The following is a 42,597-nucleotide window of genomic DNA, read 5'->3' as shown; positions in this document are numbered from 1 at the left end:
TGGTGGGTTTGGGATCAGCTCCGCCGAGGATCTGCTGCTGGTCGAAGACCTCGTGCTCGTTGAGCAGCAGGCGGACTGGGCCAGTGTGGAATTCAAGGATACGGCAGTGGCAGACTTTTATGATTCGCAAGTCGATCGGGGTAGAACGCCGGAGCAGTTTGCGCGGATCTGGATTCACACCCATCCAGGTGATTCTCCCCGTCCCAGTGGTACCGACGAGGAGACGTTTGCGCGGGTGTTTGGGAGTTGTAACTGGGCGGTCATGTTTATTCTGGCTCAAGAAGGGGCCAGCTATGCGCGGTTGCAGTTTGGGGTGGGGCCGGGCGGAGTCGTCGAACTGCCTGTCGAGGTGGATTGCGACTGTGAGTTCCCAGCAGCCGACTTTGAAGCTTGGCACGCGGAGTATGAAGCGTGTGTCACGCCGATCGGCAACGAAGTCCGCGAGGATTGGGCGACAGTTCCGAACGACTGGGATCCTCATGAGTGGGATGCCTACGATCAGTATCGCTGGACGCTTGCTGAGCAGAGATTTTCGGAACAGGAGGTTGCCGATGCACTCTGACCGTTTCGAGCGACAGCGAGAGCTGGTTCCCAGCGAGAGGCTGTTCGACTTGGAAGCAACCGTCATCGGTGTGGGGGCCATTGGCCGGCAAGTCGCCTTGCAACTGGCGTCGCTGGGAATGAGAACGCTCCATCTGGTGGATTATGACGTAGTGGAAGCGGTGAACATTACGACACAGGGTTATCTGGCCAGCGACTTAGGCAAGTTGAAGGTGAATGCGACTGAGCAGGCCGTCCTTGCGATTGACCCACGGATAACGGTCAACGCGATTGGGGACCGTTTCCGCAGCTACATGCCGGTCGAAGGGGCCGTGTTCTGTTGTGTGGATTCGATTTCGGCACGGGAATCGATCTGGCGATCGGTTGCTGAGCGCTGTCAGTTCTGGGCCGATGGTCGCATGCGTGGCGAAGTGCTACGCGTTCTCACCTCTAGCGACAGCATTAGCCAAGAGACGTATCGTGAATCGCTGTTCCCGCAGCGCGAAGCCCAGGCGGGAGCTTGCACTAGTGGTGGGACGATCTACACGGCGGCGATTGCTGCCGGGTTAATGCTGTCGCAGTTCGTGCGGTGGCTGCGCGGGCAGCCGGTGGAGGCGGACCAATCGTTGAATCTGCTCTCGAGTGAGTTGGTACTTGGGGCTGGCTGAGAGGGAGTGCCCGGGCGAGCTTGTGGGCTCGCTCGGGCAAGGTGGCAAGCTATACGGCGTGTTTTGTTTAGCTATTGGGCATTTGGCTTGCTCATAGGGTCTACGCCGTTGCTGTGTGCCCTTCAGGTGTAGCCTCTGAAGTGTGCTTAGTGATGACGTCCTGAGCCGGCCAGAGCGGCCGAGGGCAATGCCTGAATTGGCACGAATCGCTTCAACCAAAAGATGCTGAGGTCGTTTTCACCGCCTTCAGTTCGAGAGAAGCGTTCGAGCCCACGTTGGTCCACCCTATGCACAGGATTCGGTCCTTCGAATTGGCTGACTGCTTTGCCCCGGGAAGCCTCCATTTGCGTCACACATTCCTCATTTGGATATTCTCAACGAGATTCTCATGAAGCCTGCGGGATTTATGTTTTCAGACTTGGCAGCTTGCTGACGAATAGATCACGTGCGGGGGAAATCCGATGATTGTCCCAGACAGCGAGCATCTCGATCTCGGGCAAGTCTCCTCCCAGCGATACGTAGCAGACGTCCGACCTGGGGAAACACTCCTGATAGGACTTGGGTACGAAAGCATGGCCGATCCCTGCAGCTACCAACGCCAGTTCAGTCCGCTTCGAGGGAGCTTCCTGAACGATCTGCACGTTTGCCCCAGCACGCCGAAGGGAAGCAATGATACTGTCATGCAGTTCTGGCCTTAGATCGCGTGGCGCCATGATCATTGGAGCTTTGTCGAGATCAGATAAACGAATGCGCTTCCTGCTAGCCAAAGGGTGTTCGCAATGCACCGCAAGAACGTATGCATCTCGGCGCAGCAACCTCGATTCATACAGCTTCAAGTCTTGTCGATAATGGCGGATGAAGCCGATATCCAACTGTCCGGTATTCAGGCGGTCGAGCTGTTCGGAGGTGCGCATCTCGCGAATCGTTAGCTGCACATTCGGGTAGGCAGATCGCATCGCCATAATGAGCGAAGGTAAGAATGTATCTAGAGCCGGACTAACAGCACCGACATGCAAGGGCCCCAGAATTCCTGCCGAATACTGACTAGCGATCGAGCCAAAGGCACCTACCCGCTCGAGAATCATTCGCGCTTCCGGCAGTAGTAATCTTCCAGCTTCCGTAAGTTCAACAACTCGACTCGTCCTTCGAAAGAGTTGGACGCCGAGTTCGAGTTCGAGCTTCTTGATCTGATGGCTAAGTGGCGGCTGAGCAATTCCTAGCCGTTGAGCCGCCCGCCCGAAATGCAATTCGTCTGCAAGAGTCAGAAAATAGCGAAGCTGGCGGGTTTCAGTCACAATCTGATTGATATCGTAGAAGTATTGATCGCGGCTTTACATTTATTGGACATATTAACCAAAGCCGGCGACAATCACCACTTGGAGGGCCTCTTGACCGATTCTGCTCTGCTGAAATCCGCCTCGGAAGCTGTTCAGATTGATTGAAAGTACCGCTAGAGGTCTGTGGTCCGTTCCACCCAACCAGGTGAGATCAATGCGTCGAACCATCTTCACTATCGCTACGATGGACACCAAAGGTGCTGAGTTGGAATACTTAGCCGACTGCGTGCGAAGAACGGGCGCTGAGGTGCTGACCGTCGATGTAGGAACGCTTGCCAAGCCGTCCGTTCTTCCGAATTTCTCTCGACAGGAGGTGCTACAGGAAGCGGTGCTGCCGCAGGGTGACCGGGGCCAAGCCGTCACGAAGATGGGAGAAGCGTTGCGACGCTTCTTGCTTAAACAGGAGGAAAGTGGACGCTTGGCGGGAGTGGTGGGGATCGGTGGAAGCGGAGGCACGGCACTCATTACAGCAGGCATACGCGCTCTGCCGATCGGGCTTCCAAAAGTAATGGTCTCCACGGTGGCGAGCGGAAACACTGCCCCCTATGTGGATTGCAGTGACATCACGATGATGTACTCGGTCGTAGACGTAGCGGGCCTGAATGTCGTTTCAAGGTCGATACTAAGCAACGCGGCACGAGCTATCGCTGGGATGGCCAGTGATAGAGTTGTAGAGGATACATCTCACGCCACGCTCGGCATGACGATGTTCGGTGTTACCACCCCATGTGTTACCGCCGCTAGAGAGCAACTGGAGCAGAAGGGATTTGATTGTCTTGTGTTCCATGCAACTGGGACCGGCGGTCGTGCCATGGAGCGACTCGTAGACTCAGGTATGATCTTGGGAGTACTGGACATCACCACGACCGAAGTAGCCGACGAGATCGTCGGCGGAGTGTTTGCAGCCGGTCCTACCCGATTTGATTCAATGCTCAAGCAACAGATCCCGCTTGTCGTCAGCTTGGGCGCGGTTGATATGGTCAACTTTGGTGCCTTCGATTCCGTACCCTCTGAGTTTCGCCATCGCAACCTACACGCACATAACTCGCAGGTGACGCTGATGAGGACAACACCCGATGAAAATCGACGGATCGCGAGCTGGATTACGGAAAAGCTGAACCGTTCGAAAGCCCCCGTTACGGTTGTGGTCCCGGAAGGTGGCGTTTCTATGTTGGATGCTCCAGACCAACCCTTCTACGACCCGGATGCTGATGGAGCTTTATTTCAAGAACTGAAGTCTTCGCTAAACGTGACGGACCGACGTCGAATTGTCTGGTCACCATTGCACATCAACGATCCTGAGTTCGCGAACCTCCTGGCAAGTGAATTCCTGGCCCTCAAAGCTGCGGCCTAAAGTCTGGAGTATCGACAACCCTGTATTGCCCCTTTCAACTAAGGCAGACGAAGTGACTCCTTCTAGAGAAAGCATCCTCAATCGATTTCGTGACAAGATCGCCAATGGACTACCGATTATTGGCGGTGGCGCTGGCACAGGAATTAGCGCCAAGTGCGAGGAAGCGGGTGGCATCGATTTGATCGTCATCTATAACTCCGGTCGTTACCGAATGGCGGGACGAGGCTCGCTGGCTGGGCTGATGCCATACGGAAACGCGAATCAGATCGTGAAAGAGATGGCTCACGAAGTCCTCACGGCCGTCAAGCAGACCCCAGTCCTAGCCGGCGTTTGTGGAACGGACCCCTTCATGCTTCGTGATTCCTTCCTGCGTGAATTAAAAGAGATCGGATTTGCCGGCATCCAAAATTTCCCGACCGTCGGTCTGATAGATGGAACGTTCCGCGCAAATCTGGAAGAGACGGGTATGGGATTCACCCTGGAAGTCGACTGCGTGGCGGCAGCTCACGAACTCGATTTATTGACCACTCCTTACGCTTTCGATGCTGACCAATCGAGGCTGCTTACCGAGGCAGGGGCCGACCTGATTGTGGCTCACATGGGATTAACGACATCCGGATCGATCGGTGCACAAACCGCTTTAACCTTGGAAATGTGCCTGCCACGTATTCAAGAGATTGCAGAAGCGGCTCGCACTGTGCGTGAGGATGTTATCGTCCTCTGCCACGGCGGCCCCATAGCGCAGCCATCGGACGCTCAATACGTCATTGAGAATCTCGACATCGTGGACGGCTTCTACGGTGCGAGCTCGGTGGAGAGGCTACCGACCGAAGTGGCCATCACGGCACAAGTAGAAGAGTTCACACGAATTCGTCGCAAGCGGTAATCGTTGAACGCCTGGCTTAGACCACATAGTCGCAACGTAGGACAACCGAATGATGCTCACTCGCAACGTCTTGTACTTAGTCGTCACGCTCGCCCTTGTAGTGGTTCTCGCGGGAAAAGCAGCTCACGCGAGAGAGCAAATAGGACAACCCGATTCAGACACGAGTGCAGAAGATTCGAAGTATATTCTTCTCATCTCTACCAAGCTCGATCATCCCTGGGCAACCCATATGTATCGCCAGGGGTGCAATTTGCTTGCGGCGTGCCTGAACAATACCCCGGGCGTGAAAGCGATCGTCTCACCCGAAGACGACTGGCCCAAGGACCCGGCAGCGTTAAAAGGTGTTGACGCGATTGTTTTCTATTCCCGTCCGGCAGGGGACCTCTTGCTTCATCCGCGCCGACGCAACCAGGCGATGAAATTGCTCAAGTCAGGTGTTGGGCTCACGGCCATTCATTGGGCGACCGGTACGACGGACGACCAGTACGGCCCTGAGTACATGAACCTGTTGGGAGGATGGTTCAGTTTTGCTCACGCAGGACTGAAAGTTGACAAGCGGTTACTTCAGCAAGCGAAGGCTGATCACCCGGTGTGCAAGGGATGGAAACCCTATAAGTTGCGTGATGAGTTCTATCTGAATCTGAAATTTAGCGAACAGGCCCAACCAATTCTGCAAGTGAACGTCGACGGTGTCGAGCAGACCGTAGCGTGGTGTCTCGAACGCCCCAATAGTAAGGGTGGGCGCAGCTTCGGCACCACTTTAGGACATTTCCACGACAACTTCACGATCGACGAGTTTCGTCGTGCCATCGTGAATGGAATCCTCTGGACGGCCCACGTCGAGCTTCCAAAAACCGGCGCTGATGTGACCATTCCGAAAGCCAAACTAACTTTGCCAGACCCACCCCCACCAAAGCCCGTCGAACCGATCAAGGACGAGCTGCCCAAATTGGAAGCGGTTGAATCTCAGTAGGCAGGTGACGAGCGGGCATCATTACTATGAAGTAGTCACACAGCTCTCTTAGGGAACAGTGATATGTCGCTACACCGACTGAGCCGCAGACAGTTTCTTACTACCAGTGCATCCGCCACTGTGACAGCCCCGATGATCATCTCGGCCACCGCACTGGGATTAGGTCGGCCATCGCCGAGCAATCGCGTCACTGTCGGATTTATTGGTGTTGGCTTCAAGGGCTTACAGGGGTGTTTTGGCTCGCTTGTACAATCATTCATGGCAAATCCCGTCTGCCAAGCGGTTGCCGTGTGTGACATTAACCGAAACTACCTCGACAATGCCAAAGCGACTATCGACACCTTCTACGGCAACCAGGACTGCGCGACTTACATCGATTTCAGAGAACTCATTAAGAGGGATGATATTGACGCCGTGGTGATTGCAAGTCCAGATCATTGGCACGCCATCCAGACCGTATGGTCGTGCCGAAGCGGGAAGGATGTCTACTGCGAGAAACCACTTTCGCTCACGATTGGTGAGGCTCGGGCGATGGTCGATGCAGCCCGGCGTTACGGCCGGGTCGTGCAGACCGGGAGCCAGAGTCGCTCCTACGAGAGCATTCGATACGCCTGCCAAGCACTTCAAGATGGCATCATCGGTAATATTCGCGAGGTGCATGTCAGTTGTGGGGGCCCGAGCGTTCCATGCAACCTGCCAGCGGAAGAAACCCCCGATCATATCGATTGGGATTTGTGGCTAGGGCCCGCGCCCTGGCGTCCCTACCATTCTTTGCTGGTCGACAAGATGTTTCGCCCGTACCGCGACTACTCTGGCGGCGGCATGACCGACTGGGGCTGCCATCACTTCGACATCGCAAAATGGGCGACGGGGCTAGATGAAACAGGGCCAGTCGAGGTGTTGCCTCCTGACGGAAAAGAGGTGAAGTGGCTCACGTATCGTTTCGCTAACGGCGTGATCATGACCCACGAGTCGCCAATGAGCCGTCAGGGGGTGTACTTCGTAGGTGAGGAAGGTAACGCATGGGGCCACGGCATGTCCAATCGATGGAGGATTGAACCACGCGGTCGATGGAAGTTACCTCCAGGTCCCAAGGATCCGATGCAGGGAGCCAAGGCCCACAGCGACAACTTCCTGGAGTGTGTGCTCAGCCGCAAGAAACCACACGCTGATGTCGAAATTGGCGCCCGCACCGTGTCGCTTTGTCATCTTGGCAACCTTGCTTACTGGCTGAATCGTCCACTTCAGTGGGATCCAGTCGCCGAGCGCTTCGTCAACGACGCAGTGGCAGACCGATGGCTAAATCGAGCGTACCGCGAGCCCTGGGTACTTTGAGAGAGAAGGGGATCGTACCCCAATGATCAATGAGGGAGAAACGAAATGTCACGCAATATGCTCGTGTTGGCTCTTGCTGCCCTAGTCGCATTGCCTACCGTCTACGCGCAACAACCAGGCTCGACTCCGCTAGATTCGGCTTTGTCGGCCCTGTCTTCAATCGATTGGGGGCAAGATCGCGACAAGCTGCTAGCCATTGACCAAGCAATTGTCGCAGGAGTCGATCTTGAGGATCGTCTGCTGCCGATCCTCGCTTCGGAAACTGCTAGCGATGCCGCGAAGTCTTTCGTTTGCCGTAAGCTAAAGGAAGTTGGAACCTCCGAATCGGTGTCGATTCTCGCGCCTCTTCTTGATGACTCTGAATTGTCTCACATGGCACGCTATGCGTTGGAATCGATTCCGGGCGCGGAGTCCTCGAAGGCACTCATCGACGCCATTCCCAGGCTACAAGGAGAGCCACTGATCGGTGTGATCACCTCGCTAGGGCGTCGTGGCGATCTAAACGCAACAGAAGCGCTGGTCACTTTGCTAAGCGACGATGGCGAAGCAATCACCTGCGCTTCCTTGATTGCTCTCGCTGGAATCGAAACTGAAACGGCTCAGCAAGCGGTTATCGGCTATGCGAAACAAGCATCGGGACGTGAGCGAGAAGTGGCCCTGGATGCCAGTTTAAGGATTTCGCAAAGGCTAATTTCGAAAGGTAAGCTCAAAGAAGCGACTGTGGTGATGGATGCCCTTCAGACGATCGGTGATCCGAAACTTGAAGTTGCAATCCTACGAGGCAGGCTACTTTGCGAGCCCGATAAAGCGACGGCACGTCTCCTCGATGCTTTCCAGTCGGACGATGATGAGCTGAGCAACTTTGCTGCCGAGTTTGCCCGGCAATCAGCGACAAAACAGCAGGTTGACATCCTGGCCGAAGCAATCCCGAGGATGTCATTGCAGAGGCAGATCCTTCTACTTGATGCACTGAGCAATCGCGAAAGTTCCGTGGTGCGACGCACAGCAATTGCGTCGCTGAGTTCGGACGATCGAAGGCTAAAGCTTACGGCGGTGCGCGCACTTCGCGTTTCGGGGTCAGTTGAGGACATTCGACTCTTAGTCTCATTGGCGTCCCGCGAGGACGATGCCCTCTTCGACGAAGTCGTTGCCGTCCTTTCAAGTCTTGGCGGACCCGAAATTGAGTCGATCCTTATCGAGATGCTGCCGAACTCCGAACCTGATGGTCAGATTGCCGCGATCGCAGCACTCCAGAATCGAGGCTCCCGGGATGCGCGGGCGAGCTTGCTGGACTTGGCCCGCAATGGGGTTAAGCCTGTGCGTCTCGCAGCATTGCGCGCCTTGGAAGCCTTGCCGGATGAAACAACGATTGAACCACTGATCGAGATGCTCACGGAAACTCCGGCTGGCACGGTACGCGGCACCGTGGAGCGCACTCTCTGGATTACGTGCCTGAAAACACTTGATCCAGCAAGTCGATCTGAACCTCTCCTCCAAGCGTTGGCTGGATCGGATCTATCACAACGCATTGCACTGCTGCCCTGCTTGGGACGAATGGGAGGCGACAAAGCACTCCGGCTTGTCCTTGATGCGATGAAGCAGGATGACGCCGAACTCCGCAATGCTGCCCTACGTGCTCTTACCAACTGGCCTGATGATTCGGTCGCCGAAGAAATGTGGAAGCTTGCCAAAACCGCGGAACAAAAAGAACACCGCATTTGGGCTCTACGTGGGTTCGCACGGGTTATTGCCAGACAAGGACGTTCAGATCCGGAGGGTACCTGCGAGCGACTCAAGGAGGCTTTGGCCATTGCCAAGCGGGTCGAGGACAAGCAGCTCATATTATCACGTCTGACCGCCGCGCGTACGCCGGCATCTCTGGATGTTGCCTTGTCTTGTGTGGCAGACCCAGAACTAAAACCCTCTGCCCTAGAAGCTGCCGCCGCACTCGGTGAAGCGTTGAAGGACACCCACCCGGCCGAAGCTCGGAAGGCCCTAGAGAGAGTTGCCGCCTTGACCTCAGACCCCGATATGCAACTCTACATCAGCAAGCTGCTGTGGAACATGGAACTAAAGGGCAACTAATCGATCGATAGACGAACCACCTTGAGGGGGAACTACTGCCGAAACAACGTGGACACCGCGGCAATCTATCCTATCAGTCCGAGCTGATCACAGCGTGTGCTGTCTAGGAGCAGTCATGCCGAGGTCGCTCCTTGCGAGGATCAAATCGACCTGACCGGACAACTGCGGTAAGGATAATGACGAACTTCCCCGAAGGAATGCCATAGGCGATAAACAGAATGCATTATCGCAAGACTTGCCATTCACCGGTCTGCACTTCGGAGAAGACTGAGTCGACGATCTCTTCTAGCTTTTTCTCGTGGGCAAGCTCTAGCTCTTCGTTCGGCGACGTCTTTTCTTCAGTCGACCGTTGAGCCCTCACAGATGTTACTCGGTCGTTCTCAGACAGTGCGCGGGAAACTTGAGGAATCACCTCTCCATGTAGCCCTTCGGCACTCATCGTTTGCAGAGACTCTCCTTTCTCAAAACGCACCAGAGGTTGAGAATTCGATGCGAATTGTGCAACCTCCAATAAAGTCGTAGAGTTTATACCGCTCGACCGTAATTCAGCGAGTTGATTCGCTCCTGTGCCATACTGAGTGGTCCAGACGGAGAGGTCGTCGAAGTCGACATCCGTGTCGGAGTTCGCATCGCCATCACTATTCAGAGCAGTCGCGGTAGTGCCCATGTTCCGCTGCCAAATCAAAAAGTCGGAGCCAGCAGCGACGCCATCAGAATCAAAATCAGCCGAAGGATTGTCGTTGATGTAATACTTAATGGTAAGCGTCGGTCGGAAAGCAACTTGGGAGTGATCGCCCGTGGCGTAGTTCATGTAATCGGCGTTGCCGTCCCCATCGTCGTCGTTGGCGTAGCGGATGCGATACTGGGTCTTGCCGGTGAGGTTGACTAGGTCGTTGTCGGGGTTTTCCAATCGACTGTAGATGGTCATGCCGTCTAAGTAGGCTGGATAAGCGAACTTCGAGACAGCAAGCTTCGTGGCAGGGCTTTGCCAGTCACTCGCATTCAGATCACTCGAGCCAAACCCGGGTGTTGCCAAGTCGACCAGGATGTCTCCGAATTCCGAATTGGGGACGCCAATTGGAACGCTGCCGGTCGGATTGCCAACGCGCGTGATGCCAATCGTCGCTTCGACGATGCTGGCGTTGTCTGGCAAGGACGAAGTGTCGAAAGAAAGAAATTGTCTGTAGGCTCGATTGTTAGAATCGTCCCCGAGTCTGAACGTCGAGCTGGTTGAGCTGACAAATCCCCCCACGCCACTGTTCTGCGCTGATTCTCGAACATAGCCATCTTCGGAGCCCAAAGAAGTGAAGGTCATTTCTAGAGGTTCTGGCAGGGGATCGGAGGGAGACACTTGGTTTGGTTCGGTACTATCCGTCAGACGGACGAAGTCGATCGCCATGTCAGAGCCCGATGCGATTGTCGGGTCTAGCCTCACCTGAGTAATGATTCCCTTCGTATCAACCGAGGATCCCAAATCGATGAAATAGTCTCGCATGCTGCCGTCGGAATCGATGCCAAAGAAGAAGCTCTTCTCCGGATTCCAAACAGGGTCGTTTTCAGTGATGTAGAAGAGCTGAGCGAAATCTCCCGCGGTCTGACTCATTCGCACCCAGGCATAGGTGGGTTGATTCGTGTTGACCCAGGTGGGTGCTGAGTGGACGTAAGGATCTTCACCCGTGCTCTGCCCGGTGAGTTGTCCCCCGCTGACCGCGGGCGAGTCCCACTGGTTGAATCCGCTCCATCCCTCAAAATCGCCTGCCGATTCGAAGTCCCACCACTCGCGTCGTTGACGGACATCAGCGTATTCCAACTCGCGATTTCCGGTTCTCACGAAACCGGACCAATCAGCATTCGGCGAGAAATAGTTAATCGAGCTGTCACCCCGATAGATCCCGTTGTTGCGGAAGATGCCTGTATGTCCGGAGCCGCCACCTTGGATCTCGCTGTTGATTTCGCTGTTCCACGGATCACGAGCGTTGTTATAGAAGGTGTTGTCTTCAATGAGGAGATTGGTATTGGGTCCACCAGTCGAGAGAATCAACAAGGCGGATCCGGCGTTGTTGTAGATCACGTTGTTCCGGAACGTGATATTGTGATTATCTCCTTCGAAATCCATGCCGCTGCCGTCGGCAGCCTGGGCTCTGTCGATACTTGAGAACTCGCTGTCTTCGATGGTGAAGTTTTGAGAGCTTTGCATAAAGCCAAGAGTAGTTCCCGACCAAGTATCTTGCCCACCGCCGCCGATCGAATGCACCCTGCGAATGTGACCTCCATCGACGTTAAATAGCTGGAAGGCCCCCGCTAGATTATTGATTGCCACGCTATCTTCGATGATGAGATTCTTCAGTCGGCTGCGATAGACGGCCGGAAAGTACCACGCCGTTCCGAAGAGATGGGCTGTGTTTTCCGCGGTGATGTTGCGAATGGTGAGATTCTCTAGCCGTGTGGAGAACTCCGCATCGTTCCACGCTTGACCGCCGACGAAGATCGCGTCCGACCAGGCATACTCAAAGTTGTGATCCGATGGCTCAAGCGTCGGATCAGTCATGTCACGAAAGTTGCTATTTTCAATCGTCACATCGCGGCTGCCCGAATCGGTCCACTCGTAGCGTAGATAGATGCCCATCTTCGAATGTTCGACATCAATGTTGCTGATCCGAGCATAGCTGGCGTTATTCCAGATGACACCGATATCGTTGGCCAAATCCTGTCGGCGAATGACCGGATTAGGGCCCGCACCGTAGCTTGAGAGTTCAACTAGCGAACCGGCGGTTCCTTTGCCACGCAGATTCAGTTCTTCGGTGAAGGTGTCCCCTGCCTTTAGAAGAATCTTTTCACCTGGCATCAACGGCAGGTAGGGAGCAAGGTCGCCAAAGTCGTCGAAGGGCGTCGCAGCGGAGAACCCGTCGTTGGCGTTGTTTCCTGTAGATGTGCTGACATAAAAGTCATGGACTGAGTCGTCCACAGTCAGCGTCACGTTATCGACGGCTATTCGTGAGCCTTCGATAATGACCGAGAGATCATTGCCGATCGCGGAAGGGAACTGCGCACTGTTCCAACCTAGTTTGACCGTAGTCCACTGGCCGCTTGGCAGATCGAAGTCTTCCCGAGCTGGATCCCAACCTGGCTGATAGGCGGCTTGTTCGAGATTAAAGAAAGCGCTGTCTTGCAGTGTCAGAATCGCCCGGCTTGTGCCTGTTTCAAGTGGATAAAGATCGACTGAGAGAATGTACCTCGTGTTGGCCTGAATGGTTGGGCCACTTTGCTTGATACTCCAGTTGTCTGAATCACCGTAGACATACTGCTCGCCCTCAGGGGCTGGAGAGGGTTCGGCAAAAGGAACTTCGTAGGTCGTCCCGGGGGAACCAATGGTAATCCAATCGTTGACCGCAGGGTGGTAGCTATTGGTGCTATCTAACTCGGGTGATTCGAATCCCGCATTGACTAAGGGGTATTCGACAACCGTTAGCAGACGTCTTGGCTCAAGGTACTCAAGAACAAGCCGGCGACTTCGGTTTTTATGTCTGGCGGAGTTAGACATGGGATGTGGGATTTCCTCTCTCAGTTCGCTCGCGGCGCCTGTTCCTGGTGATGCGCAACTCGCAATGCTTCGTAAAACGCTCTGGCCTTGGCAACCTGCTTTCGCACCGCGTCGGCTTCCTTAGCGATCCCTCGATTCCAATAGTCAACGGGATTGTTCTCCGTGGCGACTCGCTCTTCCGACTTGCGGAGGGTTGCTTCGATCTCGTCCAGTACTGCAACCTGCTTAGAAATCAGTTCTATGGCACGCACATAATGCCAGTGCCTGAAGTTGGGTCTCTTCACGTACACGGGTGTCGTATGTGCCTCAGAACCGTCGTGTCCTTCAGCCTTGAGAGCCAGCCAGGAGCCATGTTCCGTCTCGAACTCATGCTTCAATTCCAGCTCTTCTTGCGAGGTATTGCTAGACTCAACCTCGGCCACAACCTTGCCGAAGCGAATGAGTTGCAGCTTCTTCGGTGCAGACCAACCGGCTAAGCCGCGGGCTACAGCTTGAACGCTCAACTTGCGTGGCTCGTTGACTTCGATCACGCTGCCGGGTGGTTGACCAGCAACGCTGAATTCCAGCATCGGTCCGTTCGTGACAAAAGACTGCCCACGCTGGAGTGCCTCAAACCAAGCGTCCGGCGTCAGAATGCGCTCGCCTGTTTCGACATAGACACGCGTTGCCCCGATGGTACCTCCGTATGGAGTATCTGCTCCTGCGGATGCATTCATCTGGAAGCCGAGGTTGAGGAAATTGTAGTAAAGCTCAGTCCCCAACGAAGCTTGCATAATGCTGTTGAAATCGACAATTCCCAAGGGGGTGAACAATGCCATCTCGCGATGGGCGAAACAGGCGTTCGCGCCGACATGGGTGTGGCCATAGAGGCCACCTTGCTTGTGAATTTCAGCGGCTATCCAATCGTTTTGCATATATCGATCGAGGTCACGTACTTTTGACTTCAAGTTGAGTCCGATCGCGTGTCCCAGTTCTGACCGAGGGTCTTCTTGACCGGGAACGAGCCAGTGATTGCCAGCTTGCGAGCGAAAATCCGTACCGAATCCGCGTTGAGCATAGTAAGTACGCATCGGATCCCCCATTTCGAGGATGTTTGCGATGTGTACGTCGACAGCTTGCGCGTAGGTCAGCAGATTCTCCGCATCGGCACCGTGCATTAGTCGGGCATGAACGTGATCGTCACCCGAATACCAGCCACGCTCGGGCATGTAGATCCAACGCTTTAGTTGACAGGTGTGAGAAACACGCTGATCGGCAGCGATCTCAAATGTTTGCTGGTAGGGAATATGCTCTGGACCGTGGAGAACGGTGAGATCCCACTTGCCAACAGGAAGAGCCAATTCGAGCTGCCCATCAACAATCCAATAACGACCCCGTTGTTTGCCGGGCAAAAAGAAATGATAGCCGCGTCCAGCCTCTCCGATGTGGGGTACGACATGATTTAGTTGTTCCCGAAGATCAACGGCTCCAGGTAGATCAAGTAGATGACCCGTTTCGCGGTCAGCGAGTTGCACGATCGCAGGTGTGGTCTTTCCTTTCTGATCGGTGATTTGGAGGCGCAGATGTCCTCTTCGAGGCACCTCAAACTTTAGTGCGCGGACTTGACTAACAGCCCCAGGGCCTTCACCCTGAAAGTGGACATGCATCAGACCCCCTTCCGAGGGAACTTGCTCAAAGGCGATCATCACGTATCTCACCTGATGGTCGGCAACCGTGATGCGGAAAGGTTTGGGAATCTGCTCCGCGCTGAGATTCCATTTGTGGGAATCGAAACTAATCTCTTCGCGACCAGTCACAACCTTGAGCATCACTGTTTGATTGCCCGGCGTTAGTTGCACAGAAATCTCGGGGACTGACACTTCCGCGCCGGGACGGAGATCGATTTCAATCGCCCCAGCATACGATTTCACAAGCTTGAGAAGGTCTTGCTCGGCTTGCCAACGGAAGTACTCAGCCACTTCGAGCCCAATATTGCCATCAAAGCCCCAGCGAATGCGATCGGCTTGATTCAGCTTCTTTTCCAATTCATCAAGTAACGCGAACTGGCTGGCATCGAACCGACCCTTGGGGAGCTTCAGCAGGGTCTTGGCGAAATGGATGGAACCCTCCATTGCGGGCTGAGTCTTTGCTAGTTCTGCAGCGCTCGGTTGGGGAAAAACGGATTGATGCGCACGGGCATCAGCTGCCTGATGGAGTACCAGCACAGTCAAGAACAAGTGCGCAGTGGGATAACGCCGCACCAGCTGTGACGATTCAAGACGCATCATAACGCACCTATCCAGGCAGATAGCCCTCGAAGTCGACAGGCGATTGTGCGCTTTCGCGGTATGCCGGAGGGAGTGGTTCTAGCCAGCTCCGTAAGGCGTCTTTGATCGAAAAGGCGAAGAAGTGATTCCCCTGCGGGTTGTAATGCCCTATGTAATAGCGATCAACATAAGCCTTCGCATCAATGCGAAACTGTTGAAACTCTTCGACATGTTTGTCGACTGTGTTGACGTAGGGGATATCCGCTTGCGACAGGAATTCGCGAAATTCAGCGGGATGCCAATCGACGAAGTGAGGATTGTTCTGTGTCTTGCCTGCACAATGGTGCCAGACTGACCCTGAAGGGTGGCTGAGCAGTACGAGAAGTTTCTTGCTATGAGACTTGAGGTACCGGTTTAGTTTCTCGACAACTCTCATGCCAACTCGCACGGCATATTGCGCGTGAAGGCGAGTAACGCTGGTGCGAACCGAGTCCTCGCTAGCGAAATCCAGATCCTCAAAATCAATCGCAGCGGCCATGCTCTCTAGCGGTTTCGGATCAGTCACCTTGCCTGTACGCATCGCCGCATAGGCGTGGGTTATCGGGTCGTTCCGAAAGGTTTCGACAACGAATTCTGGGTCGCACATGCGATAGAGTGTCTCAGGAGTCGGGCAGGCATTTTCCACTTCAATCAAGTCGCCTGACTGGGGATCCAGCCGCGCGTGTGCCCACGGGTTGGCATGAAACATTTCTCCCGACATGCTTGTCAGGAAGTCGGGAGGGAAAGACAACCAGCGGCAGGCCATGATGCTGCGGTGATGGTCGTCTCCCCAAATGTTCAAGATAACATGGGAGGCTCCCTGGCTGGTTTCTTCAATTTCCAAGAGGCGACGGTAAGCCTGGTAAACTCCAAAGCCGCCGATGCCATAGTTGCGAATCGGTTCACAGAAGTGAGCCGACAGCACTTCCTGCCATGTCTCGCCATCACCAACTTGATGACCCTGAGTAAAACTATCGCCGTAGGTGTTGATCCGACATGGTAAGTCGGCAAAGTTCACTTGCCGCCGATGTCCACGCTCTGCGTACCGTGCCAAAGTGTGCGAACCATCCACACCATCTCGCATGAAACTATCACGTAAGAGGTAACCATAAGTGGGATGAAATCTTGCCCAAACTTGAGCGTCGGGATCAAGGAACCGCTCGATCGCCTCTTTGGGCATCACAGCGTTGCGTAGCAGCTCTTCCACCGGGTTTGGACGCGTTGCGTTGAGAGTTGAGGTTTGCAGTCGCTCTCCCGCCGCTGTACTCAGTCCCTTGGCAGCGAACATGCCAGAAGCGACCGTTGCGGTTGTCGAATGGAGAAATCGGCGACGAGTCGTCGAACCGATATTCTCCTTGTCGGCAGATTGTTTGGAGGACTCCATCGGTGCATCTCTTTGCTAGTTGATTCGAGGAGGACGGTCTCTACTTGCTCGTGGAGTCGACTTCAAATGTTAAGTCTTCCGACGCCCCCGAGACTTCACAATTTAACGGCGTCGTACCAGGGTCAGCATAAACCTCTGGAAGCAAGGTTCGACGACGTTTCAGCCGCTGCTTCGGTGGCATGGCACCACCGGTGGAAAGTAAAGCCAAGTCCTTTGGATCATTGAGGTCGACGTTTTCGACATCAAAAGTGTTGGGATTCTCAGGCGCTTTGATGACGACCACTCGATATTTCCCTGGGAGGACGCCATCAAAAGGTTCGAAAGTCGTCAGTTTGGCAATGCCGTTCTCGTCAGTTACTCCAAAGGCAGCACGTCCCCCTTCGCTATCGCTGCGGATAAACGAGATGGAAGCCTCTTTGAGCGGTTGTCCATCGACGGTGAATTTGGGGGCAATCTCCACTGTGCCTCCCGAGTTGCAGCCGCAAAGTACGACAGCTAGACAAGAGAACCAGCAGCTCGCCTTGGACAGCGGTTTTTGCTTAGGAGGAAAAAAGTTTCTCTGTTTGTCGATTATCGCGGAGCTCCAGACAGAAACTTGCAGGGGCTCGTTAGAAAGTTTCTGAAAGGGTTTGCCCATCATCTTTGGTTCCTAGTAACTGAAAAGTTTCGAAAGCAATTTGCTCAGAAATGAATCGCACCGCTCCATCCACCAACGCAAAGTTTGCTCCGCCCGGATGATTGGATTCGAAGCCCATCGTGACGTGAAAATTACGCCGCCAGAACTGGGCTCCTGGTGGTTGGGCACAGTTTTCGACATCTGGATCGACGGGCCAGTTGATTGGCGGAATCGTCCCGCCGTGGGCAGTTCCCATGTCATTGCCAGCCCAATACTTGAGTGTACTTCTCGGGATGTCCAGCGAGTGAGCGGAACTTTGTACCAAGGTCTCTCCGACGAAGAGTGTACTAGTCGACCCATCGGTGACGTGCTTCATTGAAATCTTTCGGTAGCCGACACGACTCATCATACCCGTTTCAGGGCACGCATCTAAGTCACCACCTGGGCCCGCTGCAGCACAGAATCCGGCATCTACCCAGGGGACGTCAATTCCCATGGCCGAGAGATCAAGGTCAAAGACTGAGCCCATCGCTCCACAGAATGGTGCGACTGCAATTGGTCCTGTGCACCCCGTGTAATTGAAGAATGGTTCCCCAGTACTAAATCCGTCACTTGGACAACGTCCGATAGGTATCGGTGGAGGTGGTTCGCCATTGCGGTCGACATTGATCCACTGGCCGATCGGATCGAAAACCGACGGGTCGAACAGGTTAGGCATGCTGTCGTAGATCGCCTGCTGTTCAATCTGCGGCAAGATGCGAACCACCCAAGAACCGTGATCGTCTGTCCAATTCTGTTGAGGATTGGTGAAACTACTCGGCTGTAAGGACCAGCCGTTCACTCCGCCCCGCGGGAAGTGTTCGTGCGCGGAATGGAACGTCTGCAATGCCACACCGAACTGTTTCAAATGGTTGACGCACTGTGATCTCCGGGCGGCTTCGCGAGCGGCCTGCACCGCTGGTAAAAGCAACCCTACCAGGACACCAATGATGGCAATGACCACCAGAAGTTCAACAAGCGTAAAAGCATTGCGTTGGGTTTTCATAATCGAAACCTGTGATACGTGCCCATTCCTAGTAATTGCCAATCGTCTCACTGACGCTCAAAGCGTCCACGGGATACCAATCCGAGAGCTGCGAACAAGCACAAGAACCCAGAAGCAGGCTCAGGAACACTTTCGAGTGAGGGAGTCACGCTCGTTGTTCCATACTGGGTCCCCCAGTTGTCCAAATCAGTTCCATCAACATTGCCATCACCGTTTGAGTCGCCAGTGCTCTTATCGGTTTGACCAGTCAGCCCAAAGCCACTTTGCCACGTAAGAAAGTCCGTGCCATCGACGTTGGAGTCGTCGTTAAAGTCGGCGTCGATGTCTGCGATGTCGAGGAATCCAAACGTGCCGAAATGAATCGTGTCATTGAGGTTTCGTGCCCCAGCAAAGCTATCAAATGCAGTATCACGCGTGAACGTGGGATTCACCGAATCAAAGATTCCCGTGTTGATATAGCCTTCCAGGGCGAAAGTTTCGATGGTTCCTCCCATACCGTCGTCCAAGTCAGCCGGGCGAATCGCAACGATGTCGTCCAGGCCATCACCGTTGATGTCGGCAGCGCGAATGTCGTCGGTGTCGAGACTGCCGAAGACTTCGCTGATGTTGTCGGGAATACCATCGCCCAAGTCGCCAATGTTCCCAACGCCAGGGCTCAGGTCGATCTGTACTTGTCGGCCATTGATCGAGCCACCGCTGACCAGCCCGGCGTTGTTGCTGACCGCCCGATCAGCGATCCCATCGCCGTTAAAATCCCCCACGAGCGGGATCGATTCCATTCCTATGGGCTGTCCGAACCCGTCGACGCCTCCGAACCCGGCTGCTGGAGAGTAGAAGAGTCCTGCACCATTGAGTGGTAGGCTTTGTGTGCCATCGAAAGAGCCTCGGAACGACCACAGCAGGGTATCCGACGAGAAGTTAATATTTCCATCAAGTACGATCGCCGTATCGGCTAGGCCATCGTTATCGAAATCGCGTCTAGTAATAGCCGTTTCGTCTAGTATTCCGCCGTTGCCATCGGGACGTTGTGCATTATTCGTACCTGGACCTTGAAGCGTTGGTGGATCACCTGGGATGGTAAAGCCAGCGATGGTCAACTGATCAAATCCAAACATGGTTGCATCCTGCACAACCATGAGGTCATCCGTACCATCACCGTTCACGTCAGCGACGTTGATGGCATCCCCCGGAGCACCGCCAGATGTATCCAGGAAAAAGGGCTCTTGGCCAGGTCCAGGGAATGCGAAACTATTCGCGTCGACGCGCTTCTGCACGAAAATCTGCACGATCCCGAGGTTTGGATCGAAATCGCGATAGAGCACAATGTTTTCAGGCACCCCAACCGCCGCCTGAACTGATTCTTGACCAGGACTCGTGACAAGAAGGGCGAACAAAGCCAAAGCATAGCGCGATAATCTCATAGTGGTCTCTCCTCTGAAAAGCCAAGCCGCGCCGGACCTGCCCCGGAGCCGGCGCGAACTTGGGTTGAACTCAATGATCAGTCAATTCTTTTGGGTCGCTTATCGACGACGGTAGCCCATCGAAGCGCAGAGTCCCAAACCAAGCAAAATAGCTGCCGTTGGTTCAGGAATGAGCGTATCGGTAAAGACAGTTAAATTGTCGAACGTATGGGTTGCCAGGCTATTGATTGCGAAGTTTGTTTGCGGTCCGCCCTCAAGCGTGATGAAGTTGCTCGTGTAGCCACCAGAAAGCTTACTGTAGTTGAAGATGTTAGAGCCGTTGACACTCACCGCGACTTCCGTCGTACCGAGGCCATTAAACGGATCGCCGTCAGTGGGATCATCCAGGAAGATCTCAACAAACCCGGGACCGGCCCCTGCAGGATTGGGGATCAGATTTCCGACGAGTGTGGGTCCATCGAAGACCTGGATGAAATTACCATTGCCACTAAATTGATCTTCTACGAAAACCACGCTGAGCCCATCAGCCTTCAGATTTGAATCCGCTAAGGTCGAGCTTGCCCCTACCGTGATCGCGGCTTGGGTGAAAGTTCCCGGCGACATGGGATCATTGGTGTAAGCGTCCATGACAACCTGCACTTTGCGACCAATCGCTTCGTTACCAATGGTTCCAGAAAAATCAACTGTCGGAGAGACAAGTGTGCGATCACCCGGATTGGGTAGAAAGAAGTCCCCCGCAAGCTGCAGTGGAGCAGCACCGAAAACTTGGTGGTGATAATCGTTTGCAGGATTCGCTGTATTCGTGACATACGAAACGGGGGCAGGCGCGCCACCTTGACGGGCCGTGCCAATCTCGAAATTGATGTCGGAAGATGGCCCCGAAACATCGTAGCCGTCAAACCAGTAAGGAGTTGGAGCCGCAATGCTCACTCCAGAGCTAACCAATACCAACAGCGTGAACGCCGCGGCGGTAATAGTATGTCCAACAACTTTCTTCATTAGACTAATCCTCCCAAAAAACGGTGAGATCTTGGAGTTGCAAGCGAAAAGGAACCCTCGGCACTTCCGAAATCTCAGAAACAAAAAGGAAAAATGAAAAGTAACAAGTGGCTCGCTAAACGAGCCATCACAAACTCTCCTCAATCGACTCGACAGGATATTCGATGATATATCCAAACCAATCAGCAGGCAAAACATCGGTCGACATGGCGCGGATCTCCCAGCCTGCCTGCCATTTGCCTGCGGGATTCCATCGGAAAACTCCGTAAACCAAATCGGTCGGCAGATGAGAGCGCTCGACTTGGAGGTTGGTAGCCGACAGGCCGTTAACCCAGCGCAAGTCGTTATGCTCCAAGCTGCCACTAAGCCCGATCATCATTTCTGGTATGCCGCACACGCGCAGAATGCCTTTTGCAACGAACTCACGCTCTTCGGCGGTTTCCATCGCGACCAAGTGCCCTTGAGTGCCGTGCACCTGTGATTCGGTGGCACGCTGTCGAATGGTTTCCCAATCGACAGGTTCAAGGACCAGAACTATCCGATAATAATGGCCATTGCCCCCTGCGCTTTTTGGCCAATGGATAGGGTCTAGGGCCATCGAACGATGACGCAAGGCGTCTAAGGGTGGCTCGTACTCGACCAAATAGGCGGAGATTTTTTCGTGTATGCTGTCGATGCTTAGATCATTCCAAGCCCAAGGCTGCTTGCCAGGGAACTGGGCATACATTCCATAGTCTTCCCCACCATGCCAATCAGCTTCTTGGAAATTATCTGGCTGCTGATCCGGCCAAGAAGCCCAATTGGTGTAGTCGTAGGGCTCGCCCGTGACCCAACGGTAGTGTCCTTCTCTCAGGACATCGGTGAGCCCCATCCAAGCTCCGCGAAATTGGGCATCCTCTAACAGATTCTTCAAGACGAATTGATCCTCTTCAGAAGAGGTAATCGTAACGAGGTGACCGGGCATGCCACGAAAGTGTTTGCTGGTCGCACGCTGGGCTGCCTCGTGCCAAGTCATTGGCTGCTTTTCAACAACAAGCTGATAGAAATGCCCATTACCACCGTCTGCAGTTTTCCACTCCACTGGGTCAACCACGCGTCTAGCAAGGCTCCCAAAAAGAGACTTGGAATACTCAACTTCTTCGCCAACAGTGTTGGGAAGTGCGATACTTCGGGCTTGCCGGTCGCGCAATTCGAGCCGTGAGACCTTGCTCGTTTCCTGCGCATCCTGATAGAGCAAGTCGACCTGACCACGGAAAACGTGCACTTGTGTGCCGTCAGATTCGCTGACAGAAACGCCGAATTCTGTGCCTTGATCGATGAGAGTTGACTCGGGAGTTCGGATCTTGAAGCCAACTGCCTCAGGGGGCATGTGTGCCGCGATAGTGCCCTTCGCCAGATAAACGGACAGCGGAGATTCGAGCACTAACTCAGCTGGCCCGGCAAGTCGTAGCTTCGCCCCCGAATCGAAAACCAGCTCAGCTTCTCCCGTGTTGAACTGCAGGGTCCCAGCCCTAACCCTTGAACCGACGTCAACGGGCCTCTCGTTGTTGCTCCAGACAGCGTGAGTTGCTTCTCGGAGAGTTGCTACAAACCCGTTGCCATCTGCAATTCTCTCTACCGAAGTATCTGTTCGATTGATCCAAAGGAGACAGGCAATGAAGACTGAAGAGGCCAAGGCACACGCAAAGGCCCAGCGCGTCCGCAGTAGCGATGTCCACCCGGACGGAGTCCGGCCATTCGCAATTCCGACTCTGTCATTATTGGCGAGGCTACTGACGGGCTGCGATGTCGCGTGAGCCGGTTTTTCTGTCGGCTCTTCCCCAGTACGGTACCTCCAGATTAGGCCCGCGTTCACACGTAGGTAATCGAGGTAGGCACCGCGAAGCTCTGGATGCTGGTCTAGCAAAGATTCCAGCTGTTCGCGTTGTTCAGCTGTGATCGTCTCGTCGCACATCAAGTTGGCGAACTCGATGATCTGTGCTGACGGATTTGTTACTGGTTGATCTGACATCACGCATTATCTAGGGCTAGTCGCTTGTTAATACAAGCGACAAGAAACTTTCGTATCCGATGTAGTCTCATATAAATGGCATCCGCGGAGCTGTTCATCGACGCTGCAACCGCCTTGACCCCGTTCGTGCCGAGATAACACTGTTCGAGCAGGTGACGCTGCTTGGGCTCGAGACCTTCCAAGCAGGCAACTAGCGCGTCAATGCGATCTTGTGGCTGCTCGTCTTCGATCTCTTCGGCAAGGATGCTGATCATCGGCTCAGACAAGTGGATATTTTTCCGTTCGCTGCGTCGCAGGAAGTTGCGTATTTCATTAAGGGCGATTCCGCGTGCCCAAGGCAAGAACGCCCGACCAGTGTCGTAGTGCTCCCACTTCTGCCACAGGATCAGTGACGTTCTTTGAAGTACATCTTCCGCATCAGTACGGTTCGGCAATAAAGTCGCTATATAGGCATAAAGCCGTCCCTGGTTAGCGATTAACTGCTGAGCGAACTGATCTTGTTGTGAATGCTGCGAATCTGCCATCCGGACGCTCATGCTTTAAAATCGCAGGGGTGCATCATGCGGTACACCATCCCGGCACTACTAATTCGTGTCGTTGAGCGAACATCTAACACAAACCGCGAAAAAAACAACCTGCGCTCGACGCAAGTTGTTATTTGCAATTGGCTTAGACGCACCACTGAACTCCGATTATTTTCCGCACGCCTAGTCTGTGCGTCGAAAGGAGTAGGTTTCCTCTAATTATTCGCGTTAGCTTTGAACGCTTTAGCACGATTTAACGATGAGGGTACAATCGAGTACGACGGTGGGGCGCGAAACTTTCTAAATGTTGCATGTCGTACTTCGCTTTTTTCGCGGGGACATTGGATTGATGCGACGTTTGATTTGGTGGGTTCTCGACAAAGTTCTTGTGAGGATACCTTACCAACTCGATCGCGTTGGTAGCCGTGATAGGGCCTCTAGATATTGGTCAACTAAAAGAGATCGCCCAGTGTATTCGAAGCATAGCGTGTTGATGAGGGGATTGCCGTGAGCTTGCGAATCACATTTTCTCTCATAGCCTGCTTCGGCATATTGGCGGGAGAAGAATCGCGGGCGGAAGGGAGCAAGGCAACCGCCAAAAAGATTGATTATCAGCGCGATGTTCGACCAATTCTGTCGGCCAACTGCTTTCCTTGCCATGGTCCTGATGCGAATACGCGAGAAGCTGATTTGCGACTCGATTTAGCGGATGCCGCTTACGAAGATCGAGGAGGCTATGCCGCACTCGTGCCCGGAGATGCGCATCGCAGCGAACTGCTTGACCGTGTTCTGGCAGACGAGCCTGGTGAGTTGATGCCACCCGCTGATTCGGGCAAGCAACTGACGGCGGAACAGATCGACATGCTGCGTGCTTGGATCGAAGAAGGAGCTGAATATCAGCAGCACTGGGCGTTTGCTGCGCCAAAAGAGTCTGTCCTAACAAGTGTGCAGAATTCTGAATGGCCTCACAATGCGATCGATACTTTTGTGCTGAGTAGGCTGGAGGAACAGGGGATGACCCCTGCGCCTGAGGCTGATCGCTATCAACTTGTGCGACGGGTCTACCTCGATTTAATTGGGTTGCCACCAACAATCCAGGAGGCGGACGAGTTCGTCTCAGACGCTCGCCCCGATGCCTATGAGCGGCTTGTTGATCGTCTGCTTGCTTCTCCCCACTACGGCGAACGATGGGCAAGACGCTGGCTCGATTTGGCTCGCTACTCAGACACCAAAGGTTACGAGAAGGACCAGCCCCGCACGATGTGGCTCTATCGCGACTGGGTGATCAAGGCACTGAACGACGACATGCCCTTTGATCAGTTTACCATTGAACAAATCGCCGGGGACATGCTTCCCGAAGCGACGCTAGAACAGCGGATCGCTACTGGTTTTCATCGCAATACCATGACCAACGAGGAAGGTGGCATCGATCCTCAGGAATTTCGCTATCATGCGATCGTTGACCGGGTGGCGACCACGGGAACAACTTGGCTTGGCTTGACGCTCGGGTGTGCTCAGTGTCACACCCACAAGTTCGACCCTATTACGCATACCGAGTATTTTCAGGTTTTCGCTTTCTTGAACAACGCCGATGAATTGAAAATTTCGGTTCCTCAGCCAAAGGTCGCAGAAGAACGCCGTGAAATTGAAGCAGAGTTGGAGGCAACCCTAGTGGACCTTGAGCGGCGCTTTCCCTTTGAGAGCAGGCTAGGCGATAAGGATCGTGAGGAAAAAGAGCAAGCTATCGCCAGTTCGTTCCAGCAGTGGAGCATGGAGCATAGTAGTCGCTTGGCATTTTGGACTCCGTTGCGACCCCAGCAGGTTCAGTCAAACCTCCCGATTACAACCGTGCTTGAGGATCACTCGATTCTGGCCAGTGGTGATGTCACGAAAAACGATACTTTTGAGCTTACCTTCAAGGTAGGTCCGAAACCGATCACGGCAATCCGGCTTGAGGCGTTGCCCCACAGCAGCCTTCCCGGCGGCGGACCCGGGAGACAGATCATTGTTTCTGGCGACCAGAAAGAGGGAAACTTTTATCTAAGTGAAGTCGACGCGTGGGTAACGACTACAAGTCATACGTCTGCAGAACCGACTCCCATTGAGTTCGAAAAAGCGACCGCCAGTTTTGTCCCACCCGGTTTGGATGCCGACCGGGCGATCGATGGCAAGCCGGACACTGGCTGGACGATTGCTAAGCAAGAGGGCAACCGCCACGCGATCGTGCTCCACCTTGCGAAACCTCTGCAGTTATCGAAGCATGAAAGGCTAAAGGTCCGACTGCAGCACGAATTCTTCTATCCTGCTGGGCTGGGAAGGTTTCGGATCTCAACGACCTCCGCACCTAACGAAGTGAAGCCATCTGATTTACCTGAAGAGGTGGTACTCGCACTCATAATTCCTGAAGAAAAGCGGACGTCGCACCAGCAGAGAAGGCTATATCGAGAGTATCTTCTGCAAACTCCCGAATTCCAGTCGGAGCAAGCGCAAGTAGAGAAACTCGAAGCGCGCTTGCCGAGCTACCCGACGGCACTTGTCATGAGTGAGCGGAGCGAGCAACATCGCCGCCAGACGGCACGCCATCATCGAGGAGAATACTTACAACCCAAGGAGCAAGTCCAGCCAGGAGGTCTTGCGGCTCTACATGCTTTTCCCAAGGCTGCGAAGCTCGACCGTTTGGCGTTTGCGAAGTGGCTTATCTCCCCAGAAAACCCACTGGTTGCACGTGTCGTGGTCAATCGCCAATGGGAAGCCATTTTTGGTCGGGGTCTGGTTCGTACCTCCGAAGATTTTGGGACTCAAAGTGAGTTTCCGACACACCCCAAACTGCTCGACTGGTTGGCGGTTGAGTTCATGGAGCGTGGTTGGTCCCTGAAGCACATCCACAAGCTCATCGTGATGAGCGCAACCTATCGCCAATCCTCATTGACCGATGACAACAAGCGATCACACGATCCAGAAAATAAACTTCTTTCCCGTGGACCGCGACTACGTGTGGAGTCTGAGTTGGTTCGCGACATTGTTCTCAAGTCAAGCGGTCTGTTGAGCTCAAAAATCGGCGGACCGAGTGTGTTCCCGCCCCAGCCGCCCGGCATTACGGAGGCTGCGTATGGCGCATTGCAATGGAAGGTCAGCCTGGGTGAGGACCCCTACCGTCGTGGGCTTTACACCTTCAACAAACGGACCGCCCCGTACGCTGCATTCGGAATTTTCGATGCGCCCAGCGGTGAAGTTTGCGTGCCTCGCCGGGACCGTTCCAATACGCCGTTGCAATCGTTGGCTCTCTTGAATGATGAGGTCGTCCTCGAAGCTGCTCGAAGTATGGCAAGTAGCGAAATAGTACGTATGGATGACGATGACTCGGCGATTGCCAAGGCACTGTTTCGCAGGTGTGTCACCAGACCGCCGAGGCAGGAAGAAACCTCCAGCATCCTCGCTTATTACCAGCGGCAACTGGAGCGGTTCCGCAGCGGTCGAGTGAATCCGTATCTGGTATTGAACTCAGGCCCCAGCCAGACTTGGCAGTTTGACCAGAGCAACGAGAACTGGTCTGCCAGAAACGATTGCAAATTCGAAGTGACTGAGGGCAAGTTGGTAGTAACCTCCAGTGGCGGCGATCCGTTTATGAGAGTAAGTCACACCGCCCCGGCGGGTCCCTACGTGCTCAAACTCAATGCTCGGTTTGAGACCGCTGGCACCGGAGAAGTTTTCTGGACGACGACCGAGCATCCCGAGGAAGCACCGGAGAGAAGCGCTCGTTTCACGATCATCCCAAACGAATGGCATGATTACGAAGTCCAGTTCAAAGCCAAAGAGCAACTCACGTCGTTGCGGCTCGATCTGGGTAACTCAGCGGGAATCGCTGAGATCGAGCACATCGCCTTGCAGTTCGGGGATGGATTGTTTGAGATACCCGGCGGTACGGAAGTCGATCGACTCGCAGCCTGGATGCTGACAGCACGTGCGCTTTTGAACCTGGACGAGACAATCACGAAGTCGTAAGGCTACCTACGACACCACCCACTATGAATATCGCTAGCCAAAACTTGCGAGAGCAAACGCGGCGGCACTTCTTTCAGGAGTGCGGTGTTGGGCTAGGCAAAATTGCGCTGGCTTCGTTGATGACCAGTAACGGCCTTTCCCATGCGGGCCCGAGGGCTCTGCCAGACTCGAATCCGCTGCAACCACGCGAGCCGCATTTCACGCCGCGGGTGCGGTCGATCATCTTTCTATTCATGGCTGGTGCGCCAAGTCAGTTAGATCTCTTCGATTACAAGCCAAAGCTGGCCGAGTTGGCGGGCAAGCCGATTCCCCCGAGTGTGATTGGCGATCAGCGTTACGCCTTCATCCGATCTGATGCAGGGATTCTTGGTCCTCAATATAAGTTCGGTCGGCATGGCCAAAGCGGCGCCGAGGTGTCCGCCGCTTTGCCCCACCTTGCCAAAGTGGTGGATGACATTGCAATCATCAAGTCGATGCACACGGATCAATTCAATCATGCACCAGCGCAAATCTTTATGAACTCGGGAAGTCCGTTGCCTGGTCGGCCCAGCATGGGTTCCTGGGTCACCTATGGTCTGGGTTCAGAAGCTGATGATCTGCCGGCTTTCGTCGTACTTTCCTCTGGGGGAGGCACCAGCGGTGGGGCGGCAAATTGGTCGAACGGTTTTTTGCCAGGGGTCCATGCAGGTGTGCCGTTTCGATCCTCTGGCGATCCGATCCTCTTCGCTTCCAACCCTCCAGGAATCGACCGCAAGATGCAGCGAGAGTCGATTGATTTAGTGCGCGAGCTGAATCAGCAGAGTTATGATCGAGTGCTTGATCCGGAGATTGCCACGCGCATCAACGCCTATGAAACAGCATTCAAAATGCAGTCTCGGGCTCCCGAATTGATGGACTTTAGCACGGAGTCGACCTCCATGTTAGAAGCCTACGGGGTTGAGGAGGGAGAATCTTCATTCGCCACAAACTGCCTCTTGGCCAGAAGGCTCGTTGAGCGGGGGGTGCGATTTATCAACGTCTATCACCGTGGCTGGGATCATCATTCCGATGTCAAAGGAGGCTTGGAGCAGCAATGCCGTGCTACCGACCAAGCCTCAGCCGCCCTGATCACCGATCTCAAGCAGCGCGGCCTACTCGATGAAACGCTGGTCATTTGGGGAGGAGAATTTGGCCGAACCCCGATGGTGGAATCAAGCGCAGCCATCAATCGCTCACGCGGCCGCGACCATCACCCTCAAGCGTTTACGATGTGGCTTGCCGGGGGAGGAGTCAAAGCTGGCATGACGATGGGTAGCACCGACGAGCTTGGCTTCCATGTCACCGAAGACCCAGTCCATGTGCACGACTTGCAAGCGACGATTCTGCACCTATTAGGAATTGACCACCAACGGCTTACGTTCGTCTACCAGGGTCGCTCGTTCCGTCTCACGGATGTTCACGGCAAGATTGTGAAAAAGATACTCACTTAAGTCGTTCCGTTGCTGAACTGACAACTACCAACATTTTTGGCTCTATCGAGATATGAATAAACCACTACGGAAAAGAAGTTTGACATTCATCGACCGTTGCTTCGTGCTGTGTGGCTTTACCCTGGCAAGTTGGAGCGGTTCGACTGCAGCACATCCTGGACATTACGATGGTTTGTATCTTGCACAGGCCGCCAAGCAGGAGATTCAGGCTGTCGTTCCAGCAATCGAGAACATGGGACAGCGCCAGACAGTTACGAACATGGATCGGCAGATTGCCTTCTTCGAGTCTGAACTGCTAACGCATTTGGCACTTCATTCGCCAACCCCCTCACAAGAAGACGCTCTTCAACTGGCTTTTGCAGACCATCGCCTGGTGACCAATATGCCGGGTAAGCCAACTCTAGAGAAGCTCGAGCGAATTCGAGCAGATCTCTATCAACAACTACGTAATGATTTCGCCACGTGTCCCATACGCTGGACCGCAACCCAAGCGGTGATTGGCGATCTCCAACCCCTCGAAGTCGCTGTTGGATTGAGCCGCCATGTACTTCTGGAAGTATCCAATGAGGGCGAAAAGTATGTCGACCTCAGTGCTTGGCAAGAAGGGAATGACCAAGCCCCGCGAACGAAATACACACTACACGCCGGGAGAACGGTTTTCCTGCCGGTAGAGGTTTCTACGCAGTCACTGGAAGAGGATTCCGTCACGATCGAGTTGACAACTCACAGTGAGCAGCCAGAGACGCGAATCATCAAAATACCGATCAAAGCCGTTCGTCCGGCTGTTCTAAAGGGAAGGATCTACGATTCCAACGAGAACGAACTTTCGCCAGCCCGCGTCTACGTGTTAGGTAGCGACCATGGTTACCGCCGCGGCAAGAAATATGCAAATAACGAAACACTTTCGACCAAGCAACTGCTGCAGTTCTGGAATTTGGGAAAGTACTACCAACTCCCCTTCTTCTACAGTGATGGCACGTTTGAAGTCGAGGTGCCCCCTGGCAAGACAACGATCTACGTAGAGCGAGGCTTCGAACACAAGATTGTGAAGCGCGAACTCACTTTAGTTTCGGGTGAGACGCGGGAGCTTGAGTTGGCTTCCCAGCGGTTGATCGACATGCGCGAGCAAGGTTGGGTTTCGGGCGATACCCATGTCCATTGGGTTACCAATCAATGGAACGTCGATATGCCGCTGGAACTTCTCTCAGTGATCCAGCGGGCTGAGGATTTGCGAGTCGCAAACAATCTGACGCTTCTTCAACGTGGTCCTTCGCGAGCCTTTATTAATCCGGCTCAGGCTCCGATGGGAACGGTCGAAGAGTATTCAGACGAATTCTATCACGTAGAAATGGGGGAAGAGTACCGCAACGAGGACTTGTACGGCCACCTGTGCTTTCTGAATCTAGATTGGCTCGTTCAACCGATTGGCACGGGCTCGGTCATCGCGGGACCAGATGCGTTGGATTACCCGATCAATAAAACAGCCATCCTCGCCTGTCGCGAACAAGGGGGCATCAGCTGCGAAGCTCATGGCCTGGGAGGTAACAAGGACGTTCCCGTGAATGTGGTACATGGTTTGACGGATTCATTGGACCAGATCAGGCCGCGTGATTATTACGACTTCCTCGATTGTGGTTTTCACTTGCCCCTGACCAATGGGAGCGACCATCCAGCGCGCGTCTTGGGGAGCGCTAGAGCCTATGTCAAAGTTGATGGCGACTTTACGTACGAGAAGTGGATCGAAGGCATCCGGCAGTGTCGAACTTTCACGACCTCTGGCCCTTTGGTGTTTCTTGAGGTCAATAAATCAGGAATCGGTGAAACGCTCGAAGTCTCCGCTGATGAAACTTTGAGGATCCGAGCAGAGGTCATCTCCCGACGTCCCATTGGCAGTTTTCAGATTCTTTCCAATGGCGAAGTTCTCAAAGAGATCAACACGGCCCAAAGTAGAGCCGTCTTGGAACTCACGATTCCGGCAAATGAAAGCCGCTGGGTCGTGGCACGTTGTTCTCCCACAGACAACTACAACGCGATTGAGCAAGTCGACGCTGCTCATACTAGCGCGATCTATGTGAATGTCGACGGTGAACCACGCTTCGTCCCCAAGAAAGCGAAACGTTGGATCAGCGAGATGGGCAAGCACATTCGCGATATCGAGGCGAAAGGCCATTTCGCTAACGACTCACAGCGACAAGAGGCGATTGACTATGTCGAGGCGGGTATCGAACAGTTCGAGTCGATGGTCGCGGAGCACAAGCCGATACGACTTCAGACGGTCAGTACGGAGGTCAAAGAGTCCGCTGCAGAAGTTGAAACCAAGTGGCCTACGATCAAACGTGTTGATGCCCAGCCGCTGCTCGTTCAGGTCAAGAGGCTGAGCGAAGCGCTCGACTTCATTGGCAACCCGCTGCCAGAGGCAACGAAACAGAAACTAGACGAACTACGTGACGAACCAAGCGAGGCGAAGGTCGCTCAAATCGTTCAAGAACTGCTCGATCCGCTCTGCATTGCGGCAGTGGAAATCGACGAGGGCAAGCTTACTGCTTCGCGTCAAGAGAATCGGCACGAAATCGTTGAACGCGGCTGGCGAAGTTTCTTGGTGAAAGTCTGCAACCGCAGCGATCTGACATCGCGCTTACGGCTAGACAGCCCCAACGCACGTACCGTGCCTCACGCCAAGCAGGAGGATGTCGAATCCCGCTGGATGGGCTTGGCGATGTTCGATGGTCGACCACTGCAGCCCAACCTGAGCGGCCTCGAGCTAGAGTACCGAATCGTCCAGATCTACAGCCGAGACCAAGGCGATAAAGATGCGGTGTTAGAGTTTTCAATTGATGCTGAGCCCGGCAAGCGAGGTCGACAGATTCGCGAGTGGCGATTCGACCGCGACGCCGATGGCTGGAATGCCATGAATCAAGCGGAGGTCGTAGTTCGCGACGGTTCTCTGCATGTGAAGAGCACTGGACTCGACCCTTTCATCGGCGCGGAAGTCGGTGGAGCCACGGGCGAATTGTTGCTGCGGTTCTGGGCGGAGTCCGAGAAGGATGGCGTGGGACAGATTCATTGGTGGACCGAGGAACAACCTGCCGCGGATGGCCTACGGGTAGTGACCTTTCCACTGCTACCGGGCGCGAGCAAACTTTACGAATTAGTGATTCCCGTGCAAGGAGTTCTGTCAGGTATTCGTATCGATACAAATATGAAGCCCGGCCTCATGCGTTTTGATTGGATTGATCTCTGCTACGCGCATCGTCAAGGAGAAACTTGGGATAGTGTTCCACTGAAGTTCGAGTCTTTGGCAGCAGTGCCGGTTAAGCTTCATATTGAGGACAAACCGGGCGAACCGGCGGTGGCTTCGCTCGACATTCGCGATCGTTTAAGGCGAGTCTATCCTGAACAAACCAAGCGACTGGCCCCAGACTTCTTCTTCCATCCGCAGATTTATCGCAAGGATGGTGAGACGATTTCTCTGCCTCCTGGGGAGTATAAGATCACTTGTCAGCGCGGACCGCATTCGATTCCCGAAACGAAAACCTTGGTCGTAGGCGACCAGCCGACCACATTCCATTACAAAGTACGCCGGTGGATCGACCCAACAAAGAGTGGCTGGTGGTCGGGGGACCATCACATTCATTCCGCTGGTTGTCTTCACTATGAGAATCCAACCAAGGGCGTCCACCCAGAAGACATGGTTCGCCACACGATGGGTGAAGATCTCAACGTCGGCTGCTGTCTCACCTGGGGACCCTGCTTCGATTATCAAAAGCAGTTTTTCACGGGCGAAACCGACCAAGCCTCGCAGTACCCCTATTTGATTCGCTATGACATCGAGGTTTCGGGTTTCGGCTCACACGCCTCGGGCCATCTCGATCTTTTAAGGCTCAGAGAACAGATTCCTCCTGGTGGAGATTCCAAGCATCACTGGCCGACGCTGGGCTTAAACACTTTACGATGGGCAAAGAAGCAAGGTGCCATCTGCGGACCGGCACATTCCGCTAATGGCTTGTCCAACTACATCGGCAGACTCGGCCACTACAAAGACGGCCCGAAGGGGCTTCCGCACTTCAATATCCCTGCCTTCGATGGCATCGGCGCCAACGAATACATCGTTGATGTCACCCACCAAGTCGAAGGACCTGACGGAGTTCCGGTACCGGCGATTGATTTTATCTCCGCCATGGACACGCCACGCAAGGATGAGTGGAACATGTGGTATCACACGCTGAATTGCGGCTTTCGAACCCGAGTCAGCGGCGAGACTGACTTTCCTTGCATGAGCGGCGAGCGCGTTGGCATCGGTCGCGTTTATGTGCACGTCGGTGGCAAGCTGAACTTTGAAGATTGGGTACAAGGAATTCAAGATGGGCGGAGTTACGTGAGCGATGGCTACGGTCACCTCCTCGACTTCGAAGCTCGCCGTTCGGGTGAGGAACGCTATCGCAAAATCGGCCATGATGGCAGTGAAATCAGTGCCCAAGGCAAGACCCAGATCCAATGCCGCGCGAAGTGCGCGATTCGCCTAGCCGACACGAACTCCAAGGCAAGCGTCGAGCTGATTGCCAACGGCTACCCAGTAGCGACGATGGAGATTCCAGCCGATGGCTCTTTGCAAGAAGTCGAACTCAGCGCCGAGGTTGATCGCAGCAGCTGGTTAGCGATGCGAATCTTCCCGCACGCTCACACCAATCCTTTCTTCGTGATCGTCGACGACAAGCCTATTCGCGCTTCCAAGGCCAGTGCGGAGTGGTGCCTCAGAGGTGTCGACCAATGCTGGAAAGAAAAGAAGCCAACCTACGATGAGGACGAACAGCATGATGCCCGTCAAGCCTACGAGCATGCCCGACAGGTTTACAAGACTATCCTGGCAGAGTGTGAGGAGTAGTAGTCCCGTGAGATTCTCGGAGTCTAGAGACAATCGTCATGCTTTAGGGCTGCTTTGCCACCTGGCAATCGCGGCAGTCGTTCTTGTTGGCAGCTCGGCAACAGCAAAAGCCGAGACGGTCTGTACCGAGGCAGGCTGCCACTCACTGGATGCTTCGGTGACGCTGCGCTCTGGTGAATTTCAAGACTTGGTCGCTGCACTTGCCAAGGTCGATTTTGCCCTCTCTACGGAAATCGAGGCTGAGATAGTCTGCGATGCTTGCCCGGTTCAAAGAGTGTTGGAACCTTATTGCCTGCTGGAAGTCTCGATCAATCCTGAATCTCGCGTAAAGGTTGCTGCTGGCAAGGCAAAGCTCGTTCTCAAGCAGGGGGAGTGGAACACCTATCTGGTGAAAGTCGCCAACCTCGCGGGCGTGACAGCGCCATTAAAAGTGCACAGCGAGCAACTGTTTTCAGAGAAGTCCGAGGGTAAATCGTCTCGCAGCCGTGATCAATGGCTAGAAGCCGAACTGCCGAAATTACTACCTTTGCCAGCACGATTGCACGGCGACCCGCTGCAATACTGCGTGATACGACTACGCACCGACAGCGTCGGCAAGCGAACCGCCGTCTTGGCAATGGACGTCGGCCAGGGTACTGCCGACATTGGATTCCGCAACGACGTGATGCTAACTTTCCAGTGCGAGGAGAATACACCCGCAGACACGGAGAAGAGTAACGTCCACGCGGCAAGCTTTTCGTCGCCCACGACGACCAGTCGCAATGCTCGCAGGCCCAAGACCGACCAAGAGCTGAAACGCTGGTTGCAGAACATGGTCTGGTACCACGGATTCTCCCATGAGCAGATCCAACTGGCGACTGGCCTATCGGCCCCCAAGATTCAGTCCGCGCTCGACCGCTTCAATATTTCGCCAGCCACCAAACCGACTCGCGCAGCACAGACTTTGCAGGTACTGCCGTACCCAGGAGGTCCTCATCCGCGAATCGGTTTCTTGGAAGGCGCCATCGATCCCCAGCGCGAAACGAAAGCCAGTGTCTTCACTCCTTGGGACCCTTCGAGCTACGTCGTTCTCGATGTTCCAGAAGCCCTCTGGTCGAATCTTGGACTCACCTATTTAGCGCACACGCATATTCCAACCCTCTGGGAAGAACAAAACACCTCGCTTCCCAAACTTGAATGGCAAACAGCGAACGATGGATCATTGCAATGCGAGAGGGAACTGCCCAACAAGATCACCTTCGGCACGAAGCTGGTCCCTCTCAAGGATTCCATCCGCATGGAAATGTGGCTGAGCAACGGCACCAGCGAAACGCTCACGGACTTGCGTGTGCAGAACTGTGCTCTGCTAAAGTTCGCCAAAGGATTTGCTGAGCAGACGAATGAAAACAAGCTTTTTTTAGGTCCTTACTCAGCATGCCGTAATGAAAATGGGGATCGTTGGATTATCACTGCCTGGTCCCCCATCCAACGCGCCTGGGGGAATGCCGACTGTCCTTGCCTGCACGCGGATCCGCAGTTTCCCGACTGTGCTCCGGGTGAAACGAAAAGACTTCTTGGCTGGTTTTCTTTTTACGAGGGGACTGACATCCATGCTGAGTTGGAGCGGATCGAGCAATTGGGGTGGCGAAATAAAGAAGGCACCCCTTCAGATGAGACGGCAAGAAACACGGCTACCAAAGTACGAGTAAACTGAGCTGTGGATAATTGCCAATGAAGTCTTTCTCAACCGATAAACCTCAATCAAAATACCCACCCGCCCTTGCGGCTTTACATTCATGATCTCCCGCTATTCAAGTCCTTCAGAAACGAACTTCCGAGCGAGCCGACTCGGAAGCTGTCTGTGTTGGTGCATGCTTTTAGTTGCAGGCACTGCGAATGCTGAGGAGCAAACCCTCAAAATTCTTGACGACTCAATGGTTGCGGTGCGTGGAATCAACTGCACTTTGACTACGACCGAAAATGGGTTGGAAGTAGCGACCACGGGTCAGGGTCAGGACTCCTTGATCGACTTTGATTTCTCAAAGACCCCCATGGCTGGACCTGTTGCCCTGGAATTCAGTATGCAAACCAATGTCCGCGGTGATCTTGGTGAGTATATCGTCTACTGGGTGAATGAGCAGGAGGTATCCTGGAGGAAGTTCCGACGCGTCCTTTTCCGTCCCGATGGAAAGTCGCACACCTACCGCTTGCCACTGGCTGCGAGCGGACGAGTGCGGGCCGTCCGGTTCTCTCTGGGAAAGCAAAAGCATAGAGTTTCTCTCTCTGCCATGAAGCTTGCTCCAATCACTAGCTCGCCACCAGAACCGAAGTCGGAGCTTCTCAACCAGATCACGATCAACAACGAAAGCCTGTTCCTAGATTTGGATGCGAAGGAACACGTCTACAAAATTACGGACAAAGTGACGAATCGAACATGGCGAAGTGAGCCTGTCTCCAAGTGGCTTGTGTTGAAGCGTGTTGAACAGACCGACCCTAACATTCTCCAAGTGACCATGTTCGATCGTTTTGCTAAACAACCTCTTACTGCCCACATTGAGCTGGCCAGTGATTCCACCGTGAAGTTCTCTCTGGACGCTGCCACGTCGCAGTCTCCTATTGCTGCTGCCAATTATCCTCCACGTTTCTCGACGGATATGTCTGCAGGCAAATTCGTCTTCTGCGATCGTTCTTGCGGTGTGCTTCTGGATCAAAAAGACCCGACCTATGCCGACTGGCCGTTGCGGGTCTATGGCAACACTCACTGCCTTGATATGCCATGGGTAGGACTCTTCGATGAGCAACTTCGCGACGGAATGATGGTGGTGGTAGATACCCCAACCGATGCGGAAGTTGCTTTCGTGCAGCATGAGGACGGCCGCCATTGGCCAGAAGTACGTTGGCTGCCGGCACTCGACAGTTTCGGGTATCGCCGTTCGGTATCGTTGAAGTTTACCAGCGGAGGCGGATACGTTGAGTTCGCTCGCAAGTATCGCGAAGACTTGAAACGCCAAGGCCGATTTCGAACCCTGGCGGACAAGGCGAAGTACAAGCCGAAGGTTTCGCTGTTGCGAGGTGCGCCGTCCATCTGGGGCGGTGACGATGCCGAGTCGTTCATCCGTGCATTGAGTCCCTTGGGGATCGACCGCGGAATCGTTAGCAATTGCAAGGATGCAAAAACGGTTGCTTGGCTCAACAATTTGGGCTACTTAACCGGCCGCTACGATAGTTACACGGATATTCTTGAGGGAGAGACGAACTTTCAACGTGATAATATCAAACAAACATCAGTGATTTCGCGTCCGGGCGGCAAGCCGAAGTTGGGATGGAAACTACGCCGGGGAAAGCAAATGTACTGGCGTTCCTCAGCGTGCTGGAAAGCCGCCGAGCAGGCATACACACCCGCTCAACTAGAGGAGGTCCCTTACAACGCACGTTTCGTTGACGTTGCCGCTGCTGCCGACTTGCTGGAAGACTTTCACCCCGAACATATGTTTGATCGTCGGCAAGATCTCGCCAACCGAAGAGAGTTATACCAAACGATGAACCAGTACGGCCTCGTGCTGGGAACTGAGCATGGCAACGATTGGATTGTTGACCAAGTCGAGTACTTCGAGGGCACGATGAGCGGCCCCTTTTGGTGGTCTTCGTGGCCCGCCGGTTACCTCGACCGACCAAGCCGCGATCAACTTACGGACAAGTATCTCAAATTCGGGATTGGCTTCGCGCATCGCGTTCCCCTTTGGGAATTGGTCTATCACGATTGCGCCATTACGACTTGGTATTGGGGCGATACCGCCGGAATGCTCTATGAAGCAGCTCCGGAGCTCTCCGACCGTAAGGATCTGTTCAACATTCTCTACGGAACCATTCCCTTGTTCTGGACGAGTGGCAAGGGTTACAAGCTGCCCGAAGACCAACACCGGTTGTTGCAAACCTATCACGATACGTGCCAACTGCATAAGGTTGTGGCGTTCGAGCAATTGGTCAGCCATGAGTTTCTCACAGCTGACTGTTCCGTGCAAAAAACGAAATTCAGTAACGGCACTACGGTCGTGGTCAATTTTGCAGATGCACCTCAGCCGTTGGAAGTCGATGGAAAGAAAGTAATGCTAGGTCCTCGAGGGTACTTCGTTGAGGGTCCTCAGTTCTCGCAAACGCGTATCGTTGAGAACGACAATTTACGAACCGTTATCAAAGCACCGAATTACTTGACGGTTGAATCCAATGGTGAACAGACAGTGGAGTACGTGAGGTGCCGAGGGCGGCTGACAACATTTCGCACGGACGACGATCGCTGGAACCTCTTTCTGACTCCCGACCGTGCGTGCGAATTGAACATCGTCGAAATCACGGGATGGTCGCTGAATGATGACTTGGCAGTTCGGCAAATGGATGAACACGGCAACTTAGGAGACACTGTCGCCCCGGCTGACGAGTCCGGCATCGTGCGTTTTCGCTCGACTTCCGACTCATGGCGATTTGCCTTAGTCCGCAATGCCGTCCCTCCGAAAGTGGCTACGAACCGGGGAGGAACTCAGTAGTGAACCAAGCTAAGCGTTGCGACTTGGGTATGGATCGTAGATCATTCGTCAAGCAGTCGATAGCTGCCACTGCCTTACTTGGCAACGCGACGTCTGCGAGGGGGGACGCCGAAGTTGCTCCTAGCGATCAGTTTGCAGTAGCGGTAATTGGAGCGGGTGGCATAGCACGGTTTCATGCTGCGAATCAGTTCAAACCTTGGTTTCGTATCCGTGCCATCTGCGAAGTCGACCGTGCAAGGGCGGAGTCCTATAACCAGGAATTCGCCCAAGGGCAGGCTTTCGTTTGCAGTGACCATGAAGAGTTACTTGGCCGCAAGGATATTGATGCGTTCTTCGTATGCACCCCTGATCATTGGCATACGAAGATCACCGTCGATGCTTTGCGAAGCAAGAAGGACGTCTATTGCGAGAAGCCACTGACTCTAACCGTCGCTGAAGGGCAACTGATCGATCAGGTGCTTGGCGAAACGGAGCAGATCCTACAAGTCGGTACGCAACAGCGTAGCGATTCGAACTTCCAGACGGCCGTAGCGCTTGCTCGCTCAGGCAGACTCGGCAAGGTGAAACAAATCACCGTCGCGATCGGTGGCGGACCGACTGGCGGGCCGTTTTCAGCGACCGAGCCGCCTGCGGAACTTGACTGGAATCGTTGGCTCGGCCAAGCCCCGTCGACGGACTACATTCCCCAGCGATGTCATGGCAACTTTCGTTGGTGGTATGAGTATTCTGGTGGAAAGATGACTGACTGGGGAGCGCATCATGTGGACATCGCCCAGTGGGCTCTGGAGCCGCAGATGAAGGAACCCGTCAGCATCGAGGTGATCTCCGTTACACATCCGGTCGCTTTTGAGAATGGCCTGCCGAGCGTAAACCATAGTTACAACACGGCGGCGAGTTTCAGAATCCGGTGTCGCCTGGCTACCGGAACTGAGATTCTGATCGTAGACAACGCACGTAAAGCTGGCTTTGACAATGGTGTGCTCTTCGAATGTGAAGATGGCCGGTACTTTGTCAATCGAGGCAAGCTCACCGGTCGGCCAATCGAGCAGCTCGCCGAGTCTCCGATTCCTGACGAGATGACTGCTGAACTGCGCAAAGGTCGAGAGCCGATGAATCATCTCGCGAACTTCTATTGGAGCTGTCGAGAGCGAACCGAATCGCAATCCGATGCAGCCAGTCATCTGAGGTCGCTCAACCTCTGTCATTTGGCGAATATCGCCATGCGCCTTGGCAAAACGATCACGTGGGATCCGATCTCACAACAGATCATCAAAGATGATGAAGCAACGCGTTGGCTCAACCGTTCGCAGCGAGAAGGCTTCGAAGTCATTTAGTTATCAAGAAAGCAGACGAAAGTTTATTCATGAGCGAAAGCCTATTCCTCATCAAACGTGCAACCGCTCTCTTGGCGTTCGCACTCTTGTGTCTCTTCCAGAGTGACGGCTGCCTAGCTGGCGAGTCAAAGGTCCGTCTTGAAAGGCTGCGCTGTGAGTCCCGAACCGATCCCCTAGGCATCGACGAGACGGCTCCGCGACTAGGGTGGCTTCTGCAGTCCGAAGAGCGTGGACAGCGACAAACTGCCTACCGTATTCTCGTTGCAAGCAGTACCTCACGCCTAGCTGCCGGGCAAGCTGACCTCTGGGATAGTGGTAAGGTCACCAGCGACAATAACACTGCGGTTGTCTACGCTGGTAAGCCGCTCAAGTCGGGTCAATCGTGCCACTGGAAAGTCATGGCTTGGGATGCCCAAGAGCGTTCCACTGCTTGGAGCAAGCCGGCACTTTGGTCAATGGGTCTACTTGAGCCGGAAGATTGGGAAGCAGAATGGATTGGTTACGATGCCGAGCGAGTCGTCGAATCGCAGGATGCCGATTTCGAAGATTGTCAGTGGATCTGTCACGCAGACGATCCCGCGAAAGATGCTCCCGCAGGCCATCGGCTCTATGTCGCCCGGTTCGAACTGCCCGAGGAAGCAAGGGTCGAGCAGGCCGAAGTTTTGGCTGTTGCTGACGATCAGCTTTGGATGGCCGTCAATGAGAAAATGGTGGTTCATGGCGAGCCGGGTTGGCAACGCGTTAAGCCGGTTTCCGTCGCCGATGTGCTCAAGCCTGGCACCAACGAACTTCGCTTCAACATCAAGAACGATTCACCTGGCCCGACCGGTCTCTTGGTTCGATTGACCATCAAATTGGCCTCAGGCAAAGAGATCAAAATCCGATCCGACCAATCATGGTTTAGTTGTGGAAACCCCGGGCAGCACTGGCCTGCCGAACCCTTGGATGAGTCCAAGGTGAAGCCTGCCCAAACAATTGGTCCCTATGGCATCAAGCCGTGGGGAACTGCCAAGCTGCAGGGTCTTTTCCTACCGCCCGTACCGCTATTGCGCACGGAGTTTGATGTCGCGAAAACGGTTCAGTCAGCCAACCTCTACGTCACGGCACTCGGCAATGCCGATGCCTATCTCAATGGGAAGCGCGTTTCCGAGGAGTACTTTACTCCCGGCTGGACTGACTACTCCAAGCGAGTCTACTACCGTACTTATGACGTGACGCAACAGATCAATCAGGGCAAAAATGCTCTGGGCGGCACCTTAGCCGACGGTTGGTTCAGTGGTTATATCGGCTGGGGCCGGAATCGCGACCACTACGGCAAAAAGCCTCGACTCAAGATGCAGCTCGACATCACTTACATGGATGGAACCACAGAAACGTTTGGCACCGGGGCAGATTGGAAAGCGACGGCGGGGCCGACTCGTGAGGCAGACTTTCTGATGGGCGAGCGCTACGATGCGCGCCTGGCACTTCCCGATTGGGCTGAACCTGGGATTGACCAATCCGCTTGGAAGCCTGTTGACGTGGGAACGGAGTTTCGCCCAAGCGTCGAAGCAGCGCCCGGCCCGCCGGTTGGCAAAGTCTCTGAATTCTCTCCCGTCTCGATCACGCAACCGCGACCGGATACCTATGTCTTCGATCTTGGGCAGAACTTTGCCGGTGTCGTCCAGCTCAAAGTAAGTGGTGAACAGGGGCAGCAGATTCGGTTGCGTTTTGCTGAGCGTTTGAATCCCGACGGAACCCTCTACACCACGAACCTACGCGGTGCACGTACGATTGACACCTATGTCTGTAACGGCGAAGGAATCGAAGTCTGGCAACCACGCTTTACGTTTCACGGATTTCAGTACGTCGAGGTGACCGGCTTAACTTCACCACCCGATAAGGAAACGATCACTGGCATAGCGCTCAGTAGCGACACGCCCCTTGCTGGTCGGTTCGAATGTTCCGATCCGATGCTAAATCGCCTTCACAAGAACATACTGTGGACGCAATATGCGAACTTTATCGATATCCCAACCGACTGTCCCCAACGTGACGAGCGGCTGGGTTGGACCGGTGACGCGCAAGTCTATGTCGCAACGGCTGCTTTGAACACGGATGTCCAAGCCTTCTTCGACAAGTGGCTAGTCGACTTAACCGACGCCCAGCGAGCTGATGGTCAGTTTCCCAGAGTCGCTCCTCAGAAAGTCGGTGGCGAAGATGGCGGTCCCGCCTGGGCTGACGCCGGTGTAATTTGCCCGTGGACCATCTACGAAGTCTACGGCGACCGTCGTCTGCTAGAGCGACATTATCCGTCAATGAAAAAGTTTATCGAATTCTGTCGTCAGCGAAGCCAAGACGGCGTCCTGCCTCCGCAAGACTTCCACTGCTACGGCGATTGGCTCAGCATCAACGCGGATACGCCCAAAGAAGTCATCTACATGGCGTACTATGCACACAGCGTACGGGTCGTGGCAGAAGCTGCTGAGGTTCTCGGATATCGTGAGGAGGCGGCAGAATATCGCGCGCTGTACGAAGAGATCAAGACTGCGTTCAATGAAAAGTATGTCTCCGATGATGGACGCATCACTGGGGACACCCAATGTTGTTACGTGTTGGCATTGGCTAATGATCTGCTCGACGAAAGTCAACGCGAGCAGGCGGCTGAACATCTGGTCGCCGAGATCGCCAAGCGTGGCTATCACCTCTCGACCGGTTTCGTCGGGACGAAGGATCTCATGTTGGTGCTCTCCAAGATTGGACGTAACGACATAGCCTATCGGCTACTGCACAACGAAACATTTCCTTCTTGGGGTTTCTCAATCAAGCACGGAGCGACCAGCATCTGGGAACGCTGGGATGGCTGGACGCCAGAAAAAGGTTTTCAAGACCCAGGCATGAACTCGTTTGCCCACTATTCCTTCGGAGCCGTTTACCAATGGATGGCTGAGAACATCGGGGGAATACACCGCTTGGAGCCGGGCTACAAACGCTTCGCCATCGCTCCGCAATTGGGGGGTAAGCTCACATGGGCCAAAACCGATTACGACAGCATCCACGGCCGGATCAGCTCGCATTGGGAGGTCGACGCAGACCATTTCAGTCTCAAGATTGCCGTACCTGTGAGCACTACTGCTGAAGTCTACCTGCCAACAGCAAACGTGAGCGGAGTGACACTCAACAAGCAGCCACTAGAGGAAGAGACCGCAGAGGTCGACTTACTATCAAAGAGCGGCAACGTGGTTCTTGCAGTTCCTTCCGGGGAATATCAATTTCAGGTCAAGCTCGATTGATCGATCGACCATGGTCAAAATAGGACGCGACGAACCTGAGTCATCAATCTTTAGGCATCGGATAAAACGCGTTGCCGCATCCTTTGCATGTAAAACTTCTCAAGAGCGATACAA

At 54.2% G+C, this 42,597-nt stretch carries 24 protein-coding genes; 14 read left to right on the top strand and 10 right to left on the bottom strand.

Annotated features, from left to right (window positions below; genetic code table 11):
• Both RIB44_00210 and RIB44_00205 read left to right on the top strand, forming a co-directional pair.
• The coding region (locus RIB44_00210) for a hypothetical protein (GenBank protein ID MEQ8614995.1) at window positions 1–562 on the top strand (562 nt) is incomplete at its 5' end.
• Complete coding sequence (locus RIB44_00205; GenBank protein MEQ8614994.1) at window positions 552–1,208, top strand: ThiF family adenylyltransferase; 657 nt, start codon at window positions 552–554, stop codon at window positions 1,206–1,208. The genes RIB44_00210 and RIB44_00205, both read left to right, overlap by 11 nt.
• Window positions 1,209–1,612: 404 nt before the next feature.
• On the opposite strand, the gene RIB44_00200 is transcribed toward RIB44_00205, so the two are convergent.
• A complete protein-coding gene (locus tag RIB44_00200) occupies window positions 1,613–2,503 on the bottom strand; it encodes a LysR family transcriptional regulator (protein MEQ8614993.1) in 891 nt (296 codons plus the stop codon).
• A 196-nt stretch (window positions 2,504–2,699) separates the two neighbouring features.
• Here RIB44_00200 and RIB44_00195 point away from each other — a divergent pair, with 196 nt between their 5' ends.
• The 5 genes from RIB44_00195 to RIB44_00175 all read left to right on the top strand — a co-directional run bounded on the left by RIB44_00195 (window position 2,700) and on the right by RIB44_00175 (window position 9,178).
• Window positions 2,700–3,899 carry a Tm-1-like ATP-binding domain-containing protein gene (locus tag RIB44_00195; GenBank protein ID MEQ8614992.1) on the top strand — a complete coding sequence of 400 codons (1,200 nt, stop codon included), beginning with the start codon at window positions 2,700–2,702 and terminating at the stop codon, window positions 3,897–3,899.
• Between the two features lie 52 nt (window positions 3,900–3,951).
• Complete coding sequence (locus RIB44_00190) at window positions 3,952–4,785, top strand: phosphoenolpyruvate hydrolase family protein (protein MEQ8614991.1); 834 nt, start codon at window positions 3,952–3,954, stop codon at window positions 4,783–4,785.
• A 52-nt stretch (window positions 4,786–4,837) separates the two neighbouring features.
• Window positions 4,838–5,758, top strand: a complete 921-nt coding sequence (locus tag RIB44_00185; protein ID MEQ8614990.1) for a ThuA domain-containing protein — start codon at window positions 4,838–4,840, stop codon at window positions 5,756–5,758.
• 63 nt (window positions 5,759–5,821) lie between these two features.
• Complete coding sequence (locus RIB44_00180) at window positions 5,822–7,093, top strand: Gfo/Idh/MocA family oxidoreductase (protein MEQ8614989.1); 1,272 nt, start codon at window positions 5,822–5,824, stop codon at window positions 7,091–7,093.
• A gap of 45 nt (window positions 7,094–7,138) precedes the next feature.
• Window positions 7,139–9,178, top strand: coding sequence for a HEAT repeat domain-containing protein (locus RIB44_00175; protein MEQ8614988.1), 2,040 nt, complete (start codon window positions 7,139–7,141; stop codon window positions 9,176–9,178).
• Window positions 9,179–9,401: 223 nt separating this feature from the next.
• Here the strand turns inward: RIB44_00175 and RIB44_00170 are convergent, their stop codons facing one another.
• From RIB44_00170 to RIB44_00130, 9 genes are all read right to left on the bottom strand, one after another.
• Window positions 9,402–12,719 carry a right-handed parallel beta-helix repeat-containing protein gene (locus RIB44_00170; GenBank protein MEQ8614987.1) on the bottom strand — a complete coding sequence of 1,106 codons (3,318 nt, stop codon included), beginning with the start codon at window positions 12,717–12,719 and terminating at the stop codon, window positions 9,402–9,404.
• A 20-nt stretch (window positions 12,720–12,739) separates the two neighbouring features.
• Complete coding sequence (locus tag RIB44_00165; GenBank protein MEQ8614986.1) at window positions 12,740–14,830, bottom strand: CehA/McbA family metallohydrolase; 2,091 nt, start codon at window positions 14,828–14,830, stop codon at window positions 12,740–12,742.
• Between the two features lie 163 nt (window positions 14,831–14,993).
• Window positions 14,994–16,388, bottom strand: coding sequence for a hypothetical protein (locus tag RIB44_00160; protein MEQ8614985.1), 1,395 nt, complete (start codon window positions 16,386–16,388; stop codon window positions 14,994–14,996).
• A 40-nt stretch (window positions 16,389–16,428) separates the two neighbouring features.
• A complete protein-coding gene (locus RIB44_00155; protein MEQ8614984.1) occupies window positions 16,429–16,848 on the bottom strand; it encodes a hypothetical protein in 420 nt (139 codons plus the stop codon).
• 148 nt (window positions 16,849–16,996) lie between these two features.
• Window positions 16,997–18,049, bottom strand: a complete 1,053-nt coding sequence (locus RIB44_00150) for a DUF1559 domain-containing protein (protein ID MEQ8614983.1) — start codon at window positions 18,047–18,049, stop codon at window positions 16,997–16,999.
• Between the two features lie 47 nt (window positions 18,050–18,096).
• Window positions 18,097–19,470 carry a hypothetical protein gene (locus RIB44_00145; GenBank protein ID MEQ8614982.1) on the bottom strand — a complete coding sequence of 458 codons (1,374 nt, stop codon included), beginning with the start codon at window positions 19,468–19,470 and terminating at the stop codon, window positions 18,097–18,099.
• Window positions 19,471–19,569: 99 nt separating this feature from the next.
• Window positions 19,570–20,469 carry a PEP-CTERM sorting domain-containing protein gene (locus RIB44_00140; GenBank protein ID MEQ8614981.1) on the bottom strand — a complete coding sequence of 300 codons (900 nt, stop codon included), beginning with the start codon at window positions 20,467–20,469 and terminating at the stop codon, window positions 19,570–19,572.
• A gap of 127 nt (window positions 20,470–20,596) precedes the next feature.
• A complete protein-coding gene (locus RIB44_00135) occupies window positions 20,597–22,480 on the bottom strand; it encodes a lectin-like protein (GenBank protein ID MEQ8614980.1) in 1,884 nt (627 codons plus the stop codon).
• Window positions 22,480–23,004 carry a sigma-70 family RNA polymerase sigma factor gene (locus RIB44_00130; protein MEQ8614979.1) on the bottom strand — a complete coding sequence of 175 codons (525 nt, stop codon included), beginning with the start codon at window positions 23,002–23,004 and terminating at the stop codon, window positions 22,480–22,482. The genes RIB44_00135 and RIB44_00130 overlap by 1 nt, the downstream gene beginning before the upstream one ends.
• A gap of 507 nt (window positions 23,005–23,511) precedes the next feature.
• On the opposite strand from RIB44_00130, the gene RIB44_00125 reads away from it, so the two are divergent.
• The 7 genes from RIB44_00125 (at window position 23,512) to RIB44_00095 (ending at window position 42,483) form a co-directional block, all read left to right on the top strand.
• Entirely contained in the window at window positions 23,512–27,006 is a 3,495-nt protein-coding gene (locus tag RIB44_00125; GenBank protein MEQ8614978.1) for a PSD1 and planctomycete cytochrome C domain-containing protein, read from the top strand.
• A 23-nt stretch (window positions 27,007–27,029) separates the two neighbouring features.
• A complete protein-coding gene (locus RIB44_00120) occupies window positions 27,030–28,475 on the top strand; it encodes a DUF1501 domain-containing protein (GenBank protein MEQ8614977.1) in 1,446 nt (481 codons plus the stop codon).
• Window positions 28,476–28,554: 79 nt separating this feature from the next.
• Entirely contained in the window at window positions 28,555–33,357 is a 4,803-nt protein-coding gene (locus RIB44_00115) for a CehA/McbA family metallohydrolase (GenBank protein MEQ8614976.1), read from the top strand.
• A 7-nt stretch (window positions 33,358–33,364) separates the two neighbouring features.
• Window positions 33,365–35,050: a hypothetical protein gene (locus tag RIB44_00110; GenBank protein MEQ8614975.1), complete on the top strand. Its 1,686-nt coding sequence runs from the start codon at window positions 33,365–33,367 to the stop codon at window positions 35,048–35,050.
• Window positions 35,051–35,207: 157 nt separating this feature from the next.
• Window positions 35,208–37,877: a glycoside hydrolase gene (locus RIB44_00105; GenBank protein MEQ8614974.1), complete on the top strand. Its 2,670-nt coding sequence runs from the start codon at window positions 35,208–35,210 to the stop codon at window positions 37,875–37,877.
• Window positions 37,877–39,211, top strand: a complete 1,335-nt coding sequence (locus RIB44_00100; protein ID MEQ8614973.1) for a Gfo/Idh/MocA family oxidoreductase — start codon at window positions 37,877–37,879, stop codon at window positions 39,209–39,211. The genes RIB44_00105 and RIB44_00100 overlap by 1 nt, the downstream gene beginning before the upstream one ends.
• 29 nt (window positions 39,212–39,240) lie before the next feature.
• Complete coding sequence (locus RIB44_00095; GenBank protein ID MEQ8614972.1) at window positions 39,241–42,483, top strand: glycoside hydrolase family 78 protein; 3,243 nt, start codon at window positions 39,241–39,243, stop codon at window positions 42,481–42,483.
• Window positions 42,484–42,597: the final 114 nt, after the last annotated feature.

The sequence above is a fragment of the Lacipirellulaceae bacterium genome (assembly GCA_040218535.1).
In the GTDB taxonomy this organism is placed as follows: Bacteria; Planctomycetota; Planctomycetia; order Pirellulales; family Lacipirellulaceae; genus Adhaeretor.
The sequence above is the reverse complement of the archived record's forward strand: the minus strand, read 5'-3'. Positions and strand labels throughout refer to the sequence as shown.

Bases quoted from the DNA above. Each gene is read 5' to 3' on its own strand.
- RIB44_00205 (MEQ8614994.1), top strand. From the start codon at position 552: ATGCACTCTGACCGTTTCGAGCGACAGCGAGAGCTGGTTCCCAGCGAG.
- RIB44_00195 (MEQ8614992.1), top strand. From the start codon at position 2,700: ATGCGTCGAACCATCTTCACTATCGCTACGATGGACACCAAAGGTGCT.
- RIB44_00185 (MEQ8614990.1), top strand. From the start codon at position 4,838: ATGCTCACTCGCAACGTCTTGTACTTAGTCGTCACGCTCGCCCTTGTA.
- RIB44_00180 (MEQ8614989.1), top strand. From the start codon at position 5,822: ATGTCGCTACACCGACTGAGCCGCAGACAGTTTCTTACTACCAGTGCA.
- RIB44_00175 (MEQ8614988.1), top strand. From the start codon at position 7,139: ATGTCACGCAATATGCTCGTGTTGGCTCTTGCTGCCCTAGTCGCATTG.
- RIB44_00170 (MEQ8614987.1), bottom strand. From the start codon at position 12,719: ATGTCTAACTCCGCCAGACATAAAAACCGAAGTCGCCGGCTTGTTCTT.
- RIB44_00165 (MEQ8614986.1), bottom strand. From the start codon at position 14,830: ATGGAGGGTTCCATCCATTTCGCCAAGACCCTGCTGAAGCTCCCCAAG.
- RIB44_00160 (MEQ8614985.1), bottom strand. From the start codon at position 16,388: ATGGAGTCCTCCAAACAATCTGCCGACAAGGAGAATATCGGTTCGACG.
- RIB44_00150 (MEQ8614983.1), bottom strand. From the start codon at position 18,049: ATGAAAACCCAACGCAATGCTTTTACGCTTGTTGAACTTCTGGTGGTC.
- RIB44_00145 (MEQ8614982.1), bottom strand. From the start codon at position 19,470: ATGAGATTATCGCGCTATGCTTTGGCTTTGTTCGCCCTTCTTGTCACG.
- RIB44_00140 (MEQ8614981.1), bottom strand. From the start codon at position 20,469: ATGAAGAAAGTTGTTGGACATACTATTACCGCCGCGGCGTTCACGCTG.
- RIB44_00135 (MEQ8614980.1), bottom strand. From the start codon at position 22,480: ATGTCAGATCAACCAGTAACAAATCCGTCAGCACAGATCATCGAGTTC.
- RIB44_00130 (MEQ8614979.1), bottom strand. From the start codon at position 23,004: ATGGCAGATTCGCAGCATTCACAACAAGATCAGTTCGCTCAGCAGTTA.
- RIB44_00120 (MEQ8614977.1), top strand. From the start codon at position 27,030: ATGAATATCGCTAGCCAAAACTTGCGAGAGCAAACGCGGCGGCACTTC.
- RIB44_00105 (MEQ8614974.1), top strand. From the start codon at position 35,208: ATGCTTTTAGTTGCAGGCACTGCGAATGCTGAGGAGCAAACCCTCAAA.
- RIB44_00095 (MEQ8614972.1), top strand. From the start codon at position 39,241: ATGAGCGAAAGCCTATTCCTCATCAAACGTGCAACCGCTCTCTTGGCG.